At 41.2% G+C, this 45,848-nt stretch carries 37 protein-coding genes and 1 pseudogene; 17 read left to right on the top strand and 21 right to left on the bottom strand.

What is annotated here, in order from left to right; genetic code table 11:
• On the top strand, positions 1–368 hold a 368-nt coding region (locus JZ787_RS17430), incomplete at its 5' end, for an IS5 family transposase (RefSeq protein WP_346312984.1).
• A gap of 85 nt (positions 369–453) precedes the next feature.
• Here the strand turns inward: JZ787_RS17430 and JZ787_RS17425 are convergent.
• A complete protein-coding gene (locus JZ787_RS17425; RefSeq protein ID WP_346312983.1) occupies positions 454–762 on the bottom strand; it encodes a helix-turn-helix transcriptional regulator in 309 nt (102 codons plus the stop codon).
• Positions 759–2,090 carry a HipA domain-containing protein gene (locus tag JZ787_RS17420; RefSeq protein ID WP_346312982.1) on the bottom strand — a complete coding sequence of 444 codons (1,332 nt, stop codon included), beginning with the start codon at positions 2,088–2,090 and terminating at the stop codon, positions 759–761. The genes JZ787_RS17425 and JZ787_RS17420 overlap by 4 nt, the downstream gene beginning before the upstream one ends.
• Positions 2,091–2,515: 425 nt before the next feature.
• Between JZ787_RS17420 and JZ787_RS17415 the strand changes: the two are divergent.
• A pseudogene (locus JZ787_RS17415) lies at positions 2,516–2,752 on the top strand (IS3 family transposase); the annotation flags it as partial.
• Here the strand turns inward: JZ787_RS17415 and JZ787_RS17410 are convergent.
• From JZ787_RS17410 to JZ787_RS17400, 3 genes are all read right to left on the bottom strand, one after another.
• Positions 2,729–3,982, bottom strand: coding sequence for a CaiB/BaiF CoA-transferase family protein (locus JZ787_RS17410; protein WP_346312981.1), 1,254 nt, complete (start codon positions 3,980–3,982; stop codon positions 2,729–2,731). The pseudogene JZ787_RS17415 and the gene JZ787_RS17410 overlap by 24 nt on opposite strands.
• Before the next feature lie 44 nt (positions 3,983–4,026).
• Positions 4,027–5,433 carry an MFS transporter gene (locus JZ787_RS17405; RefSeq protein WP_346312980.1) on the bottom strand — a complete coding sequence of 469 codons (1,407 nt, stop codon included), beginning with the start codon at positions 5,431–5,433 and terminating at the stop codon, positions 4,027–4,029.
• Between the two features lie 235 nt (positions 5,434–5,668).
• Positions 5,669–6,892: an acyl-CoA dehydrogenase gene (locus JZ787_RS17400; RefSeq protein WP_346312979.1), complete on the bottom strand. Its 1,224-nt coding sequence runs from the start codon at positions 6,890–6,892 to the stop codon at positions 5,669–5,671.
• 242 nt (positions 6,893–7,134) lie between these two features.
• Here JZ787_RS17400 and JZ787_RS17395 point away from each other — a divergent pair, with 242 nt between their 5' ends.
• Entirely contained in the window at positions 7,135–8,064 is a 930-nt protein-coding gene (locus tag JZ787_RS17395) for a LysR substrate-binding domain-containing protein (RefSeq protein WP_168159821.1), read from the top strand.
• A gap of 24 nt (positions 8,065–8,088) precedes the next feature.
• Here JZ787_RS17395 and JZ787_RS17390 read toward each other — a convergent pair whose 3' ends face one another.
• Positions 8,089–9,027: a LysR substrate-binding domain-containing protein gene (locus tag JZ787_RS17390; protein ID WP_346312978.1), complete on the bottom strand. Its 939-nt coding sequence runs from the start codon at positions 9,025–9,027 to the stop codon at positions 8,089–8,091.
• A gap of 203 nt (positions 9,028–9,230) precedes the next feature.
• On the opposite strand from JZ787_RS17390, the gene JZ787_RS17385 reads away from it, so the two are divergent.
• Complete coding sequence (locus tag JZ787_RS17385; protein ID WP_346312977.1) at positions 9,231–12,710, top strand: indolepyruvate ferredoxin oxidoreductase family protein; 3,480 nt, start codon at positions 9,231–9,233, stop codon at positions 12,708–12,710.
• 180 nt (positions 12,711–12,890) lie between these two features.
• Here JZ787_RS17385 and JZ787_RS17380 read toward each other — a convergent pair whose 3' ends face one another.
• Positions 12,891–13,772 (bottom strand): hypothetical protein, encoded by an 882-nt coding sequence (locus tag JZ787_RS17380; RefSeq protein ID WP_346312976.1) that lies wholly within the window; start codon positions 13,770–13,772, stop codon positions 12,891–12,893.
• 239 nt (positions 13,773–14,011) lie between these two features.
• On the opposite strand from JZ787_RS17380, the gene JZ787_RS17375 reads away from it, so the two are divergent.
• Positions 14,012–14,710: a DUF1826 domain-containing protein gene (locus JZ787_RS17375; protein WP_346312975.1), complete on the top strand. Its 699-nt coding sequence runs from the start codon at positions 14,012–14,014 to the stop codon at positions 14,708–14,710.
• A 131-nt stretch (positions 14,711–14,841) separates the two neighbouring features.
• Here the strand turns inward: JZ787_RS17375 and JZ787_RS17370 are convergent, their stop codons facing one another.
• On the bottom strand, positions 14,842–15,900 hold the full coding sequence (locus JZ787_RS17370) for an asparaginase (RefSeq protein WP_062034786.1): 1,059 nt from the start codon (positions 15,898–15,900) through the stop codon (positions 14,842–14,844).
• Positions 15,901–16,212: 312 nt separating this feature from the next.
• Complete coding sequence (locus tag JZ787_RS17365) at positions 16,213–17,082, bottom strand: LysR family transcriptional regulator (protein ID WP_346312974.1); 870 nt, start codon at positions 17,080–17,082, stop codon at positions 16,213–16,215.
• Positions 17,083–17,253: 171 nt separating this feature from the next.
• Here JZ787_RS17365 and JZ787_RS17360 point away from each other — a divergent pair, with 171 nt between their 5' ends.
• Positions 17,254–17,964, top strand: coding sequence for an AzlC family ABC transporter permease (locus JZ787_RS17360; protein WP_234950158.1), 711 nt, complete (start codon positions 17,254–17,256; stop codon positions 17,962–17,964).
• A complete protein-coding gene (locus JZ787_RS17355) occupies positions 17,961–18,275 on the top strand; it encodes an AzlD domain-containing protein (RefSeq protein WP_218288828.1) in 315 nt (104 codons plus the stop codon). The genes JZ787_RS17360 and JZ787_RS17355 overlap by 4 nt, the downstream gene beginning before the upstream one ends.
• Positions 18,276–18,337: 62 nt before the next feature.
• Here JZ787_RS17355 and JZ787_RS17350 read toward each other — a convergent pair whose 3' ends face one another.
• Positions 18,338–20,494 (bottom strand): TonB-dependent siderophore receptor, encoded by a 2,157-nt coding sequence (locus tag JZ787_RS17350; RefSeq protein WP_346312973.1) that lies wholly within the window; start codon positions 20,492–20,494, stop codon positions 18,338–18,340.
• Positions 20,495–20,901: 407 nt separating this feature from the next.
• Here JZ787_RS17350 and JZ787_RS17345 point away from each other — a divergent pair, with 407 nt between their 5' ends.
• Positions 20,902–22,995, top strand: coding sequence for a TonB-dependent siderophore receptor (locus JZ787_RS17345; RefSeq protein ID WP_346312972.1), 2,094 nt, complete (start codon positions 20,902–20,904; stop codon positions 22,993–22,995).
• A 111-nt stretch (positions 22,996–23,106) separates the two neighbouring features.
• On the opposite strand, the gene JZ787_RS17340 is transcribed toward JZ787_RS17345, so the two are convergent.
• The 11 genes from JZ787_RS17340 to JZ787_RS17290 form a co-directional block, all read right to left on the bottom strand.
• Positions 23,107–23,220, bottom strand: a complete 114-nt coding sequence (locus tag JZ787_RS17340; RefSeq protein WP_010326689.1) for a hypothetical protein — start codon at positions 23,218–23,220, stop codon at positions 23,107–23,109.
• A gap of 205 nt (positions 23,221–23,425) precedes the next feature.
• On the bottom strand, positions 23,426–26,572 hold the full coding sequence (locus JZ787_RS17335) for a CusA/CzcA family heavy metal efflux RND transporter (protein WP_346312971.1): 3,147 nt from the start codon (positions 26,570–26,572) through the stop codon (positions 23,426–23,428).
• The gene (locus JZ787_RS17330; protein ID WP_346312970.1) at positions 26,562–27,797 is read right to left on the bottom strand and encodes an efflux RND transporter periplasmic adaptor subunit; all 1,236 of its coding nucleotides are present in this window, start codon (positions 27,795–27,797) and stop codon (positions 26,562–26,564) included. Before JZ787_RS17330 ends, JZ787_RS17335 begins: the two co-directional genes overlap by 11 nt.
• A 1-nt stretch (position 27,798) precedes the next feature.
• Complete coding sequence (locus JZ787_RS17325; RefSeq protein ID WP_346312969.1) at positions 27,799–29,121, bottom strand: TolC family protein; 1,323 nt, start codon at positions 29,119–29,121, stop codon at positions 27,799–27,801.
• Positions 29,122–29,168: 47 nt separating this feature from the next.
• Positions 29,169–29,588: a cation efflux protein, CzcI-like gene (locus JZ787_RS17320; protein ID WP_346312968.1), complete on the bottom strand. Its 420-nt coding sequence runs from the start codon at positions 29,586–29,588 to the stop codon at positions 29,169–29,171.
• 65 nt (positions 29,589–29,653) lie between these two features.
• Complete coding sequence (locus JZ787_RS17315) at positions 29,654–30,562, bottom strand: cation diffusion facilitator family transporter (protein ID WP_184118789.1); 909 nt, start codon at positions 30,560–30,562, stop codon at positions 29,654–29,656.
• Between the two features lie 131 nt (positions 30,563–30,693).
• Positions 30,694–31,530, bottom strand: coding sequence for an SDR family NAD(P)-dependent oxidoreductase (locus tag JZ787_RS17310; protein WP_346312967.1), 837 nt, complete (start codon positions 31,528–31,530; stop codon positions 30,694–30,696).
• A 766-nt stretch (positions 31,531–32,296) separates the two neighbouring features.
• Positions 32,297–33,184: a DMT family transporter gene (locus JZ787_RS17305; protein WP_346312966.1), complete on the bottom strand. Its 888-nt coding sequence runs from the start codon at positions 33,182–33,184 to the stop codon at positions 32,297–32,299.
• Positions 33,185–33,461: 277 nt separating this feature from the next.
• Positions 33,462–34,739 (bottom strand): DcaP family trimeric outer membrane transporter, encoded by a 1,278-nt coding sequence (locus JZ787_RS17300; RefSeq protein WP_346312965.1) that lies wholly within the window; start codon positions 34,737–34,739, stop codon positions 33,462–33,464.
• Positions 34,740–34,979: 240 nt separating this feature from the next.
• The gene (locus JZ787_RS17295) at positions 34,980–36,347 is read right to left on the bottom strand and encodes an MFS transporter (RefSeq protein ID WP_058869586.1); all 1,368 of its coding nucleotides are present in this window, start codon (positions 36,345–36,347) and stop codon (positions 34,980–34,982) included.
• Between the two features lie 280 nt (positions 36,348–36,627).
• Positions 36,628–37,542, bottom strand: coding sequence for a LysR family transcriptional regulator (locus JZ787_RS17290; protein WP_005399482.1), 915 nt, complete (start codon positions 37,540–37,542; stop codon positions 36,628–36,630).
• 115 nt (positions 37,543–37,657) lie between these two features.
• Between JZ787_RS17290 and JZ787_RS17285 the strand changes: the two genes are divergently transcribed.
• The 9 genes from JZ787_RS17285 to JZ787_RS17245 all read left to right on the top strand — a co-directional run.
• The gene (locus JZ787_RS17285) at positions 37,658–38,767 is read left to right on the top strand and encodes a muconate/chloromuconate family cycloisomerase (protein WP_151836562.1); all 1,110 of its coding nucleotides are present in this window, start codon (positions 37,658–37,660) and stop codon (positions 38,765–38,767) included.
• 29 nt (positions 38,768–38,796) lie between these two features.
• Positions 38,797–39,087 (top strand): muconolactone Delta-isomerase, encoded by a 291-nt coding sequence (gene catC, locus JZ787_RS17280; RefSeq protein ID WP_005399484.1) that lies wholly within the window; start codon positions 38,797–38,799, stop codon positions 39,085–39,087.
• A gap of 139 nt (positions 39,088–39,226) precedes the next feature.
• Complete coding sequence (gene catA / locus JZ787_RS17275) at positions 39,227–40,147, top strand: catechol 1,2-dioxygenase (RefSeq protein ID WP_184118796.1); 921 nt, start codon at positions 39,227–39,229, stop codon at positions 40,145–40,147.
• 78 nt (positions 40,148–40,225) lie between these two features.
• Positions 40,226–41,623, top strand: a complete 1,398-nt coding sequence (benA, locus tag JZ787_RS17270) for a benzoate 1,2-dioxygenase large subunit (RefSeq protein WP_004693190.1) — start codon at positions 40,226–40,228, stop codon at positions 41,621–41,623.
• Complete coding sequence (gene benB / locus JZ787_RS17265) at positions 41,620–42,129, top strand: benzoate 1,2-dioxygenase small subunit (protein ID WP_234964140.1); 510 nt, start codon at positions 41,620–41,622, stop codon at positions 42,127–42,129. The genes benA and benB overlap by 4 nt, the downstream gene beginning before the upstream one ends.
• A 90-nt stretch (positions 42,130–42,219) precedes the next feature.
• Positions 42,220–43,236 carry a benzoate 1,2-dioxygenase electron transfer component BenC gene (gene benC, locus JZ787_RS17260; RefSeq protein WP_346312964.1) on the top strand — a complete coding sequence of 339 codons (1,017 nt, stop codon included), beginning with the start codon at positions 42,220–42,222 and terminating at the stop codon, positions 43,234–43,236.
• Positions 43,237–43,523: 287 nt separating this feature from the next.
• Positions 43,524–44,309 carry a benzoate diol dehydrogenase BenD gene (gene benD / locus JZ787_RS17255; RefSeq protein ID WP_346312963.1) on the top strand — a complete coding sequence of 262 codons (786 nt, stop codon included), beginning with the start codon at positions 43,524–43,526 and terminating at the stop codon, positions 44,307–44,309.
• 72 nt (positions 44,310–44,381) lie between these two features.
• Positions 44,382–45,602: a benzoate/H(+) symporter BenE gene (gene benE / locus JZ787_RS17250; protein ID WP_346312962.1), complete on the top strand. Its 1,221-nt coding sequence runs from the start codon at positions 44,382–44,384 to the stop codon at positions 45,600–45,602.
• A gap of 27 nt (positions 45,603–45,629) precedes the next feature.
• Positions 45,630–45,848, top strand: a 219-nt coding sequence (locus JZ787_RS17245) for a CoA-transferase (protein WP_346312961.1), incomplete at its 3' end; no start/stop codon positions are given.

Here is a 45,848-nt window from a genome sequence, read left to right as displayed (position 1 = left end):
TTGACTCTGTCTATACTGATGGGGCTTATGACACCAAGCAATGCCGTCAAGTAATTGCAGACCGACAAGCACATGCGGTGATTCCGCTAAGAAAAAATGCGAAACCTTGTAAAGATACAAAGATCAGCTCGCTAGAGCGAAATGAATTACTTCGAACAGTTAAACGTTTAGGAAGAACAATATGGAAAAATTGGTCAGGCTATCATCGCAGAAGTCTGATAGAAACCAAGATGCATTGCATCAAATTATTAGGCGATAAACTCCGTGCGAGAAACTTTCAAAGCCAAGTCAATGAGATTCATGCACGTGTGGCCGTATTAAATAAATTTACAGATTTAGGTCGACCTCACACCCAAGTTGCCACTTAAATTTAGATAACTTGGAAGAAGTTTAGCTTTTGAATGTTTGTGCAACAAAGCCAGTCTCATCTGAAATTCTTTCTGGAATGATCATTCACCCGGATGGCTTTATAATTTTAATAACAATATGCTCATGTGTCGGTATGAGGCCAGCTTTTAAGCCAAGTGGTTTAAACACCTTATCTAACACGACCTGAGTCAGTTGACCTTTGTCCTGTTCAATGTCTGTTAAAGTACGCCGACTGATTCCGACCATTTCTGCATATTTTTCTTGAGATAGCCCCAATACATTTTTGCGCAAGTGGCTCAGCAGTTGTCCCAAGGTAATTTTACCGAATAAATACTGCGTATATAAATCAATGAGCAATTGTTGACGGTCTAGTGGTTGATTTTCTTTTTTCATAATAGCTCCCATCGACTTAGTTTGGCTTCAATGAAGTCATATCCTAGACCAGGCATATCTATAATCATTTGGGGAACACCTTTATTGATTAATTGCTGCTTGAGACCAATAAGTTTGCTCGCCAATGTTTTCAATGTACTTAAAGAGATATGTGGTTCACACCAGTGTGCAAGATTTTGTGTAATACCTTCCCAGCGGTATTCCCCTCCTTCTTCATACGGGCTTCCCCATGTTGTTGATCTCGTCACAACTTCTGGATCGGCTTTCATCGGGGCAAAATCATAAATTGGAGCAAGAAATATTCGTCCTGATTTTTTTAGAAATGACGTATTACGACCGTGATTATCTGAGTTACCAAAAATGATATTCAGTAGATCCCTTTGTAACCACTCACAAACGAACTGCGAAGAATCAAAGTTTTTGTCCACCGATTTTAATAAGGAACAAAGCGCGTCTATGACTTCAAAATGATTCAAATGGCTCCCTGATGTTTTATTCAATACGGAATAAACTGACTCAAGACCGAGTCGATGCCATTGTTGATTACGCCACTCTGTGTCAAATCTTGGCAGCCATAACGAAGGGTATTTCTGACCTTCAATCAGCTTCATCTGAGTAGTTTCAATTGTTGTAAATCCAAGTTCATTCAGGACATGATAAAAATGATACTCTGCTCTCAGAATGTCGCAGTCTATTGCACTACGCTTATTTCGAGGGAATTTAACTAGATAATGCTGATCTGGTTCATCAAAAGAATTTTGATAGGTATCAATCCAAACTTGCTGATCCTTTGACACGCGAATTAGTAGTTTTGGAGCCTCACCTCCTGCACCAGTTGCACCACCACTAATTGCACCCATTTGTTGTGCGTATTCGAGAAAATCAACATTTCGTTCTGTAACATCACCAGTAGTGAACTTGCGTAAGTGTAATGTTGATTCTGGATTGTTTGGTGGAACTGATTCCTTAACTCTTAGATTCCCTACAGGAGCAATTGTGCCTTTTTCCAATAATGTAAAATCTTGTTCTGCTGGTGAAAGTTTTTGCAGACCTAGATATTGAACTAAATAACGTCGCGCAGCACCAGACGGAACAATATCATCTAAAAAACTAAACCAGACTTTCGATTCATGTTGAATAAGAATTTGAACAGGTAGTGCTAAGCTACATGCATGTTCATCTCTCTTATCTAGATAAGAAATGGCATATTCTAATTCGTAGGCTAACTCACTCGCACTTGCAGATCCTTTATGTGGCTCTAATATTTTAAGTTCTGCTATATCTAGCCATTTTGTATCGAGAAGAGCTTGAATCGTTAATTTTTCCATAAATATTAATGAGCAAATATTTTCTCAAAAATATCATAAAATAAAAAAAATGAGAATATATTTGCGCATTTTATGATGATTTAAATTAAATGAGCAAATATTTGCTCGATCAATAGCTGAAATTTCTTCCAATACTACAAATATAGAGCTCGTCCAAATCAGACAGTAAACAAAACATGTGCTTAAGATCTCTAATAGTAGACTTGATCTGGTAATGGTTTATACGAGCGCGATCCATGGTGAAAAATGAAGCCACGTTGCTGGCGAGCGATTCTGTGAAGTAACCATTCTTGTCATTCAATTGTGAATGAAATGAATAGTTAACAATTTTATAGACACCTTGAAGTTAGATAAAATGACTAATAAACAAGGTGCTTATGAGCAGTAAAAGATACCCAGAAGAGTTCAAAATTGAAGCAGTTAATGTCGCAGAAAGTTTCTTCCAGTTATTAAAGCGGGAACGAATTAAAAAGAAAATTTACACAACTAGGTCTGAAGCGAGGACAGATATCTTTGAATATATTGAGCTGTTCTACAATTCAAAACGCAGACAAGGCTCTAACGGTCAGCATTCTCCATTAGAGTACGAATTGGAGCAGCCAAACTTAATTGGCTACATTTATCTATTGAGTACACATTCAAGCAACCGAATTATCAAGTAAAATATTTATTGAACTATCAATAACACCTTTAGCTTGTAAAGAAGCAAGCTCTTCTCGGGTTTTAAACTGTAATAAAATCTTTAGCGTATGTTCACCCAACTGTGGCGCAGCATGCTTATATTCAACCGGTGTATTGGATAACTTTATCGGTGAACCAATCATTTTAAATTGATCATTCAACGGATGTGCAACATCCACCACCATATTCCGAGACTGAATTTGTGGTTCATGCAGTGCATCTTCTATCGAGTTAATCACCCCGACTGGCACTTTTACTGCATGAATTGCCGCTACCCAATCTTGTGCATTTTTAGTCAAGAAATACTCTGACAGCAATGGAATCAATTCATCACGATGCTTAACCCGATCCTGATTATGTTGGAACTTTTTATCTTCTAATAATTTAGGAAGCTCAATGGCAATGCATAAATCTTTAAATTGCTTATCATTGCCACAGGCGATAATAAACTCTTTATCTTTGGCTTTAAATGTTTGATAAGGAACAATATTAGGATGATTATTTCCCATACGCTTTGGAGCAACACCAGAAGTTAAATAATTCATGCCCTGATTGGCCAGTGTAGCCACCTGTACGTCTAATAAGGATAAATCGATATATTGCCCACAACCAGTGTGTTGGCGAGCCAGTAAAGCCGCCTGAATGGCAACGGTTGCATACAGCCCCGTTTGAATATCGACTACAGCTACACCGACTTTTTGTGCACCGCCACCGGGTGATTCATCCTTTTCACCTGTAATACTCATTAATCCGGACATACCTTGAATAATAAAGTCATACCCCGGCTCTTCTGCACGCGGTCCAGTTTGGCCGAATCCAGTAATTGAGCAATAGACCAAGTTTGGATTAAGCTGATTTAAAGATGCATAATCTAAACCGTATTTTTCCAATGAGCCTGCTTTATAGTTTTCAATCACTACATCGGCAGTTTTAGCAATTTCACGAATCAGTTCCTGCCCTTGTTCAGTTGCAATATCGATAGCAACTGAATATTTGTTGCGGTTGGTACACTGGTAATAGCCCGATTCACGGGTGGCAGCACCCTCATTATCCAGCATCCACGGTGGTCCCCACATACGGGTGTCATCTCCCACTTTTGGACGTTCAATTTTAATCACTTCAGCACCTAGATCTGCCAAAATCTGTCCGCACCATGGACCTGCCAGTACGCGGCTTAAATCCAATACCCGTATTCCTTGTAATGCACCCATGTTCTACTCCAAAAGCCAGCAGAGGAAGCTGCTGGCCATTTTTATTATTTAGCGGTAATTGTTTTGTTGATTACTTCCACACTACTCGGCGTTTTCTCTTCCGTATTTGTGGCCGTCACTAATGAAGATTGCTGTGGATCATACTGACGTTCACGGATAAATAGGCCTGGAATAACACCCGCAATAAAGTAGGCTGTACCCATTACAATAAATGCCATGGTGAATGAACCGCCTGCCGCAATAATCCCGATGGTAGCAGGTGCAATCGCAGCACCTAAACGTCCCATGTTATACGCACCGCCAATGGCTGTACCACGAACATCGGTCGCGAAGGTTTCCGCCATATAGGTTGCATTTACACCGTATGGAATTCCATAGAGGAAGCCAAAGGTAATTAATAAATAAGCAATATTGCTTGGTGTATTATAGAAAATAATCACTGGTAAAAATGCGGCTGTCGCAACTGTACCAAAGACAAAAGTTACCCGACGACCCAATTTATCTGCCGCATAGCCTGCAATAATTTTCCCTAGAATCATTGCTGTATATGCACCCACCATATAGCCTGTTAAAGCTTTGAAGTTCATATTCAGTTCTGTTTCTAAATAAGTTGGCATCCAGTTATTGACACCGTAGTAGCCAAACTGTAAGAAGGCAGCTGTGGTCATCCACAGCAAAAACATTTTGCGGTGCTGTGTATGGCCAAAAATACGTTTATACACACTTTCAGAGGGAGTTTTTGAAGCTATTGCTTCAACTGTAGGCTCAATTTTTAATTCTTTACGTTTAAATTGTTCTATTTTTGCTTCCTGCCAAGATGCAGGTTCTGGTACAAAACGCATGAAAATAAGTGCAAATGCTGCTGGAACAATCGTGACATAAAACAACATACGCCAGCCATGATCAGGAATAATTGCGCCCGCCAACAACGTCGCCACAATATAACCAATGGTTTGACCTGTCTGTAATGTGCCTAAAACGGTGGTGCGATATTTTGTTGGTACATATTCAGCCATCAGCGTATTACACGCCATGTATAACGAACCTAATCCAAATGCACCAATAAACCGCAAAATCATGAACTGCTCATAGCTTTGAGTGAAGCCTAGAATACAGGTCATAATTGAAAAGAAAACCACAGACCAGGCGATAGTTTTGACACGACCGAATTTGTCACATGCCCATCCACCTGTAATTCCACCAAGCGCCATCCCTGCTAGTGATGAACTTCCCAGCATACCAGCTTGAAATGAAGTTAGACCAAACTCAGCCTTTAAACTAGTTAAACTGAATGACAACAGCATGATATCGACACCATCAATTACCAGAGAAATAAAAGCAAAAATAAATGCAATTTTCCAGGTGTTTTTATGAATACGGTGCACTGTACCTATATTAGATGGTAATTTTCTGCTGAGCGATCCTGCTTCGGCTTGTATATCATTATTCATTTCCATATCCCTCATTTTCCCAAATGAGTCATCGGCAGTCCTATTATTTCTCTACATTTGCCTTAGGTTCTTTATTATTTTTCTATCGTTCCATTTGAACTTTAAGCTTGCAAACGCACAGATTTACAAGAATGTTTCACGATGAATCCTTTAATTTAAGTTAATTGTTGATTTTTTTGAGACAAAAAAGTCTCAAGGATGCCTATAAATAAACATCCTGAATTGAAGAACTAAATTAGTTACCGAAAGCGGCAATTCCGGTTTGTGCGCGTCCTAAAATTAACGCGTGCACATCATGGGTACCTTCATAGGTATTAACTACTTCCAGATTAACCAGATGACGTGCTACGCCAAATTCATCAGAGATCCCGTTACCGCCCATCATGTCACGTGCCAGACGTGCAATATCTAGAGCTTTACCACAGTTATTACGCTTAATTAAAGATGTACCTTCGACTGATGCAGTACCTTCATCTTTCATACGACCAAAACGTAAAGCCACCTGCAAACCGAGTGCAATTTCAGTTTGTATATCGGCCAGTTTTTTCTGGATCAACTGATTAGCAGCAAGTGGTCGACCAAACTGTTTACGATCCATAGTGTATTGATGTGCCGTATGCCAGCAGAATTCTGCTGCGCCCATGACCCCCCAAGCAATGCCGTAACGCGCACTGTTCAGACAGGTAAATGGACCTTTTAAGCCACGTACTTCTGGAAGTGCATTCTCTTCTGGTACAAACACGTTATCCATCACAATTTCACCAGTGATCGATGCGCGTAAGCCAACCTTGCCATGAATCGCAGGTGCTGAAAGTCCTTCCCAGCCTTTTTCCAAGATAAATCCGCGAATGTCACCGACATTACCCTCAGCGGATACTTCCTTGGCCCAGACCACGAATACATCTGCTATCGGACTATTGGTAATCCACATTTTTGCGCCAGTTAAGCGGTAGCCACCATCGACTTTTTTGGCACGGGTAATCATGCTACCCGGATCCGAACCATGATCAGGTTCAGTCAGGCCGAAACAGCCAATATATTCTCCTGTGGCTAATTTTGGTAAATACTTCTGTTTTTGTTCCTCAGAACCAAATTCATGAATCGGCACCATGACCAGTGAACTTTGTACACTGGCCATTGAACGATAACCTGAATCGACTCGCTCGACTTCACGTGCAATCAGACCATAGCTGACATAATTTAAACCAGCACCACCGTACTGTTCAGGAATGGTTGGACCCAGCAATCCTAATTCACCCATTTCACGAAAAATAGCAGGATCAGTTTTTTCGTGGCGGAACTGCTCTAATACCCGTGGCATCAACTTGTCTTGACAGTAGGCAGCTGCTGCATCGCGAATCATGCGCTCTTCTGAACTGAGTTGCTGTTCTATTAGGAACGGGTCTTGCCAGTTAAAATTTGATTTACTTACTTTCTTAGAATTTACCATTTGATTCATAGTGTCCTCACCAACCTTTAAGTCCATGTGTTGTATTATTCTTGGATTGACTGTATGCGTGAATAGTCTTTCTTTCAAACAATAAATATGCATGCAGTTATGCATTTTCCGCATACTTTATTTAATTTAAAATTCTTAAACTTAAATTATCAGGATGATTGAAGGTTTTTATACTTAAGTTGTATAGTCATAACATAATGATATGTAATTTATTGATATCTTAATATTTTCAAGGATGATATATGCGTCGCAAAATTCCTTCTTTGCAAGCACTTTTATGTTTTGAATCAGCAGCACGTCATGCTAGCTATACGCATGCATCACAAGAACTATTTTTAACTCAAAGTGCTGTTTCGAGACAAATACAACAACTAGAAAACTATTTAGATGTTCCTTTATTTACTCGAACACGCCATGGAGTAGAACTAACATATGTCGGCCAGCAATATTTCAAAAGTATTACACCCTATCTAAAGGGATTAGAACAGACCACACTAGATGTTATTGCGCATAAAGGGCAAGGAGGTACTTTAAAACTCGGGGTAGTACCTACATTTGCTACACGCTGGTTGTTGCCAAAGTTACAAACCTTTAATCAACTTTATCCTGAAATTACTGTCCATTTAGAAACTAGTACACGACCTTTTTTATTTAATGACCATATTCTAGATGCTGCTATTTATGCAGGTACACCTCAACAGGTTGAACAATGGCCTGGCACATGTAGCCACTTTTTAATGCATGAAGATGTGGTTGCCGTATGCGCACCTAGCTTAATTACACACTATTTTCCTGATGCTACGATGATTAATATCAATAGCTTTGATTTAAGTGCACAACAATTAATAGAACTTCCGTTGTTACAACAAACGACAAGACCTCATATTTGGGAGGAATGGTTTAATCTCCATCCAATAAAGCACCCTAACCCTAACCATGGTCAACGTCATGAATTATTTTCAATGTTAGCCGTTGCTGCTAATCATGGTATGGGAATGGCGTTAATTCCACAAATGCTTATCAAAAAAGAATTACAAAAAAAGGAATTAGTTATGGTTTCGACTAAAAAACTAGAAAAAAAGCGAGCATATTATTTAATACATTCCAGTCAGGAAAACTCACCACTTATTGAAAAATTTGTTGGATGGATACAACAAGAAGTGAAAGAATAAATTGAAGATTATGGACAGCATGCATTATAAAAAATACTCTGTATCACTCTGAATTTTAGGTGAAATATGCTGCTCAACCCAGGTTAACCATGCTCTTGTTTTAGCATCAATAAAATGACGCGATGGCAGTAAGGTATAAACACCAATATCAGGTGATCTCCAGTCTGTTAAGACACGGCGCAATCGCCCAGTACGTATAGCCTCAATCACAGCAAAAGTTGGAAGTAATGCTATGCCCATATCTTGCTGCACCATGTCTAATAATAGTTCTGGTGTGTCAGCAATCAACTGCCCTGTAATATCGATTTGATATGAACAACTGTTTTCACTGACTAGATGCCATTGCGGTGTAATAGATGGATTCACCAATCTTAAACATGCGTGTTTTTGTAGATCATCTAATGATTTTGGTTCGCCATATTTTTCTAAATAGGCTGGCGATGCACAGAGTAATGAAAATATTGTTCCAATTCGGCGAGCAACAAATCTTGAGTCGGCCAAAGATTCAGTGAGATATAAACTGACATCAATTCCTTTGGCTAAAAGGTCTGGTACATTCTGCGAAGTACGGTATTCAACCGTAAGCTCTGGATAGGTTTGACAGAACTCGGCCAGCATCGGAGACACATAATGATGACCAAAACTGGCCATACTTAAAACACGTAACTTGCCCTGCGGTTTGCTTGCCATTCCCATGGCTTGAGCTTCTGCTTCTTCCACCATTGCAAGCACTTGACGGCATTGCTCTGCATAAGCTGCACCAATATCGGTCAATGCATGCTGTCTGGTCGATCGTTGTAGTAATTTTGTACCTAAACGCCCTTCTAACTCGCTAATGAGTCGAGACACTTGCGCTGTTGTCAGTTCCATCTGCTCTGCGGCAGCGGTAAAGCTTCCACTATCAATGACTTTTAGGAAAGCATGCATTGCGTGGAGTAATCCACCCTCAAGATTTTTGCGCATAACGTAAATATGTTTTTCTTAATTACGCATTGTTGCACCAGTCTGGATCACCCACAATGACATTAATGTACATACATTGAACAGTTTCATTGTCTTAAGTTGAACTGATCAATCTTTTTTCGAGTATGTCATTTACTCCAAATATTCAACGGGATGTTGAGAAAAGAAAGTAGCTCGATCTACAAAATTCAAAGGAGATATAAATGAATATAGCGACAAAATTTACCCCAAATAAAATTCCAACCAAGGATGTGTCACTTGAAGATAAATATCTCAGTGATGACGGTACTGCTTACATGACAGGTATTCAGGCCATGGTGCGTTTACCACTCGCACAAACACGGCGGGATACTATAAACGGTTATCATACTGCTGGTTTTATTTCAGGTTATCGTGGTTCCCCTGTAGGAAATTATGATAATTTTCTCTGGCAAGTTGAAGGCATACTCAAAGACCATCATGTTGTTTTTCAATCTGGCGTAAATGAAGATCTCGCTGCTACAGCAATTTGGGGTACCCAACAAGCCAATCTCGCAGGTCAAGGTAAATATGATGGTGTGACCGCATGGTGGTATGGAAAAGGCCCAGGGGTAGATCGTTCTGGAGATGTTCTCCGTCATGCCAACCTTGCTGGAACAGCAGAACGAGGTGGCGTGGTTGCCTTTTTTGGGGATGATCATTCTTGTAAATCTTCAAGTATTCCACACCAGTCAGAGCACGTGATGATCGGTTGTGGCATTCCAATTTTTTACCCAACTTCAATACAACAAATTCTTGATTTAGGTGCTCATGCGGTAGCCATGTCACGCTTTGCGGGTGTATGGACGTCGATGAAGTTAGTCAGTGAAATCGTCGAAACCTCGGCTTCTGTTCATGTGGATTTAGATCGAGTTACTCCTGTTTTACCCCAAAATATTCAAATGCCTGAAGATGGTGTCAATATCCGTTGGCCTGATCACGGCATTCAACAAGAAGAACGCCTTTATCAATATCGCTTACCCGCTGTGTTGGCCTATGCACGTGAAAATGAACTGAATCAGGTCACATGGCATTGTGCTGATGCCCGTATTGGTATTGCAGCAAGTGGTAAAGGTTATTTAGATACGATTGAAGCTTTACGCATTCTCGGAATTGAAGGTGAAACGGCCCAACAGCTCGGATTGAGAGTATATCAAGTTGCTTTAATTTGGCCTTTAGAACCGCAAGGTCTGCGTGAATTTGCCGAAGGTTTAGAAGAGCTGATTGTTGTAGAAGAAAAACGCCCTATTCTTGAAGCTCAAATTAAAGATGAACTCTATGCGCTTCCAGATGGCAAACGACCTCGTATCATTGGTAAAGCGAGTGATGGAAAAGGTGAATGGAGTACATCGATTGATGAAGCGCCTTTGATTGGTCACTATGAATTCCAACCTGAACCGATTGCAAAAATGTTGGCCGCTCGATTCTTAAAATTAGATCTGCCAGAAAGCTTAAAATCGCAAATTCAAAATAGAGTTGACCTGTTACAAAAAGCAGAGCATGAGTCACAGCGTGTTCTGGATATTGCAGAACGTAAACCTTTCTTCTGTAGTGGCTGCCCTCACAACTCATCTACTAAATTACCAGAAGGCAGTCGTGCACTGGGCGGGATCGGTTGTCATTTTATTGCCGTGTTACAGAATCATGAAACAGAAACATTCACACAAATGGGTGGTGAAGGCGTAAGTTGGGCTGGTGCTTCTCATTTCACCAATGAAAAGCATATTTTTGCCAATCTAGGCGATGGAACCTATTTCCATTCAGGCTATCTGGCTATCCGCCAGGCCATCGCTGCAAAACTCAATATGACCTACAAAATTCTCTATAACGATGCAGTGGCAATGACCGGTGGGCAGCATGTCGATGGTCATCTCAGCGTGGCGCAGTTAACACGCCAACTTGATGCTGAAGGAATTACAAAACAAGTCATTGTCACAGATGAACCTGAGTTGATTCATGCCGAAGAAGGTATTGCTGCTCATGTCGAGATTTACCACAGAAATGAGCTAGACGATGTGCAACGCAAATTACGTGAAATTTCTGGGGTTACGGCGTTAATTTATGTTCAAACCTGTGCCAGTGAAAAACGTCGTCGTCGTAAACGCAATGCTTATCCTGATGTTGCTGAACGCATTTTTATCAATAGTGAGATTTGTGAAGGTTGCGGTGACTGTTCTAAACAATCGAACTGTTTATCGATTGAACCCGTTGAAACGGTATTAGGAACCAAACGTCAAATTAATCAAAGCAGTTGTAACAAAGACTTTTCTTGTGTCGAAGGTTTCTGTCCAAGTTTTGTCACAGTCCATACTCGTGATATGAAACGCCCAGAAATATTCAAAGGTATAGAAGCTGGCTGGCCAGAAAAGCCTATCCTTCCTGAACTTGATCAAAAGCCCATCCGTATATTGGTCGGCGGTGTTGGTGGTACAGGTGTAGTTACAGCGGGTGCTTTATTGGGAATGGCTGCTCATTTGGAAGGTAAAGCTGCACGTATCATGGATATGGCTGGACTTGCTCAAAAAGGGGGTACGGTTTATTCCTACATACAACTCGCGACTGAAGATGAGCAAATCTCCGCAACTAAAATCCCTGCGGGACAATGTGATCTTTTGATCGGTGCGGATGCGATTGTCGCAGGTAGTAATGCAGCACTTTCTCGCTTAAAAGCGGATGCTGTTGTCATCGTCAATGAAGATGGTTCCCCTACTTCTGATTTCCTTCAATCTCGTGATTGGTATGCGCCAATTACAGATTTGATTCACCGACTTCGTGGTCGAACGACTCAAGGAAAACTCACATCTTTACCTGTAACACGTATTGCCACACAGGTTTTAGGTGATGCAATCTTTGCAAATCAAATCTTACTTGGTATGGCTTGGCAAGCAGGTCAAATTCCGTTGAAACGTGAAAGTCTTGAAAAGGCAATCCATTTAAATGATACGGCTACTGAAAAAAACCTTGAAGCTTTCCGTATCGGTTGTCATCTGATGAGTGATCCTGACTTAGCCAAACGCATTATTGCAACGATACCAACGACGAATAAACCAACCACGCTGGCTGAACTCATTCAAGATCGCTCTGCTCGTTTGGTTGAGTATTGGAATCAAGATTATGCAGCTCAGTATCGAACTCTGATGGAACAAGCTACCAAAGTTTTACCCGAAGAATTAACTGGAACCATTGCGACACAATTATATAGAGTCATGGCGTATAAAGATGAATATGAAGTTGCACGCTTACTCACAGGAAAAAGCCTTAAACAATCGATTGAAACCCAGTTTGGTCAAGGTTTACGATTAACCTATCACTTAGCACCGCCAGCTTTGGGTGCTCATGGCACCATACGCAAACGTGCTTTCGGATATTGGATGCGTATTCCGATGATGATTCTTGCTCGCCTACAGTGGCTCAGAGAAACTTTTCTTGATCCATTTGCTTTACAGCAAGAACGTCAAAAAGAACAGGCTTGGCGTGATCGTTATATTGCATTTGTTAAAGCCATCAGCTCTACACCTGAAAGCTATGACTTATCTGTAGCTGAGCAAATTGCTAAATTACCAGCAGATGTACGTGGTTTTGGCCATGTTAAAATGCAAGCAATGGACGCAGCGATACAACGTTGGGATGAGCTTTCATTGAGTCTTCGTAGAGAACATGAATAAAGGAAAGAGCTTTATCTAATTAAGTAGCTGATACAGGATCAAGCTTAGGTTGTATTAAGACTAAGGTTATAGATCAGGTACAGCTACTTAATTATTTAATGGATGAAAGATAAAAACATGAATTAATTGAAGTTGTTGCTAATGGCGCTCATAATCCAACGGGTAGTCATAAAAAATCCTCTATTCAATATGGGAAGTTACAGTTTTTTGTACTGTAAAACTTAAAATCATCGCTTTAACACTTTGTTGAATTTCTCTCCAATCTTTTAAATGATTTTTACTGAAACTCGCATGAACATAGACTTTCAACTCGGGTTCTAAAATAAATCTGAGTTTGCACTTTTGTATTGAGGATGGATGGTTTGAGCAATTGATAATTGATATGTCTTCATTCTTATTTTTTTCCATAGATACGTATAAATCATCAGTATCTTCATACCCATATTGAGATATCCACTTTTGATCTGGAATATATTTTTCCAAGCCATAATTTAAGTGATCTGTTTTTTTATATACTCTAATGTAATTTAAACCTCCTGATGGACTAGTTAATGGTTTATTATTTATAATTCTATCAAGTAGAGCCCTCATATCCCCATCCTTCACATATCTATTACCAGCATATGCAAATACATTTACCCAGGGTGTGTCTGGTGATGCATCCTGTATTCTATATTCCTTATCTAAGGTCTTAGCTTGTGGCGCTTTTACATATGTAACAAGCAATGTCTCATCGGTATAACGTATCTCGAAAGCAATAAAATTTATAACTGAGTCATAATTACGTTTTGATCGTGGTTTACATTCAGGCTCAGCTTTACTCCACTCCCATACAGGGCACAATTCATAATCTGCACTTACGCCTTCACTCAAATTTACGGGTTTACCTCCCAAATTTCCTACGCGGTAAGGTAATCCATAAGGTCCCATTGGCGGAGTAAAATCAGAAGACTTTTCTTCTTCATGAGCAACTTTTTGAGTTTTATCTGTAGATAGATCACAGGCTTGAAGAAATATTCCATTTAGCATCATTAAAATCAAAACTTTATGATTTATTCTCAATTTATTTTCCCCAATTTTTTACATTACCAGTAACTTTCGGTACAGATATCACCAATTTTTTTATAAAAATTTCTTAGGCTTAACTGTCTTTAGCTTATTAAACAATAAAAATCTCTGTTTCACATCATTCATTACACCTGAATTTTGATTTCTTTAATCCACTTAATAGTGTTGGTCTACAATATTCTAATAAAGCTGGGGTATTATTAGGTCTAGTTGATGATGTATTAAATCCTAAGATGAAAAATCCGTTTTCTGACATCCCTCAAATTGGAGTGGTTTCTAACTTTTCTGAACTTGTCAATTCCAAATTTCAAGGAGAGATGAATGCACTTTGCTGGCATAGGGATTTGATTGGTGATTTTAAAGAAATTGTGGCTAAACTTGAGTTAAAAGAGAATATTACAGAAGTTTCCGTTGACGATCTTTTAGCATTGGAACTTTCAGAACAAGGAAATTTAGCAAGGGATATTCTCTTAAGTGATATTCAGCTCTTAGCTGATTTCGGTGCATCCCCTACACTTAATTTACTAAAATGTTATGAACGAGATGACGAGCTAGATTTTATTTCAACAGATGTATATTCGTTTCATATTGATCGCTCACCGATTGAAACAGATACTTTCTTATGTACCTACCACGGCGCTGCAAGTGATATCGTGCCCAATGATCAGGTCGAGCAAAAGATTTTGATTCCAAAAATCAGAGAACAACTCAAGGAACTACATGACGGCCCAGAAACAGAGTTTGAAACTTTCTTAGAAGAGTACTTTTTCGACCTGCATTATCAACCTAAACCGAATGCAAAACCTGTGAATTTAGGCTTAGGCCATCTTTGGCGTTTGGCGGTAGATCATCCTACACAAAAAGTCTTACCTTGTGTGCATAGAGCACCTATTGAAAAGGATGGTGAATATAGATTGCTATTGATTTGTTAAATATTTATTCAATATAGAGTCGATGAATTTAATCTATTTAATAGACGCTAAAAAAGCACCTTAAATTTTTAAGGTGCTTAGCTGAAAAGCATTACTAAAAGCATTACTATGCGAGTTCACAGTTATTGGGTTTAGTAATCCCAAAAAATGCGTTGGATTTCCTTTGCATCTTTTGTTTTTGTTAAAGCAAGTGCAGCAAGTAATTTAGCTTTTTGCGGGTTAAGATCATGTGCGACGACCCAACCATATTTGTCATCTGGTTGTTCTGCATTTCTAAGAATAAAACCTTGAGGTACGCGAGATGAACGAATAATTTGCACACCTTCTTTTTGTAAGTCAGTTAATGTTGGGACAATATAATTGGCTACCGAGCCATTCCCTGTACCTGCATGAATAATGGCTTTAGCCCCTGCTTTCGCATAAGCCGTGTATGCATCCGGCAACATATTGCCTGAACCATAAACAATTTGTACCAGCGGTAAGCTATCGCCTTTAATATTTTCAATATTAAATTCTGAGCTCTTATTATGACGTTTTGCTGTATTTCTAAACCAATATGGTTTTCCTTCGACTAAGGTTCCGAGCGCACCCCATTGGCTCATAAATGCATTGGTATGGATATTAATTGTTTTTGAAACATCTCGTGCTGCAAAAATGTCGTCATTCATGAGCACAAAAGTTCCTTTACCTTTTGCACTATCATCGGCAGCAAGTGCAACCGCACTATAAAGGTTCAACGGGCCATCAGCAGAAAGTGCAGTACTTGGACGCATTGACCCGACCAATACAATCGGCTTGTCTGAATGAATCACTAAATTTAAAAAGAAAGCTGTTTCTTCTAGGGTGTCTGTTCCATGTGTAATCACGACACCATTCACATCAGGCTTTTTAAGCAAGTCATTGACTTGACGTGCAAGGGATAATAATTCTTTATCCGTAATACTTTCTGATGCAACTTGCATTGCCTGCACACCAGTCACATTGGCAAGGTTTTGAATCTGGGGAACCGCATTTAATAATGCATCTACAGGAACTTTTGCCGCAGTATAAGTTGCACTATTGGTAGAGCTTGCACCAGCACCTGCAATCGTTCCGCCAGTAGCGACAACAACAACATTATTTTTGGCAAATGCTGCACATGGGAGTAATAGGCTTAAACTGAGTGTTAAAGCTGAAATTGTTTTTTTCATAAGTCATCCTTTTTGAGTCATTTTATTCTTAGCATTTTTCATACCATAGTAAAATTACTGGAAAAAGATCGGATTGTATAGATCTAGAAATTGTATTTTTTGTCGATCACATTTCTTAAATGCGATCCATCAGGTTCATCATGAATGATCTGACCTATGCAACCACTCAGCAGCTATGAATGGCTGATATTTTGACTGTGAGTGATATAAAACTTGATATTAAAGCGATTTGAACAGCCCTTGGCGTTTATTGGTGATATTGGCGGCTGAGTAAAATCAGACTTTAATCTACAAAATTTGAGGTTTTGTATTTTAATAAACCGTTGCTTGTCTTAAGGTTTTGATTAATAACTCATATAGATGATTGACTGCCTTTGAACCCTGTGAGGCACGACTACGAAAGATAGCAACTTCCATTGGTTCTAAAGGGCCTAAACCATGTTCAGCGCCTAAAATATCCAAATGTGCAGGTACACTGCATTTGGCCAACACAGCTACAGCGAGGCCACTTTCAACAGCCGCAATTTGCCCGACTAAACTTGAACTATGGTACACAACTTTGTAACGGCGTCCTTGTAAAGCTAGAGAGTGAATCGCGCTACGTTTTGCCAAACTGGTACTTTCATAGACGGCTACAGGCAAAGGGTCATTTTTCCAAATATCAAACTGGGCTGAACCCACCCAAACCATTGGTTCATGGAACAATAATGTGCCCTGCCGTGAATCGTCACGTGAAATAAGCGCTAAATCTAAGTCACCTCTTTCTATGCGTGGAATCAAAGACGTAGATTGCTCGCAATAAAGTTCAATTTCAACGCCCCCATAGCGTGGAGCGAAACGTTTCAAAACTGGTGTGAGGTATTGAGCGGCATACTCATCGGGGACACCAAGTCGAATTCGGCCCACCAGTTCATCTTTATGAAAAACTTGTTGCGTTTCATGGTGCAAATCTAAAATTCGTCTGGCATAACCTAAAAGAAGTTGTCCTTCTGCGGTTAACTCAATTTGTCTATGTGATCGAATTAAAAGTTGACACTGTAGGGCTTCTTCTAATTTTTTGAGTTGCATGCTGACCGCAGACTGTGAGCGATAAAGTTCAGGAGCTGCCTGCGACAGGGTTCCCATGTCTACCACAGTTACAAAACATTTTAACCAATCTATCTGGAGGTCTTTTAAGTTCAAGTAAATCTACTTGTATTCGTTTTTCGAATAGTATACTTGAGTTTTATGCGTTTTTCATTTTTCGTTATTGAGCGCATAATTTATATCTTACATATGCTGCAACGTATTTATTTTACTTTGCAAATAATAATTTCGTGTGAATACTCAACCAATAATGAAAGGGAAATTCTTTTGAGTAATACAACTCAAGCGCTTTATAGCCTCAATTCTTCAGATATTTGGTCTGGTTTTAAAAGCCTACTACCAATTTCACTTTTCGTTATTATTTTTGGTGCTGCCTTTGGACTTGCTTCGACACATACAGGCCTAAGTAATGACTCTAGTCTGTTAATGAGTACTTTGGTCTTTGCGGGAGCATCTCAGTTTGCCACTTTAGAGTTATGGGGAGAAAAAATTTCTCTCTTTCCTCTCATTATTACCGTCTTTTTTATTAATGCACGTCACTTATTAATGGGTGCTTCGCTTTATCCTTGGTTGCGCCATCTTTCTCCAATGAAAAGATATAGCATCCTTCTGGTGATTTCCGATGCAAACTGGGCGCTATCTTTGCAAGCCTTTAACCGCGGTCAATCTGGCTTTGGGTTGTTATTCGGCGGCGGTTTGGCCCTTTGGGTAGCATGGATTATTGGCACATGGCTTGGGTTATATTTTGGCAATACCATTCAAAACCCAAATGCTTTTGGTCTCGATATGGTTATGTCTTGCTTTTTATTGGCGATGGTGATTGGTGGGAAAAAAGATATTCGTATTGTTTTAATTTGGATCGCATCGGCCTGTATTTCATTATTGGCGTATTGGTATCTACCCAAAAATAGCCATGTTGTTATCGGTGCACTTGCTGGGGGCGTGATTGGCCTACTTTGGAAAGAGAAAAATATATGAATATCGAGCTAAGTACCGCATACCCATTGACCATTATTCTAATTATGACCATAGTCACTCTTGTGACCCGTTGGGGCGGCGTGTTTATTATGTCGTATGTCCCTATCAGTGATACGGTTCAACGGTTTATTACCGCTATGTCTGGTTCCGTATTGGTTGCACTTTTAGCACCTATTGCAGTTGAGGGAGATAACGGTGCACGTTTGGCTTTAGGGACTACTTTATTGGTCATGTTACTTGTGAAAAAGCCGTTAGTTGCAATTGCTGCTGGTATTATTTCAGCTGCGTTATTTCGTCACTATTTTTCATAACAAGCTAGTAAAAATAAAAAAGGCATATTCTTCAATATACCTTTTTTATTTAAAACTATTTATTAGAAGTTCACAGTCCATGAAAATTGTGCTGTACGTGGTGTACCCAGAAATAAATAATCATCCCCGAAAAAGCTTCCTGCATCTCGCCAGTATTTTTTATTGAACAGGTTGTCCACATTCAGGCGAAGCATATTGTCATAACCATAAGCACGGAAGTTATAAGCTGCACCCGCATCGAATACGGTATAGCCTGAAACTTTAACCGTCCCCGTTTTGTTGGCATATTTACTGCTGCTGTATTGCATACCTGCGAGTAAACGTAAACCTTCTATTTGAGGCATTTGATAAGACACATGACTGGCAAAACGAACCGTCGGTACATTTTGAGTTTGATGCCCTTTATAAGCATCTACCTGTATATCTTCCAAACGTGAACGGGTCAGTGCCAAAGTCGATGTCATATCCAGATTTTCAGCAACACGACCTTGCAAGCCCAATTCCAAACCTAGATTATGCTGTTCACCATCGGTGACATAGTAATTGTCTAAGTTGGTATATTGATGATCTTGTGTTAAGTCAAACAATGCGGCAGTAAACAGTAGCTCTTGCCATTGCTGTTTAAGACCTAACTCATATTGAGTTGAGCGTCTTGGTGCTAAAGTTTCAAAGGCATTTCCTACGATGCCTTTATCCGGATTACCATAGGCAGACCATGGCGCTTGACTGCCGTCGCTGATTCCTTTGGCATAAGAAGCATACAGATGAGTGTTCTGCCAAGGCTGATACATCAACGCGAGCTGTGGCAAGAAGCGATTAAAGTCGGTATCACGAATACTGTTGCCATCTGCAGCATAGGCACTTTCATTTAAATGTAAAAGCTTACCGCCCAGCAAAACTGACCATGCATCATTAAATTCGATTTGATCTAACACATTGAGGGCTGTTTGTTGACTATCCAGAGATTTGTAATGATTACCTAAGGTTTTATCCGTAGGCGTATAGCTAATAGGATCATTATAAATATTTCCTGAACCTATCCATTCGTTGATTGCATCATACTGAGTATGGCGTTTGTAGGCATGTGACAATTCTAAACTCAGGTTATGTTGCCATGCTCCAGTGTTGAATTTTCCATTTAAGCCTGTTTTAAATTGATTGGTTAGATAACTGTCATCTGGGCTACGGAAATCATAAATATCGTAGTTACCATCAGTATCAAAGGTGTAGGCAAAGGCTGAGTAATCATCTACGACCACACGACTTTGTGAAGCAGACAAATTGCTGCTCCAGTTATCATTGATTTGATAGCTATATTTCAGACTCGTATTTAGACTTTCATTGGTGATTGGTTTGCTCCAGTTTTGATAACCCAGCAAACGATCCCATTCCACTCCTGTCGGCACAGTTTCACCACCAAGTAGCTGATAACCTGGTACCGAACGCTGTTTTTGATGCTGTGATTCAAGATCAAATTCGAGTTTTGAACGATCTGAAATTTTCCAGTCTAAAGCCAAGGAGCCAAACAAACGTTTTCCATCGGCATGTTCAACATAGGGGTGAATATCTTCATAAGCTGCATTCACGCGATAACCAAACTGTTGATTGTCTCCAAACCATCCACCAAGGTCAGTCGCCACACGGCTGCCGCCATGACTGTCTGCTTCAAGGGTTAAAGATTGAACATCTTTGGGGCGTTTGATCACATAGTTCACCACACCGCCCGGCGTTGACATCCCACTTTGAATCGCACTCATGCCTTTTAGGATTTCAACTTGCTCTTTATTTTCAAGCGCTACATTTTGCTCACCGCGTAGCAAATTACCGTTCAGTAAATAACTTGATCCCGCATTTAAGCTAAATCCACGCATCACAAAGTTGGCATAGTAACCAATGGGTGCATAGCCATCCCCAACGGACGCATCGTTCTTTACCACATCGCCCAGTGTTTTCGCATGTTGATCTGCGATCAGTTCAGCAGTAACGGTGTGAATAGATGCAGGAATGGCTGCAAGGTTTTGCCGGCCAAACCCAGACAAATTAACTTTGGGCTGATAATAAGCCAATTGTTCAGTCTGAGCAGTGGTTGTAATGGTTGCAAGTTGCTCCACATCACTTTCTTCTGCCGCATGTACCCATACCGAGTTCAGCCCTAGACATGAAAATGAACCAACCGCCAATAATGCTTTTTGTAAACGAGAAAATGGATACGTTTTCACTGTCGTTGCTAACCCCAAAAGATAAATTTACAGCCTGAATTTTGCGGCATGAGTATTCACAATTTTTGTAGAATGAACAAGCACATTATTCAACATATCTCAGCTTTTTTTAAATTATTGGAGATAGCTTTGAGTGTGAAGATTTAGAAATTGAGTTTATAGTTTAACCACATGCTTTTAAATTATAACTTAGATCTGCGTTCCATATCTTCAGTCGTATTTGATACAGCATATGGTAGATGGGAATTTATCTGACTTGAAACAGTGTATTGTGGATTGGAACCTAAAAGCTTAGGTTGATTTATTTCATTTTTTTAAGATATTTTTTAATTTTAGAGTGATTTTTTAACTATAAATCCATTAAAATGTTATAACATAACAATACAAAGTCTAAACTACTCTCCTTCATGATGAATAAATTCTCTCTTTTTTCCTCAAGCATATATTTAAGCCTGCTGAGTTCTTTCACTTGGGCCGAAACTTCAACAGAAGTACTCCAGACCATCCAATTACAAGCCGAAACTGAGGGTGAAAACCTTCAACAAAGCACCGCAATGACTAAGTTTTCACATGACATTTTAGACGTGCCATTTAGTCGAAGTGTGTTATCTAAAGCGTTAATTCAGCAACAAGATGTGCAACGTATTGACGATGCACTCACGCAAGTGAGCGGGGTCTATAGTCAAACCAATTATGGTGGCGGCTTTTGGGATAACTTTTCATTTAGAGGTTTTAGTACAGACCCCAATATTGGGGCACAAATCATCAGAAATGGTCTGAGTGTCAACCGTGGTCTCAGCGCTCCGCGAGATATGCTGAATATTGAATCTCTCGACTTTTTAAAAGGTCCAATGGCTGCGCTCTATGGCCGCGGGGAAGCTGGCGGTCTACTGAATATCAACACTAAAAAGCCTGAATGGGAAAGTTCTTCAGAAGTCAATTTACGTGCCAATAGTTTAGAAAAATACCGTGCTAGTTTTGAACATACTGCCCCAATCAGTGATGCTGTGGCTTATCGTATTGCGGTCGCACATGAAGATAACCAAAGTTTTCGTGATCATGTGCAGAGTGAGCGTTGGTTTTTCTCCCCTCAACTCACATGGAAAATTTCAGATTCAACCCGATTAGATTTTGACAGCGAATTTACCCGACAAGATGGAACCTTCGACCGTGGTGTAAGTAGTTATCAAAAACAATTCGTGATGGACCCTAAAACATTTACAGGTGAACCTGATGATGGGGATCATATTCAAAAAGATCATTTCTATCAACTTCGACTTGCACATCAGTTTAATGATGACTGGAAAATGAATAATGCACTTAGTGTGAAAGATACTCAGCTCAAAGGCTTTTCCAGTGAACCTCGTCGGATACAAAGTGATGGACGGACATTAGAGCGCCAGCGTCGCTACCGTGATAATAAAAGTGATGACATTCTCTTTCAAACTGAAGTTCTTGGGACGGTCCAACAAGACTGGGCCCGTCATGAAGTACTTTTGAGCACTGAACTTGGGCAGATGAAGTATCGTCAATTACAACTGCGTCGAAACCACAGCAGTAGCGTGCCAAATAGCATTGATATCTATACTCCTATTTATGGACAATACTTACCCGAGCTTCCACTTTTCATTAACACCGAAGAACAGCAACGCTATTTTGCACTGAATCTACAAGATCAAATTTTCCTCAATGATCAATGGAGTGTGCTGTTTGGAGCGCGCTTTGATCACGTCACCCAAGACTTTCAAAATAAACTTGCAGGTACATCCAATACAAAGGATTTACAACAAACCAGTCCACGCTTGGGTTTAAACTACCGACTGAATGATCGTTGGTCATGGTACGCCAACTATGGAGAATCCTTTGCGCTCAACAGTGGCATGGACCGAAATGGCGATGTGTTTAACCCTGAAAAAGGCAAAAGCTATGAGATTGGTGGGAAATATCGGATTAACCCACAGAGTTTGTTGAGCTTAGCCCTCTTTAAAATGGATAAAGAGAATGTCTTAACCACAGATCCAGCAGATAGTAACTATCAAATTACCGCTGGAGAAGTCTCAAGTAAGGGGCTAGAGTTGGATTTAGAGACACAGCTCAATGATCAATTCTCTATACGTGCCAATTATAGCTATACAGACGCTCAAGTGGAAAAAGACCAGAGTCTTGCTAAAGGTTCACGACTCAGCAATGTACCAAAACATAGTGGTTCTGTTAGCAGCAACTATGAATGGAACCTTGCTAATGCAGACAAAGTTGGACTCGGTGCAACGGCGATCTATGTGGGCAAACGTAGTGGACACAGTACAGATAACGGATTCAACTTACCTGAGTACACGTTGTTGAATCTAAATGCTTATTATGCGCCAACAGATCAGCTACGTTATCAGTTCAATGTGCACAATCTCTTAGACGAAACGTACTATGTTGCAAGCTATAGTGATATGTGGATTCAACCTGGCGACCCTTTAAATGCATCTATCTCGGTACAATGGAAGTTTTAAAGTTTAAACAACCAGACTTGTCTCGTTAGGAGTTGAGTCTGGTAGTCAGAAAGTAAGATTCAGATCACTTTTTGAAGTATTAGCTGCCTTAGTTTTCTTTAGCGTTAGTATTTACTTCAAAAAGTATTCCCAAATGATAAATCCAAGAAAAAATCCAAGAAATGAATATAAAGTAATGATAAAGAATACAAACCAAGCTCTATTTTTTTTCAGTAAAAAGTTCATTTCCAATACCTCAACGCTCTATCTATATTCATTATTCTAAGGTTTCCTATACGAAAGGACAGATACAGTTCTTTGTGAATAAAATATAACAGACTATAACAGTTTTGCCATTTTAACTCCCAAAAGCGATCAGACTGACATCAAGTAGCATAAAAAAAGCATGGGGAGGCTATTTTGCCTCCCCATGCTTCAGTTGATTAAAGGGTTAAATTTTCGTTTCTTTCTTTGCATTCATCCAACGATACAACACTGGCAATAGCACCAAGGTCAATAACGTCGAAGAAATAATTCCACCAATCACCACGGTCGCCAGTGGACGTTGAACCTCTGCTCCTGTGCCCGTGGCAAGCGCCATGGGAACAAAACCTAAAGACGCCACACAAGCGGTCATTAAAACAGGCCTTAATCGCAAAATCGCTCCTTGCCAAACGGCTTCATGCAGGCGGTATTGCCCTCTTAACTCTTTAATGAAGGTCAGCATGACCAACCCATTTAAAACGGCAACGCCAGACAAGGCAATGAAACCAATACCCGCCGACATCGACAAAGGAATGTCTCTTAACCACAAGAAAAGCACACCACCAGTTAAGGCAAATGGAACACCAGTAAACACCAGCAAGCTTTCTTTGACGTTATGGAAAACGGCCATCAGCAAAATAAAGATCGTCAGTAACGCCAGTGGAATTACAATCTGCATTCGAGCCTGCGCCGAGGCCAGATTTTCAAACTGACCACCATATTCAATCCAGTAGCCACTTGGTAACGGATACTGCTTAAGCTGATTTTGTACCTCTGTGACAAAAGAACCTAAATCACGCCCTTCAACATTCGCCGTGACAATCACACGACGTTTGCCATTTTCACGGCTGACTTGGTTGATGCCATCTATCATTTTTACAGTGGCAATATCGGTGAGCAGAATGCTGCCACCATTTGGAAGCTGTATTGGCAGTTGCGCGATCCCACTGACACTACGGTCTTGCTCACTGAGCCGAATCACAAAGTCAAAACGGCGGTCACCCTGTAAAATTTCACCAACATTTTGTCCGCCAATGCTTGCTGACACATAGTCTTGTATGGTTTTGACACTTAAGCCATATTGAGCTGCTAAACTTTTATCAATTTCCACATTGAGCAAAGGTAAACCCGACGTTTGTTCAACTTTAACGGCGGTACTGCCTGAAACCTGTTGAATCAATTTACTGATTTTTTCAGCTTCCGTATTTAACACTTGCATGTCATCGCCAAAGATTTTGACACCGACATCACTACGTACACCCGATATTAACTCATTGAAACGCAGTTCAATTGGCTGAGAAAACTCACTGTTGTTACCGGGCAATGTTGCTAAATAGGCCTGCATACGGCTACGCAGTTCATCGAGTGTTTCTTTTGGATTTGGCCATGCATCGCGGGGTTTCAGCATGACGTAACCATCTGAAATATTCGGTGGCATCACATCGGTCGCCACTTCAGCCGTGCCTGTTCGCGCAAAAATAGCATGTATTTCAGGGAATTTCTTCAGAAGTAGCTTTTCCGTATTTTCCTGAATACGAAGTGATTCTTCTAAACCAGTGCTTGGGGAACGCAGTTGCTGTACAGCAAAGTCACCTTCACTCAGTTGTGGTGCAAACTCACTGCCGATACGCGTTGCAAGTAATCCCGTCAACATCAATAAGCACAGTGCAAAGGTTAAAACCACCGCTTTATACTGATAGGCACAGTCCAATACCCGCTGATAACGATCCTTTAGCCACAGCATCCAACGGCTTTCAGTTTCTTTGATGTCACCTTTAACAAAGAGTGCGACAGCCGCAGGTACAAAGCTGATCGACAAAATAATGGCTGCAACGAGTGCAAGTACAACAGTCAAAGCCATTGGGTGGAACATTTTTGCTTCTACACCAGTCAGTGCAAAAATCGGTAAATACACCACCAAAATAATCAGCTGACCAAAAATGAGTGGCCGGCGGGCTTGGCGTGCTGCCAAAAACACTTCTTTAAAACGTTCCGACTGAGTCAACGGTCGTTTGAGCAGTTGTTGTGCATGGGCTAAACGCCGAATACAGTTTTCAACAATTACCACTGCACCGTCGACAATAATACCGAAATCCAATGCACCCAAACTCATCAGGTTGGCACTGATGTTCTGCTGTGCCATACCCGTTAAAGTAAACAGCATAGACAGTGGAATCACACAGGCTGTAATTAACGCCGCACGAATATTACCCAAGAATAAAAAGAGGATCACAATCACCAAGATTGCGCCTTCGACCAAGTTCTTTTGTACCGTTTTAATGGCTTTTTCCACCAAAGTCGTGCGGTCATAAACCGTTTCTATTGTGACACCTTGCGGTAAACTGCTTTGCACCTCCTGAATTTTGGCATCTACAGCTTTAGACACCGTTCGACTATTTTCCCCCATCATCATCATAGCGATGCCGAGTACAGCTTCTTCGCCGTTATAGGTTGCGCCTCCTGTTCGGAGGTCATGATCAATTGAAACCTGTGCAATATCTGCAACACGAATGGGGTTCCCATTTGGGCTGGCAACCGTTGTATTTTCAATGTCTGCAAGACTGTTGAGTGTCCCCGGAACACGCACTGTGAGTTGCTGACCATTTTCCTCAATATAACCCGCTCCACGGTTTTCATTATTTTCCTGTAAAGCGGTTTGCAGTTGGCTTAAGGAAATATTTAACTGTTGCATACGGTTTAAGTCGGGAGCAACCACATAGGTTTTGTTAAATCCACCAATACTGTTGACCTCGGCCACCCCCGCAACACGTTGCAATTGTGGACGAACGATCCAATCTTGGATCTCCCGCAAGTCCATCGCGCTATAAGTTGTACCATCGGCTTTTTTTGCACTCGGTTCGGCTTTAATGACCCATTGATAAATTTCACCTAAACCCGTCGAAACTGGTGACATGGTTGGGGAAACATCACTGGGTAAATCTGCTTTGACCTCTTGTACCCGCTGATTAATCTGCTGACGTGCCCAATAGATGTCTGTGCCATCCTCAAATACAATAGTGACTTGGGACAAACCATAACGTGAAATAGAACGAGTCAGCTGTAAATCTGGAATACCCGCCATTGCAGTTTCAATTGGATAGGTAATCCGCTGCTCAACCTCCAGTGCGGTAAAACCATTGGCTTGGGTATTAATTTGTACTTGCGTATTGGTAATATCGGGCACTGCATCAATCGGCAGTTTTTGATAGCTATAAACCCCGACCGCGATCCACGTGCATACAAAGAGCATGACCCAAATTGCATTTTGAATAGAGAACTGAATAATTCGTTCAAACAAGCCTTCAGGCTTGGGTAAATCATGATTAGTGTGCATGATCAGCCTCGCCTTTTTCGAGTTCAGACTTAAGAACAAAGCTGCCTTGACTGACATAGCGTTGTCCTGCTTTTATGCCTGAAACGACTTCAATCCATTGACCATCATTTGAAGCTTGCCCAAGTTGAACGGGCTGCGCTTTCAAATGCACTTGTCCTTTTTGTTCAGCGTCGACCACAAATACCGAAGTTTGACCTTCAATGTTTTGAATAGCACTTTTATGGACGCGAAGCGCTGTTTTTGAACTGGTATTGTCTAAAAAGATATTCACTAAAACATTTGGACGTAGTTCCGCCGCTTGGCTTTTTAATTTAGCACGTACCACCAAGCGTCCTGTTTGTGCATCGGCTTGAGAGGTTAAGCTTTGGATAATGGCTTCATATTTTTGCTCAGAAGCATTCGGCTTAAATGTCAGACTCTGATTGGCTTGTAACTGACCTGAGTACTGAGCAGGCAGATTAAACTCAAGCCATAACTCTTTAAATTGTTCAATCACAAAAAGTTGATCGGCCAATTGTACGTTTTCACCCACTACGATATCTTTTTGGCTAATCACACCTGAAATGGGTGCTTTAATGGCAAAACGACCATTTACCCCACCTGTTGCACCCAATGCATTTAAACGGCTTTGCACCGATTGCACAGTAATCTGCGCTTGTCGGTAAGCATTTTCTGCTCGTTGGTAGTCTTGCTTGGCAGAAATGCCCTGTGACCATAACTGCTGTTCACGTTGATAATCTTGACGTGCCAAATCCAAACTGGCTTGTGCCATCCGCAAATTGGCCTGTTGATCGATCAGTTCAGGGACAGACAATACAGCTAAGGTTTGTCCTTTTTGTACGTTTTGACCAAGCTCAACATTCACCTGTTCCACATGCCCACCAAAGTTTGGCGAAATATGAGCTTGCTGATCGGTATTAACCACAAGCTTTCCGGGTAGAACGGTGACTTGAGACACCACACCTTGTTGAGCTGAAGCGATTTGAATGCCTTGCTCTGTCAGTTGCTGTGCCGTCAGTTGAATTTCACCTTCCTCGGCATGTCCTTTTTCTGCCTCGGGTTCATCCGCATGTTCAGATTCTTCATGTTCGGCATGCGCATGCTCATCGGTGGTTTTATCTTTTGAGCTAAACCAAATTCCTATAGCAATAAGGAGTGTTACTAGAAGCAAAAGCCCAATCATCAATGGCTGTGATATTTTTCCAAATTGGTTTTTTAGTTGCATATTATTGTGCTCCACCAAGGATGAGGTCTTGTATTTGTGCGATCGAATTTTTACTGATTTGGCTATAAGCATCTGAACTACTGATCTGTTCGTAGCTAGTACCTAGGCTGAGTGCTTCTGCGGTCAATGTGGTCTGCCAAGCTTGACGTAATAACTGCAACTGCCCAAGGCGTATGCTTTGCAGTTGTGAGTTGGCTTGTTGAATGTCGGTAATAGACAGTTTTCCCGCTTTAAAACCTTGCAACGTACGGACTTGCACTTGTTCTGCCAAAGTGGTTTGTCGGCTCATCGAACTGAACTGCTGTTTTAGTCCTTTGAGTTCATGCATGGCATTGGCGATATCTAAAATCTGCTGTTTTAACTCGCGCTGTTGCTGCTGATTCAACAAGCTTTGCTGGCGCTGGGCCATCGGAATGCTGTATTGCTGGCGGTTAAAAATATTCAGCGGAATATCCACGCCGACACCTAATGTGGTATCACTACTTTCATTCGGTGCTTGGCTTCGTTTCATGCCGACATTTAAGGTCGGATTGGGACGCGCCTGCACTTTTAAACTTTCAATGTTTAAATTGGACTGTTGAATGTTCAGTGCATATAGCTTTTCCAACCAACCTTCAGCAATATAGCGCTGTACTGTGGCATCGCTTTGATCTGGCCATGGCATTGAGGTCGCATTGAGTTGAATATCGGCTTTGGTTTCGCCCCAAAGGTTTGAGAGTTGACGCTGTGCTACTTGTTCTGCCAGTACCGCTTGTTGGTATAAGCGCTGCATATCCAAACTTTCGATTTGCGCACGTTCATAGTCAACCAAAGCAATACTACCCGCCTGATAACGTTTTTTGGCACTGTCTAAATTGTTATGACTCACTTTGAGTTGTGCGGCATACAGCGATTTTTCAACTTGTGCCAAAGCCAACTGAGACCATGCAAATTTCACCACCAATTGGCTTTGTGCTGTCCACAGTTGTTGCTGTAACTGCCCTTGTTGCTGCGCTGTTTCTGCGAGTTTTTGATTAAGCTTACGCTGTCCAAACACATCTAAGGGCTGACTGATGGCAATACTGAGCTCACGATCAGTATCTGGACCAAAACCATCTTGATTGATATTTAAGCTTGGGTTTTGCCATAGACTACTGTTTTTGATGTTCAGCTCTGTAATGCTTTGACGCTGTTGCCCAATGTCACTTTGATTTTGATAGCGCTCTACTTTAGCTAAAGCTTCATCCAAAGTCTTGATCGGTTCGGCAAAACTCCATTGCATCGCGGCTGTTGTTATGCCCACAGCAAGGGCTTGGCGTATAAACGCCTTAAATTGATTTGACATGCTTTTTCCCACTAATTTTTAGAAGAAGTGGTGGGAAATGTTTTAGGCTACCCCACCATTAGCGGGGAAAGTTCAGGAGGAGGATGTTGTCCCAATAAATCAGGAGCTTGATAGGCATTGTGCCAAAAAAACTGTGGAGGTTCGCGAACTTCAAACGCGAGCGGCAGTTGATAGTTTTTTTCTTTCGGAATAATCAAATGTGCCATTGAAGGCAAATGATCTTGATGGTCTTCACTCAATTCAAACTGATCATTTGCCGTTTGAGTATGGCTATCGGCACTGCTTTGCTGGTGTGCCTTATCATCAGACACACACAAGGTAGTTTGATGGTGGCCAAAATGAAAACTTTGTTGTGTCACGACTTGAGCTTTTTGTTCTTCATGGACGCAAAAAGCTGCCGCCACGTTCCAAAGACTTTGGAACATGAATAAAGCAACTAAGACGCTAATCCATGTGGTAGAACGCATAATGTCGTACTAAAATAAAGTGACGCTATTGTAAAGCCTAGACTAAGTCTAAGGTCAAGTCTTTTTTAATGACTATGTTCATGTTGGTGTGGATGGCATTCATCTTCTTCAATCTGCAAAGTCACTTGCGTAATCCCATGCTCATGCCCCAATAACTCCACAGCTTGGTGGTATAAAGCTCTCTGATCTACATCAGGTGCAATCAAATGCGCTGTTAAATGCACATTCTTAGAAGTAATAGCCCAAACTTTAAGCTGGTGAATGCCTTGTACACCCTCTAAAGCCAGCAAGTCATTACGTAAAGATTCGATATCAATTTCACTTGGAACACCTTCGAGCAAAATATTGATACTTTGTTTCAGTAGCACCCAAGTTCGAGGTAAGACCCAAAAGCCAATCAACACCGCAATAACAGTATCTACCCACATCCAACCTGTGAAATAAATCACCAGTGCGCCAATGATCACGCCCACAGAACCCAAGGCATCACTCAGCACTTCAAGATATGCCCCTTTCACATTTAAGCTGTCTTGACTGCTCGACACCAAAATTTTCATTGAAATTAGGTTGATGATTAAACCCAAAGCCGCGACAACCAACATCCCCAAGCTTTGAATCTCGGGTGGCTGACTAAAACGCTGATAGGCTTCATATAAAATGTAAATGGCTACCACAAACAACATCATGGCATTAAACAAAGCTGCCAAGATTTCAAACCGTTGATAGCCAAAAGTACGTTTATCATCGGCAGGTTTTTGCCCAATTTTGATGGCTGCTAAAGCAATCGCTAAAGCAGCGGCATCGGTAAACATATGCGCTGCATCGGACAATAAGGCCAAGCTTTGCGTGATAAATCCTGCAACCACTTCCACAATTAAGAAGGTAAACGTCAGAGCAAGTGCAATGGTTAATTTCTTGGCATTTTTTGCAGTCACTTCAACATGACTGTGATCATGGTTATGAGAACCACTCATGTAGGACTCCTTATCATTTTATTTAACGGAATGCTTCACCATTGAAATCGAAGCTTTTTTTTAAATTAAAAATTACTCGATTTAGCATACTCGGTTAAAACGATAAAATCATCTTTCATGTGAATACGTCTTTATTTACGGCGTTTTTTTCCTGTCAAAAAGTTCATGGCCTGTGTATAGCCTGTTGGTGTAATACGCTGTACCAGATCGATAATTTTGGCATCTGTTCCAATTAAGACACGGCGCTCATCTTTTTTCACAGCCTTTAAAATGGCCTGTGCTGCCACATCTGGCGGGGTTTTAAGCATTTTATTGAAAGAACGGCTGGCACGCTCAGGGTTCATACCCAATGCACGAATACTGTCACTCATTCGTGCACTATTGGCGATATTGGTACGTATCCCACCCGGATGAACACAAGTTGCACTGACGCCACAGTCTTGCAAATCTAACTCTTGACGCAGTGCCTCGGTAAAACCACGGACAGCAAACTTTGTCGCATTATAGGCACTTTGAGTAGGTTGAGAAGTGAGCCCAAATAAACTTGAAATATTCACAATATGCCCAGAGCCACTTTGTTTCAAGTAGGGTAAAAAAGCTTTGGTTCCATACACCACACCCCAAAAGTTGATGTTGAAAATCCACTCGGCATCTTCATAACTTAAGCCTTCAACAGTACTCGCTAACGCGACCCCTGCATTATTAAAAACTAAATTGACCTGTCCGAAATCCTGCTCACACTGCTTTGCCCAGTCCTCTACTGCCTTACGGTCTGAAACATCTAGTTTTGTGAGCGTGACTGAAACAGGATAATCTTTGACGTGGTTTAAGGTTTCCGCCAAACCTTGTTCATTGACATCACTGAGTGCCAAATGTGTACCTTGTTTAGCCAGTTGAATCGCCAACTGCTGACCAATGCCTGAACCTGCGCCTGTGATCGCAGCCACTTTATTTTCAAAATTTTTCATAATGCTCTCTAAATATCGTTTTAAACTTAAATGTCATGCTGAAGGTTCAAGTACTTTATTTCTACGCAGACAAGGTCTATTTTAGTTAATGTACAAAAATTACAGTCATGAATGAAATGATCATTTCTAATGATTCAGTATGTATAAAATTCATGAGTGGTATTTTAAATATAAGGTCATTTTTATTTTGTTTGTATTTTTAAATGGTCGGACTCTAGAAACTGAAAGCAAGTTACTGATATCTACATAGTGTGTCACACAGGCTTTAGACTATAACAGCCCTGAGCAATTCTGCTTCATCTGTTATATTTTTTTAATCTTGTTTTTGTACCTGTTTCATCAGTTGTTTGCTTTGCATAATGTACTCATTACCTCAGTTGAGTGCAGTAACCATGAAAGATCTAGACTCAAAAAAACCAGCAAAATATGCAGATAGTTCAATTTCAGATAAAGCATTTAAAAACATGATTATCTGGTTCGCGATTTACTGTGGGCTTTTTTGTATAGGTGTTATTTTCTTTGTCGGTGCAGATCAAAATTACCTTCTTCAGTAAGAATCTGAAGCTTGTTACACTGATATAAACATCTAAATTTTGGCCTCAGAATTGAATTTTACGAGAAGTATAGGCTTTGGAGATTAAACCTAGACATGGGTTTAATCTCTATTTTTTTTTGAGTTGAAGACTAGTAACACGGCAGTTAAATTATATTTTGAATGGTTGGTGTCATTACAAATGAATGACAGGGGCTGTGTAAAGATCAGACTTCAAGCCCAAATCACTAAAAATGCAGCAATCACCACCAATACAATACCGAGATGTTCAGCACGTGCCAGCTTTTCTTTAAAGAAGTAGGCTGAAATCAACATACTAAAAATAATCTCAATCTGCCCCAAAGTTTTTACAATGGGCACGGACTGCATACTCATGGCACTAAACCAACCCAGTGACGCCAAAAAACTACATAAGCTGACACGAAATGTAAGTCCAATACGCTGCCACATAGCCCATAATGTCGCACGGAGAAATATCCCCAAATACATTAAAAGTAAACAACACTGTGTCCCAATCACCATTAAAAGCACCCAAGCTGCACGGTGAATAAACGGTAAATTTGTTAGTTCTAAACTGGCCTCACGGACCAAGAGCGAGGTAATGGCAAAACATAAACCACTACCGATACCTATACATAAGGTTTGTACGGGAAAATCAGAAAAGTCCCGCCCTTTGGACATTAAAAATACTGCTAAGCCTCCGACAGCAACCCCAAACCAGCCTAAAAGGCTTAGATGATCGGATAAAAAGAGCACGGCGATAATCGCGGCAAGTACTGCCTCACTTTTAGCAAGCCCCACCCCAATTGCATAATTTTTTTGCTTAAAAAGTTGCACCATCAATGCTGTTGCTGCAATTTGGCTCAATGCCGCAATAAGCACATAAATAGCAAAACGGAGATTGAAATGGACGGACTCTATTACAGGTTGGAAATGGTAAAGACAACTGATGTAAATTAGTGCTAAAGGTAGAGCAAAGATGAACCGCGCTAGAGTCACTCCATAAACATCAACAGTTGTACTGAGTTGCTTTTGAAAAGCGTTGCGCCAAGCCTGCATAAAAGCGGCCATAAGCGTAAAAAGAATCCATGTTATTGTCATCAAGTACTCTATATACAGTTACTTATCTCACCTAATGTAACCCGTTGATGACAACACATGTGCTTTATTTTCATGACTTATTCTTATGTGACAAATAACCTAAGTTCTGATGAAACTTCGACTATTGCATGACTTTCGCAACATTTCCTCAAAACTGAGTATCGATTAAATTTAACGGCAATACATAAAAAGCCGAAGGGTTTATCCTTCGGCTTCTATGTGAAATTTCACTTCGATCTATACATATCAAAGTGAAAACCAGTTATCACTTCAAGTATTAGAAGTTATAAATCGCAACCAAGTTCACACGGTTGTCTTCACCTTTTTTACTACCATTTGCCGCAGGTGCAAACGCTTCACGCTCACCGTAGACATACTCTACGCCAAGGCTAACAGGCTGAACTGGGCTATAGAATAAATTACCCCATGCTTGCCATAAGTTTTTATTGATTTTGGTATCATCAGCTACAGCATCAAGGTAGTCCTGATTTTTATCAAAAGTCATATAACCATAAGCCAAAGTACCACGTAATTTGTCATTAAACTTCTGTGTTAAACCGACAGTAATTGAGTCAAACTCACTTTGTTCAATACTTGTGCCTGTTGCAACTACGCCAGGGTTTGTAAAGGATACAAAGCTGCTATCACCTTTGACATGGTAGTAGTCGGCTTTTACAGAAGTTACAGGGGTGATGTCAAATTTGGCACCAACACCTACGCCATACGCCCACTCTTCTTGATTTTGAATACGTTTTTCATGCGCCATTGCACGTCCACTAACTGAAAGTGCATCATTAAACTTATGATTCAGTCGTCCTGTAAATGCAGGCATACGTTGGCTCATACTGGCATCTTTCGGGTCTTCCACTGCCGCGACTAAGTTAGTATTTGGCGTGAATTTATGGGTATAACGCACTTGAGGTGTACGTTTAATTGAAGCACCCACATAAGCCAAAGCATCAATCGTTTCAGGGATATAGTCTGGAGTCGCAAAGTTTGACCACGTTTGACCAATTAGCCAGTTACCATAGTTTAAATACGCATGACGAATACGTAAATTATCAAGGTTTGTACCGCCTAAAAAGTCGACCTCAATTTTGGCATTTAAGTTCTGATCGGCGACTGGCGCTTTAAAGTCCAAACCTAATCGCGTTGCTGAAAGGGTTGATCTTAAACGATCGCTATTTTCAGCATTTCCTTCTAAAGGTACGCTATTGATTTGGTTATAAGGCATGTCTTTGCTACCGCCTTCAGCTTGATACGATGCATCCATTCGAACATTACCGTATAAGTTGAACTCTGCCCCACCTTTGGTCAAACCTAAACCCGTTTTTTCAACCGTTTTTGGCGTCGTCAACACTTGGCGTTCAACAGCGCTCAATTGAACAGCTTGCTGCTGTTGTTGCTGCGTATTCTGTTGAAGCATTTGTTTTAACGCATTAATTTCATTTCTAAGTTGCTCAATCTCTGTCGTTGTATTGGTTTGTGCATGTAATGCTGCACTAGTTAACATCGATAAAGTGACAACTAAAGCGTTCTTCTTAAATTGTTTCATTTAACACGGGTCCTGTGTATTTAAGTCTGTCCTGACTTTTACTCTTTAATATTTAGCTCTCTTTTTCATCGCTGTTTTCTAACGCAATGCATTTCTTTTAATACTTTAAAATGAAACTTTTTATCGCATTAAAAATCGCGTTAAAAAACAACTTATAAAAAGCAAATTGATTTTAACAGTTCATACAATTTTTGAAATGAGCCTACTACTAATGCACTAGACTCATGGGTTCAATATTATTTAATTGGCTGTCGATTTAACTGCATCAAATACTTGTTTTGACTTGGTTTTTTCACCATCTACAGATACTTTTAAGTTGACCATAAACACGGCCAAAGCCGCAATCACACCAGGTATCGCAATCACGAGAAAATTCATTTGATGTGGCAACTCAAAAGTTAACAATGCACCTGTCAGCACAGGTCCAACAATTGCGCCAATGCGTCCTATGCCTGAAGCCCAGCCCATACCTGTAGAGCGCACCGCAGTTGGATAGAACTGTGCAACAAAGGTATACAGTAGAATTTGCGAACCAATAGTTGCTGCGCCTGCAATCGCAATTAAACCGTACAGCACCATTTGTGGGCTGTTGAAACCAAGTAGAATCAGTGCAATAGCACCCACGGTGAACATGGTTGTCAAAACTGGTTTTAAGTGGAAACGGTCTGCGAGCGCACCGCCGCCAATTGCTCCCACCATACCGCCAATATTTAAAGCAAATAAGAAAATCATACTCGCACCAAGCGAATAACCTGCTTGAATCATTAGTTTTGGTAACCAGCTTCCAAGCGCATAGACCATGAGTAAGCACATAAAGAATGCCACCCAAAACATCATGGTGCTAAAGGTACGGCCTTGTTGGAACAATGCTTTTAATGGAGCATCATCACCAGCAACAGGTTCGTTGAGCTTAAATGTCGTTTCAGGCTGAATAGCTTGCTCAGGTGCAATTTTTTGCACAATTTCACGGACTTTTTCAGTTTCACCCTTTTTAGTCAGGAACATTAAAGACTCAGGTAAAAACTTCCAAAGAATAGGTAAAGCCAGAAATGGAATGATGGCGATATAGAACATGATTTTCCAACCATAGTCTGTTACCAACCATGCACCCAGTAAGGCTGATGTCATGCCACCAATAGCATAACCACTGAACATAACCGCAACGAGTGTGCTACGAATACGCTTCGGAGCATATTCAGTCATGAGTGCGACCACGTTTGGCATCACCCCGCCAATGCCAAGTCCCGCAAGAAAACGTAAAATACCAAACTCAATAGGATTGCTTGCAAATGCGCCTAGAAAGGTGAAGCCACTAAAAATAGCCACACAAATCATAATGGTCTTTTTACGTCCCAATTTGTCAGACAAAGTACCAAAACTCATCGCACCGAACATCATGCCAAACAAGGCTGTACTTGCAAGTAAGCCTGCTTGTACTGCACTGAGTCCCCACTCTTGCATCAGAAGTGGCAACGCCACGCCATAGATGACTAAATCATAACCGTCAAAAATAATAATCAGTAGACACCAAATGAGTACACTCCAATGAAAGGGCGTAAATTTGGCTTCATCGACCACCGTGTTGATGTTAACTGGATTTGTATTCACTTTAAGCCTCCTGCTTGCGAATGTTTGTTGCTGTGCACATTGCAGCAAAAGTAGCTTTCTTGTCCAAAACCGAATAACTCTATATTTATACCTTTAAGGTCGGTTAAGGTTTTTATTGTTTTAAATAAATAGCTTATATAAGCCATGATTGCAGTGAGAGACAGAAAATAAGCAAAACCAAGCGAAAATGACTATAAAAAAAGCCATCCGCAAGGATGGCTGTAATGGCTCATTTTAAAATGTAGACTTTCAAAGTATCGTGGAATTTAAATCCCCAAGCTTAGATAAATGCACGGTCATATTTGATCGCTTCAAGGTCATAGACCTGATAAATACAATCAAATAATGAACGAATGTCCTCGCTTTCATCCATGGAACGAATCGCCAGAAAAATGGGGCTAGTCGCTGCATCATCTAAGATTGGAATATAGTTCAAATGCGGCAGTTGAATGGTTCGTGCACTTTCTGGAACCACACAAATTCCTTCCCCTGCGGCAACCAACCCTAGTGCCAACTGTATTTCACGGACTTCTTTTAAGTGTTTAGGTTCCAGCCCATATTCTGAAAACAGCCCTTGGACTTGGGTAGAAAAGTTTGGCTTGGGATGACTTGGATAAAGAAATAAGTTTTGATCGACCAAATCCGACAGGTACACGCCTTGTTTTTGCGCCGTCAAAGGATGGCTAGAATGTGCCGCTAACATCAACGGTTCTTCACGCAGTAAAACCCGACGCACAGCAGGATCGGAAATGCGTAAGCGTCCAAAGCCAACATCAATCCGCCCTTCTTTTAAGGCCTGAATTTGATCCTTGGTACTCATTTCGATCAATTCGATTTTTAAATGTGGCTGCTGTTGGCGAAATAAATACACAATTTTAGGCAATAAACCATATAACAACGATCCCACAAAGCCCATGGTCACCGTTTTTTCAACCAAGCCTACACGCTGTGTCATGGCTTTGACTTCTTCGGCATTAGACAAAAGTTTAACAGCGTGTTGATAGAAGAATTGTCCTGCTTCCGTGGTTTTGAGTGGACGGCTGCCACGTTCAAATAATTGCACCCCCAATTCAGCCTCTAGATTTTGTATCTGGCGGCTTAAAGGAGGCTGTGCAATGAATAATTTTTCAGCAGCTTTGGTAAAACTCTGCTCTTCTACAACAGCTACATAGTAGCGGAGGTGTCTCAATTCCATGACTATTTATACCTTTAAGATATATTAAAATGCTAATTTGATCTTCGACAGTTCATATTTATTCTTTTAAGGTATATCAAATCAGGTACACAACGCAAGGCTGCGCAGAGTTAAGATGTATAAATCTATAGAAACCTTACTCGTCGAAATCCCCACTATTCGCCCACACAAAATGGCGGTAGCGACTATGCAAACGCAAACGCTTGTCTTGGTGAAAATCAGCACTGAAGATGGCTTTGTCGGTTGGGGTGAAGCGACAACAATTGGCGGACTGGGCTACGGTGAAGAAAGCCCAGAAAGTATTAAGACCAATATTGAAACTTATTTTGCACCTTTATTGAAGTCCCTTAAAGCTCAAAACATCGCACAAACCATGCGTGCTTTGAAAAAGAATATTAATGGTAACCGTTTTGCCAAATGTGCAATTCAAACAGCTCTACTCGACATTCAAGCGCAACGTTTAGATTTACCCCTTTCTGAAGTGTTAGGCGGCCGCTTACGTGACAGTTTACCTGTACTTTGGGTGTTGGCATCTGGTGATACTGAAAAAGATATTGCTGAAGGCCGAAAAATGATTGAGGCAAGACGCCACAATATTTTCAAACTTAAAATCGGTTCACGCCGTGTAGAAGAAGATGTTGAACATGTTCTTGCGATTAAACAAGCACTGGGTTCAGACATTTCCATCCGTGTTGATGTGAACCGTGCATGGTCTGAGCTAGATGCGATTAAAGGCATTCAACTCCTACAAAATGGTGGTGTTGACCTGATTGAACAGCCCTGTGCGATCGACAACATTGATGCGATGCAGCGTTTAACACGACGTTTTGATCTTGCCATCATGGCGGATGAATCGCTCATGGGACCAAGCTCAGCCTACCGTTTAGCCAAAACCAATGCGGCCTCTGTTTTTGCAGTGAAAGTGGCTCAGTCTGGTGGACTAATCGAAGGTCATGAAGTCGCGAAGATTGCCAACTTAGCAGGCATAGATTTGTATGGCGGAACCATGCTTGAAGGTGCAGTCGGCACAATTGCTTCGGCACATTTGTTCTCGACCTTTGAAAATTTAGCTTATGGCACCGAGTTATTCGGCCCACTGCTGTTAACCCAAGATATTTTAAAAACCCCACTTCAATACACTGACTTCGCCTTGCACTTACCCCAAGGCAAAGGACTCGGTATTGAGTTAGATGAAAACAAGATTGATCAGCTGCGCCGCGCTTAAGCGACGTCTTAACCGTTTAGGAGTTACACATGCTTTTTCACGTACGTATGGATGTAAACATTCCACTGGATATGCCTGCTGAAACTGCCAGTGAAATTAAAGCAGTCGAAAAAGCATATTCGCAAGAGCTACAAGCTCAAGGCAAATGGCGACATATTTGGCGCATTACAGGTCAGTACTCAAACATCAGCATTTTTGATGTAGACAGCAATGAAGAGCTACACAACATTTTGCAAGGTTTACCCCTGTACCCGTATATGAATATTGAAGTGATGCCTTTGAACCGACATCCATCGTCTATTCGCGAAGATGATCGTTAATTGAAAAAAGATTTTATGCAATTTAATCACTGGAACGTTAATCCAGTGAAAGAAATTAACAAGGAACGTGGCAGCTAAGCTTTTCAACCTATTCATAAAGCTAGCCACCACACAGCAAACATACTTAAGGAGCAATAGTATGAATCGTCAACAGATTGATGCATTAGTCAAAACAATGAATGTGGATACAGCAACCGGTTCTGTAGACGCGCGTACTCAACAAATTGTAGTTCGCCTATTGGGTGACTTATTCCAAGCGATTGAAGACTTAGATTTGAGCCAAACTGAAGTTTGGAAAGGTCTTGAATACTTTACGGATGCAGGCCAAGCCAACGAACTTGGTTTACTTGCGGCCGGACTTGGTCTTGAGCACTACCTCGACTTACGTGCAGATGAAGCTGATGCCAAAGCAGGCATTACAGGCGGAACACCACGTACCATCGAAGGTCCTTTATATGTAGCTGGCGCGCCTGAATCGGTTGGTTTTGCACGTATGGACGATGGTTCTGAAGAAGGCAAAATTCCGACTTTAATTATTGAAGGGACAGTGACTGACACTGATGGTCAGATTGTTGAAGGTGCAAAAGTTGAAGTTTGGCATGCCAATAGCTTAGGCAACTACTCTTTCTTCGATAAGTCACAATCAGACTTCAATCTACGTCGTTCAATCATTAGCGACCAAGATGGTAAATACGTTGCTCTCACCACGATGCCTGTTGGTTATGGTTGCCCACCAGAAGGGACAACTCAATTTGTATTGAACAAGTTAGGCCGTCACGGTAACCGCCCTTCGCACGTACATTACTTCGTATCTGCGCCAGGCTACCGTAAGTTAACCACCCAATTCAACATTGAGGGTGACCAATACCTATGGGATGACTTTGCATTTGCAACACGTGAAGGCTTAGTGGCTACCGCTGTCGATATTACTGATGAAGCTGAAATTGCACGCCGCGGTTTAACAGGTCCATTCAAACACATTCAATTCAATGTTGAACTGGTGAAAGACCAAGCGGCTGCACCATCAACTGAAGTTGAACGTCGTCGCGCTAGCGCTTAATTACCCTTGGAACCGAAATAGCCACTGCAAAGTCGCATTTCGGGGACTTCCTCACTTTTGGAAAGTCGGAGAACGGACATGCCACGTATCCCAGTTATTAATACTAGCCATCTCGATCGTATCGATGAATTACTTGTCGACAACTTTGAAACAGGCGAATTCAAACTTCATCGTTCAGTGTTTACTGATCAAGCCCTTTTTGACCTAGAAATGAAGTATATCTTCGAGGGTAACTGGGTTTACTTGGCACATGAAAGCCAAATTCCAAATAACAATGACTATTACACCACGTATATTGGCCGTCAGCCTATTCTGATTGCACGTAACCGTAATGGTGAACTCAATGCCATGATCAACGCCTGTTCACACCGTGGTGCACAGCTTTGTCGTAATAAACGCGGCAATAAAGCAACCTATACATGCCCTTTCCATGGTTGGACATTTAACAACTCTGGCAAACTTTTAAAAGTTAAAGATCCAGCAGATGCAGGTTATTCAGACTGTTTTAACCATGAAGGTTCACATGATTTGAAAAAAGTTGCACGTTTTGGCAACTATAAAGGTTTCTTGTTTGGTAGCTTAAATCCAGATGTTCCCTCTTTAGAAGAGTACTTAGGCGAAACCAGCAAAATCATTGACATGATTGTGGATCAGTCTGAACAAGGTCTTGAAGTTTTACGTGGCGCGTCTACCTACACCTATGAAGGCAACTGGAAACTCACTGCAGAAAATGGCGCAGATGGTTATCACGTTTCTGCGGTGCACTGGAACTATGCAGCGACCACTCAACAACGTAAAGAAAAACAAGCGGGTGACAACATCCGTGCCATGAGCGCAGGCGCTTGGGGCAAACAAGGCGGTGGTTCATACGGTTTTGACAATGGTCACATGCTGCTTTGGACACAATGGGCAAATCCAGAAGACCGTCCAAACTTCCCGAAAGCCGACGAATACTCTGAAAAATTTGGCGAAGCAATGTCGAAGTGGATGATTGAGCGTTCACGTAACTTATGCCTTTATCCAAACGTCTACTTGATGGATCAGTTCGGTTCACAAATTCGTGTACTTCGCCCAATTTCAGTCAATAAAACTGAAGTCACGATTTACTGTATCGCCCCTGTAGGTGAAAACGCGGAAGCACGTACGCGCCGTATTCGCCAGTACGAAGACTTCTTCAATGCTTCAGGCATGGCAACACCAGATGACTTAGAAGAATTCCGTGCATGCCAAGCGGGCTACGCAGGCATTGAACTGGAATGGAACGATATGTGCCGCGGTTCAAAGCATTGGATTCATGGCCCAGATGATGCTGCCAATGAAATTGGTCTAAAACCAAAACTTTCAGGTGTCAAAACTGAGGATGAAGGCCTCTATCTTGCACAGCACCAACACTGGTTAGACATGATGAAAATTGCAATTGCCAATGAAAAAGCACTGGCTGTTGAAACTGCAAATGAACAAGGAGAAGTGGCATGAATGCTCCTACAACACTCAATACCGTTAGCATCGAACAAGTCAGTCAGTTTTTGTATCAAGAAGCGCGCTTTTTAGATGATGAGCAATGGGATGATTGGCTTGCATGTTATGCCCCTTCAGCATCGTTTTGGATGCCTGCATGGGATGACGACGATACCCTGACTACAGATCCGCAGTCTGAAATTTCCCTGATTTACTACCCAGACCGCCAAGGTTTAGAAGACCGTGTGTTCCGGATTAAAACTGAACGCTCTTCTGCGACCATGCCAGACACACGTACTTGTCACAATGTGAACAATATCGAAATGATTGAGCGTGATGGCGATAAAGTTACCGTCCGTTTTAACTGGAATACGCTGAGCTTCCGCTACAAAACCAGTTATAGCTACTTTGGTATGTCGCGTTATGAAATTGATTTTTCAGGTGAAAAACCACAAATTCTAAGTAAATACGTGGTCCTGAAAAATGATTACATCAACCAAGTGATTGATGTTTATCACCTCTAAGTTTTAGCCACACATCCTTAGTATGCTTTCAGCCAAATGGAGTTTTGGCTGAGAGTTCCAAGTTTCAACGTTTTTAAAGGATATTCAGCCATGTCAAACCACAATGTTGCACTTCAATTTGAAGATGGCGTAACGCGTTTTATTACCGTGACTCAAGGTGAGTCTTTATCAGATGCAGCTTACCGCCAAAAAATTAACATTCCGCTAGACTGCCGTGATGGTGCATGTGGGACTTGCCGCGCTTTTTGCGAATCTGGTAGTTATGACATGCCTGAAGAGACGTATATTGAAGATGCATTAACACCAGAAGAAGCGGCACAAGGCTATATTTTGGCGTGTCAGTGCCGTCCAAGCTCGGATGCCGTATTCCAAATTCAAGCTTCATCTGAAGTCTGCAAAACCGAAATTCATCAGTATCAAGGTACTTTAGTCGCTGTTGAAAACTTATCAGAATCGACCATTACTTTTGATATTCAGCTCGATGAAGGCCAACCTGACATTCACTTCCTTGCTGGTCAATATGTCAACGTCGGCATTCCAGAGACAGCAGAAACGCGTTCATATTCATTTAGCTCGAAACCGGGCAACCGTTTAACTGGTTTCGTGGTCCGTAATGTGCCGAATGGCAAAATGAGTAGCTTTTTAAGTGGTGCTGCCAAAGCGGGCGACAAAATGACTTTTACTGGTCCATTTGGTAGCTTCTACTTGCGTAATGTGGTTCGTCCTGTGGTTATGCTTGCAGGCGGTACTGGTATTGCACCCTTTATGTCTATGTTACAAACATTAGAAGAAAAAGGCGCTGAACACCCTGTTCGTTTAGTGTTTGGTGTTACCAATGATTTCGACTTAGTGGCTTTAGAACAGCTCAATACCCTCCAAGCTAAACTTCCATGGTTTGAATACCGTACCGTGGTTGCAAGTCCAGACTCTGCACATGAGCGTAAAGGTTATGTGACTGGGCACATTGACAATGAATGGCTCAATGGCGGTGATGTTGATGTCTACCTCTGTGGTCCTGTACCTATGGTCGATGCTGTTCGTGGTTGGTTAGATAGCGAAGGCGTAAAGCCTGCAAACTTCCTGTTTGAAAAATTCTCTGCAAACTAATAGATCACCCAATATTTAAGTCATAAAAATGATACGCGAAAACGTCATTCGCAATTGTTCGAGGCAGGACTGCTTGGTAAAAAAGTCTTTTCTGCGAGAAAGATATCAAGTAATCGGTTTCTGACGAGTTTTGCGAATGACAATGGTTTTGCTTACTTTTCCCAAAAGAAAAGTAAGTCCAACCGAAGGTTAATCCGGTAAGTGATATTCAAATGTTAGGACACCGGCGTGCCAAATTTATAAATTTAGAAATTCATCTTTATATTGGATGATGAGCGAGTTAAAAAATGGCGTTAAATCAAAGATTTTTAAACAAAGTCGTGATTGTGACGGGTGCCGCTCAAGGCATTGGTCGCGGTGTTGCACTCCAAGTGGCTGATGAAGGTGCACAAGTTGTTTTAGCCGACTTATCTGACTATGTCGATGAAACATTAGCAGAAATTGAAGCACAGCAAGGCGATGCAATAACAGTCAAAGCCAACCTTGAAACCTTTGCAGGTGCACAAAGTGTTGTAGACAAAGCCCTCGAGGTTTATGGCCGTGTTGATGTGCTTATCAACAACGTTGGCGGTGCAATTTGGATGAAACCTTTTGAGGAATTTTCTGAAGAAGAAATCATCAAAGAAGTCAATCGTTCCTTATTTCCAACGCTGTGGTGTTGTCGCGCTGTTTTACCTGAAATGGTTAAAAATCAAAAAGGTACGATTGTAAATGTGTCCTCTATAGCGACTCGCGGGATTAACCGCGTGCCCTATTCGGCGTCCAAGGGTGGAGTGAATGCCCTGACTGCATCACTTGCTTTTGAGCATGCGAAAGATGGAATCCGCGTGAATGCGGTTGCAACAGGTGGCACCGAAGCACCACCGCGTAAAGTACCGCGCAATGCTAATCCTCTATCTGAAAATGAGAAAGCATGGATGCAACAAGTAGTCGACCAAACCCTTGATCGTAGCTTTATGAACCGTTATGGCACGATTCAGGAACAAGTGAATGCCATTGTATTTCTTGCATCGGATGAATCGTCATATATGACAGGTACAGTGGTTCCTGTAGGCGGTGGCGATCAAGGCTAGATGGATGTTTGCATAACATTTGGTATGCGGGACTTTATATACACAGGATCATGACTGCACGGAGGCAAATGAATGGCTACCCTGTTTAAAACCTTAAAAGAAGATTGGTCTATCTCAGCAACGGTTGCTGGATTTTTGGCTGTGTTGATTTCCTATTCAGGGCCAATGATTATCTTTTTTCAGGCTGCGCAACAAGCGCAGGTTTCCTCCAGCATGATGATTTCATGGATTTGGGGCGTTTCCATCGGTGCAGCCTTGGCAGGGATTTTCCTCTCTATTAAGTTTAAAGTCCCTGTGATTACCGCATGGTCTGCACCGGGTACGGCTTTATTGGTCACACTTTTTCCCAATATTAGTTTGAATGAAGCCATTGCTGCATATATCACCTCTGCTGTGGTGATTTTCCTGATTGGAATCAGTGGCTATTTCGATAAATTATTGAAATGGATTCCGCAATCGGTTGCCGCAGCCATGATGGCAGGCATTTTATTTCAGTTTGGTTTAGGACTGTTTAGTGCCACGGATAGCATGCCAATGATTGTCTTTAGCATGTTATTGGTTTTCTTGGTGGCAAAGCGTTTTTCGCCACGCTATAGCATGCTTTGGGTGCTTTTATCTGGTGTGGCATTAAGCTTTGGATTAGGTGAAATGAATGCGGTGAGTTTAGATTTCCAACTTGCTATTCCTCAGTTCATTAGCCCTGAATGGACTTGGCACTCCACCTTAAACCTTGCCCTGCCTTTGATTTTAGTCAGCCTGACAGGACAGTTTTTACCGGGCATGGCCATCATGAAACTGAGTGGTTATGACATGCCTGCTAAGCCAATTATTACGACTACCAGTATTGCGTCTTTAGCTGTTGCATGTGTCGGCGGTATCACCATTGTTTTGGCGTCGATTACGGCTGCACTATGTATGGGCAAAGATGCGCATGAGTTAAAAGAAAAACGCTATATCGCAGGCGTTGCTAACGGCATTTTCTATATTTTAGGTGGTTTGTTTGCAGGCAGTATCGTTCTGCTCTTCAGCTTGTTGCCAAAAGAGCTTGTTGCTGCTTTGGCTGGCTTGGCCTTATTGGGTGCGATTTCAACCAATATTGCTGTAGCCATGAAAGATGAATCTCAACGAGATTCCGCACTCATTACCTTCTTAGCTACAGCGTCAGGTATGCACTTTTTGGGTCTAAGTTCAGTTTTTTGGGGCATCGTTATTGGTTTAACTGCGCATCTGATTTTAACCAAACGCAGCCCTGATGTGTCAGCTTTAGCTTCAACTCCAAGTTCCAAAAGTTAATAGGTACGCTGTGCCTAGGACAATATTATGATTGATAAAAGTTCAGCTTCTTTAACAGAAGCACTTTCGCAAATAAAGGATGGCTCAACCATCATGATCGGTGGTTTTGGTACAGCAGGACAACCTGCTGAACTGATCGATGGCTTAATTCAACTCGGCATTAAAGATCTCACCATCGTTAGCAACAATGCTGGTAATGGTGACTATGGTTTAGCCAAGCTCCTCAAAGCAGGTGCCGTGAAAAAA

Source organism: Acinetobacter sp. BWR-L5 (genome assembly GCF_039655985.1).
Lineage (GTDB): Bacteria > Pseudomonadota > Gammaproteobacteria > Pseudomonadales > Moraxellaceae > Acinetobacter > Acinetobacter johnsonii.
The sequence above is the reverse complement of the archived record's forward strand: the minus strand, read 5'-3'. Positions and strand labels throughout refer to the sequence as shown.

Bases quoted from the DNA above. Each gene is read 5' to 3' on its own strand.
- JZ787_RS17285 (WP_151836562.1), top strand. From the start codon at position 37,658: ATGTATAAATCTATAGAAACCTTACTCGTCGAAATCCCCACTATTCGC.
- JZ787_RS17310 (WP_346312967.1), bottom strand. From the start codon at position 31,530: ATGAAAAATTTTGAAAATAAAGTGGCTGCGATCACAGGCGCAGGTTCA.
- benC (WP_346312964.1), top strand. From the start codon at position 42,220: ATGTCAAACCACAATGTTGCACTTCAATTTGAAGATGGCGTAACGCGT.
- catC (WP_005399484.1), top strand. From the start codon at position 38,797: ATGCTTTTTCACGTACGTATGGATGTAAACATTCCACTGGATATGCCT.
- JZ787_RS17355 (WP_218288828.1), top strand. From the start codon at position 17,961: ATGAATATCGAGCTAAGTACCGCATACCCATTGACCATTATTCTAATT.
- catA (WP_184118796.1), top strand. From the start codon at position 39,227: ATGAATCGTCAACAGATTGATGCATTAGTCAAAACAATGAATGTGGAT.
- JZ787_RS17305 (WP_346312966.1), bottom strand. From the start codon at position 33,184: ATGACAATAACATGGATTCTTTTTACGCTTATGGCCGCTTTTATGCAG.
- JZ787_RS17400 (WP_346312979.1), bottom strand. From the start codon at position 6,892: ATGAATCAAATGGTAAATTCTAAGAAAGTAAGTAAATCAAATTTTAAC.
- JZ787_RS17390 (WP_346312978.1), bottom strand. From the start codon at position 9,027: ATGCGCAAAAATCTTGAGGGTGGATTACTCCACGCAATGCATGCTTTC.
- JZ787_RS17335 (WP_346312971.1), bottom strand. From the start codon at position 26,572: ATGCACACTAATCATGATTTACCCAAGCCTGAAGGCTTGTTTGAACGA.
- JZ787_RS17425 (WP_346312983.1), bottom strand. From the start codon at position 762: ATGAAAAAAGAAAATCAACCACTAGACCGTCAACAATTGCTCATTGAT.
- JZ787_RS17325 (WP_346312969.1), bottom strand. From the start codon at position 29,121: ATGTCAAATCAATTTAAGGCGTTTATACGCCAAGCCCTTGCTGTGGGC.
- JZ787_RS17320 (WP_346312968.1), bottom strand. From the start codon at position 29,588: ATGCGTTCTACCACATGGATTAGCGTCTTAGTTGCTTTATTCATGTTC.
- benA (WP_004693190.1), top strand. From the start codon at position 40,226: ATGCCACGTATCCCAGTTATTAATACTAGCCATCTCGATCGTATCGAT.
- JZ787_RS17315 (WP_184118789.1), bottom strand. From the start codon at position 30,562: ATGAGTGGTTCTCATAACCATGATCACAGTCATGTTGAAGTGACTGCA.
- JZ787_RS17385 (WP_346312977.1), top strand. From the start codon at position 9,231: ATGAATATAGCGACAAAATTTACCCCAAATAAAATTCCAACCAAGGAT.
- JZ787_RS17405 (WP_346312980.1), bottom strand. From the start codon at position 5,433: ATGAATAATGATATACAAGCCGAAGCAGGATCGCTCAGCAGAAAATTA.
- JZ787_RS17330 (WP_346312970.1), bottom strand. From the start codon at position 27,797: ATGCAACTAAAAAACCAATTTGGAAAAATATCACAGCCATTGATGATT.
- JZ787_RS17410 (WP_346312981.1), bottom strand. From the start codon at position 3,982: ATGGGTGCATTACAAGGAATACGGGTATTGGATTTAAGCCGCGTACTG.
- benB (WP_234964140.1), top strand. From the start codon at position 41,620: ATGAATGCTCCTACAACACTCAATACCGTTAGCATCGAACAAGTCAGT.
- JZ787_RS17375 (WP_346312975.1), top strand. From the start codon at position 14,012: ATGAAAAATCCGTTTTCTGACATCCCTCAAATTGGAGTGGTTTCTAAC.
- JZ787_RS17345 (WP_346312972.1), top strand. From the start codon at position 20,902: ATGATGAATAAATTCTCTCTTTTTTCCTCAAGCATATATTTAAGCCTG.
- JZ787_RS17420 (WP_346312982.1), bottom strand. From the start codon at position 2,090: ATGGAAAAATTAACGATTCAAGCTCTTCTCGATACAAAATGGCTAGAT.
- JZ787_RS17300 (WP_346312965.1), bottom strand. From the start codon at position 34,739: ATGAAACAATTTAAGAAGAACGCTTTAGTTGTCACTTTATCGATGTTA.
- JZ787_RS17370 (WP_062034786.1), bottom strand. From the start codon at position 15,900: ATGAAAAAAACAATTTCAGCTTTAACACTCAGTTTAAGCCTATTACTC.
- benE (WP_346312962.1), top strand. From the start codon at position 44,382: ATGGCTACCCTGTTTAAAACCTTAAAAGAAGATTGGTCTATCTCAGCA.
- JZ787_RS17340 (WP_010326689.1), bottom strand. From the start codon at position 23,220: ATGAACTTTTTACTGAAAAAAAATAGAGCTTGGTTTGTATTCTTTATC.
- JZ787_RS17395 (WP_168159821.1), top strand. From the start codon at position 7,135: ATGCGTCGCAAAATTCCTTCTTTGCAAGCACTTTTATGTTTTGAATCA.
- JZ787_RS17290 (WP_005399482.1), bottom strand. From the start codon at position 37,542: ATGGAATTGAGACACCTCCGCTACTATGTAGCTGTTGTAGAAGAGCAG.
- benD (WP_346312963.1), top strand. From the start codon at position 43,524: ATGGCGTTAAATCAAAGATTTTTAAACAAAGTCGTGATTGTGACGGGT.